The following is a 57,671-nucleotide window of genomic DNA, read 5'->3' as shown; positions in this document are numbered from 1 at the left end:
CAAACGGTACATACGTCTCATCAATAATTAATTAAATGTTTTTACAGATCAGCACTGCCGGAAGCACCCTGGGTCCAAGGCGTCACGGTTGCAGTGGTCTTGATGGTCACAGCATCGCCGGCATTGGCGGGTTCCTGAATGGTAAGCGTGATCTTGTGCGACTCACCTTCTTTACGTTCCAGATCAACAGCAGCGCCTGCCTGTCCGGTGGTGACACGGACATTCTTGAATAACTTCTCGGCGCCATCCACAGCAATCGCTACATCCAGCACAACTTCCGTATAGGGGTTAATCATGAACGGCTCGCCCACTTCGGCAGGCGTTGCAGGAATAGCGGCTTCTGAAATGCCGGGAACTGCAAGAGTTACCGGAGTGGTCCAGGTGACGGCACCCGTAGCCACACTTACAGATTGGGGCACGGAAGCCTGCTGCACGGCAATGCTCTTCAAAGCGATCCTTTTACCCTGCCACTCGCCACCACCGTTTACGCGGTTCAGGCCGATGCTGAAGTTAAGCTGGGTGGTTTTGTGAACAAACGCCAGGTTGTGTCTTGCGCTTCCGTCAGCATTGGCTTCATCATCGCCTTTACCTACAGCTATGGTTGGAGCCCACATCACATCCTGCGTACCATCCCTCTGGCTGAATTCTACAACAGCGGCGTCATTCGGCACTCTACCTGCCGGAGATACGGCGGCGATGAAAGAATAGACACTCGTGTTTAATGAATAATAAAGCAGCTGGTTCAATGAAATCTCACTGGCCGGAGTGGTGGTCACCATAAACGAGGCGGCAGAAATGTTGGCACGGCTCGTCAACTGATTGCTGAGATCAATAACATTCTTCTCTACTTTAGAGAATGTGCTCCAATCGGCAGTTTCTACACCTGAGCTATTGCCGTCGCACATCAGCAACGTAGCACTTACATTGACGCCTTCCGCAGCCACTGCCCGCGTCACAGCGTTCACTTGCTGTCCCAGATTAATAGCTACTGCATTTACCGGAGCATCCGGTAGATTGACCTGATCACTTTCACTGCATCCCGCCGCTATCAGCAGGCTCAGTAACGCTACGTTCATTTTTGTTTTCATATTCACATTTTAATTAAATGATTAATAATTATTTTAAGTTCTTGAGTTCTTAAGTTCTTGAGTTCCGGCAATACGATTTTCACCTCTCCCAGCCGGGGATGTTCCCGCTACCTGAGTCTCCGACATGCCAAGGAACAACGCTGGCAATCACCCGGACAGGCAAAGGATCGGGAAAAGTGGGCACAGGCGATTTCACATGCACGGTATAGGCCGTTCCGCCCTCACCCGTTCCGCCCTCAAAAATGATGGGAAGGGCTTCGTAAACAAGGTCGTGCGAACGGTCATTGTCTATAGACAGCACCATGTCCAAAGTGAAATCGGCACGGGGCTGCACCAGCACGTAACCGGGGAATTGCAGCATATCATCTACGAACGGGAGTCCTTCGGAACCGTCGGGAGCCGAATAGATCACAACCGAAGTGGTGGATGAACCATAGCTCAAAGCACCGGTGCTCAGCGCAAGTGTGACCCGGCTGGCAAGCCCGTTGAGCGTCAAGGCGCGGACACGCAAGGAAGAGGTGTTGCCATCTTCCATCTGAATCATAAAATTCAATTTCACCAGCAGATGACTGTACATCAACCGTCCGGCACCTCCATCGGTAAAGGGCGAGGAAAGGGAAGCGCTTTGCTCGTCACTGAGCAACAGGTCTTCATCACCCGTCAAAGTATAGGTCAGCGTACCATCCGCAGCAAAGGGGGCGGGAGGATAGTAACCGCGCAGATAGAGCCGGGAACCATCGTCGGGATAGTAACGTTCCGGTACGAGACGGATTTCACCGGCAGTGGCCACGCCATCCCACCTCTCGGCATAGCCTCCGGAAGAGAGGCCGCAAGCGATATTGACAGGGGTAGCCTCGAAAGCATCGACCAACGCACGGGTACGGATACCTGCATACAGACGTATAGGTACGGGATCGGGACGGACTTCGAGGGTACGTTCGGTACAGGAAGCCGCCGGCAGGAGCAGGAACAAGCCTATGCCATATATGATATGTCGCATTTTTCTGTTCATCATCTTCTTGTTTTGTTCCACCATCGGTATGTCACACTAAAATCCAATCCCGTGACGCCCCAACGCCCGGAAGAGAGATCATGGTGATAATAAGCATGGGGCGGCTCGTTGTCGTAGGCTTTGCCGGAAGCATTGCGATAACCGCCGCGAAGCCCCGCCTCCAAGCCCCAATGACGGGAAAGGCGAAGGTGCAGCCCCAGGGAAAGCCCCGCACTCCAACAGGTGCCGGTGGCACTGGCCCCCATACGCCCGGCATCGCCGTCCGGATGCGGCTGATAGTCGAAATCGCCCAACCGGCCGTATGCGCCCACATAGAGGAAGCGATAGGTTCCATCTCCCAGAAGCCACAGACGGGGTTCGAGGCTATAGCCGGAGATGCCCCAGAACTTACGGTCTGTCCCACCCCGCCAACAAGCATATTCGCCGGAAGCGGAAAGAGACCAACGACGGGCAAAGAACAGTTCCAGGGCAATGTTAGGACGGAAAGAGGTGACTTTTCCATCCGAAGCAAGGCCTGCCCAGGAGAGCAGATTCGTCTTCAGGGAAACCAAAGGACGCACACGGCGGAAAGCACCGGGAACAAACGGAGACGCCAACGAAGACGCCGACGGACTGTGTACGCGGGCGAAAGACTCTTCGCCACCACAGCCCGCAAGCTGCGAACTTTCATCCACCCGCAGGAGCGAATCACGACTCGCCCACATACGCTGCGCAGCCCTGTCTTTCATTTTCATCATGCACACTGCCGCATTGCGCAGCTTCGGCAACAAATTCTTATTAATATATGTATAAGCATACCCGCAGTTTAACCGGCGCAACAGTATCTTGCAACGCTCGGTATCGGGAATCTCTTCAAGTATTTGCAGCACATCCTCACGGTCGGGAACGGAAGTATCAGCCTCTACCAGTTGCCGGAGTCCCGTCCAGTCTTCTCCCTGCGGACGGACAACGATACGGTATTGGTCCAGATGCGGATATTTCCAAAGAAGATAGCCTTTCACGGCAACGGCACGGCGATGGGCCAGCCGGGAATTGTAACGGGCGGCACCTTCGGGCGACGCATAGGATGTAATGGTGATCGTGTCAATACAGGAAGCGGAAAGACTATCGGAGAACAAGGCGTGGAATTCATGCAATGTGCGCGGGTTGTCCATATAGTCATATTCTACCAAGGAACGGTCGAAACGGAAATATAACAGCAAGGGGTGCAGGCAAATGCTGTCCGCGGCATGCGATACAGCTTCTCCGCCCCACACACCGATAGAGTGAATGAGCGGCAGCATATAGCACAGGCTACTGAATAATACGAGCAAGCGCCTTTTCATTATAAGTCGATCAATTTGATTTCGGACAAGTAGAGACGCGTCATCTGGTTAACGATTCCCAAACGCTGAGCGGCGGCACAGTATTGTTCGTACATCTCTTCTTTGGTAGGGGAATTGCAATTCAGATGTTCGCCAAGGGCTTCCAGTATATCGAGCAGGGAGATATCCATATAGGAACGGGTTAACTCATAAGAAGAGAGGACGCCGGAAACAGGAACCTCTTTACGGCGGATCAAGCCGCCCGATTCTAACTTGGTTAGAATACCTATTAATTCCTGAGGCGCAATAGACAGTTGCGCTGTACGGTAAAGATTGCCATCGGTATGAATATCGTATAGTACGGCAATAGCTGTTTGTGTCAATGGTGTAAGCATAATTGTTTGTTTGGCCGTTACTTCGTAAGTAACGGAAGCGCGCAAATACGAAAAATATAAAGCGTTATAGGCATACGACGGACACTTGAATTGTAAATTACGCAAAAAAATAACGTAAGATATCACAAGTCCATGTTAAAGGTAAAACGTGGAGAGGAGAATTTATGCGTATTCTCATAGCCGGAGAGGCAGTAATATGTCGGTTTGTTGTTTGTCTTGGTTACTTAAGCCGTGTTTTTCGTTAAACAATAGTCAAATTTATTTTTTATAATTTGTTTTTATCATTTTTTTTATATCTTTGCGGCATGATTACATTTCCGTTACTTACGAAGTAACAGACTTCTCAAGCCCTGTTCCAGATATTTTTCTTTCCGGTAGCTATGTAATCAATGATTATCCGATTTGCTTTTTCAAGTTCGTCTCCTCCAAAGCTTTTCAGGTATGTGCGTGTAACTTCCATCGAGGAATGTCCCAATCCTTCGGAAATGACTTCTTCCGGTACCTGACAGTACTTGGCAAGCGTGGCCCATGTATGGCGCGCAGTATATGAACTAACCTTTACCCCTTCTACCCCACACAACGCGGGAAGTTTAGATAATTGCAAGTTCAGATTGCGCAGGCTGCCCTGATATTCCTCAAAAGCCTCTTTCGCAGAGCAAGCGCCGCTCAAGATATCCAGAAGATAAGGTGAAGTTGATTTACGGTTGCGGTAGCGTTCAATCAGTTCCATCGCTTCAGGAACTACTTTCACACAAAGTTCCGTACCCGTCTTCCGGCGATGACAGGTCAGCAGAGTGCCATTCAAATCGCACTTATGCAGGTGCGCCAGATCAATGTAAGGCATTCCTTGCAGAAGCACCATCAACGAGAGAAAATCTTGTGCACGGCACACTTTAGCAGAAAGCGGCGGTTCATCGGAAGTATGTACCAGCTTCTGCATTTGTGAAGCCGTGACAGCCAGTTTCTTCTCCGAAACAACGCCCGTTTTCAGGTTTGCGAACAGGCGGAAACGGCCTTCTACCAATCCAAGGTCTACGGCCCGATTATACACCGCACGCAAGGCACGGATATAAGTGGAAATAGTGTTATAACTCTTTTGCTGATCTTCCATATAAGTCTGGAAATGCCGCAAAGAATGTCTGTTAACTCCTCCCCAGAAGATCTCACCACCTCCTGCGGATTGCGTGAATGCACGTAAGGCATACTTATAGATTTTGGCAGTAGCAAAACGCCCCTCTTGCTCCAAGCATACAATGACTTCGTTCATGAAGCCGGTCAAACTGTTTGGTTTCATAATTAATTAATGGTTTTAGTAACGCTTTAAAAATAAGTTGGCACAAAAATGATAGTTTAGCGGATTATTATTAAAACGCAGATTAACGCAAATTTTCGCAGATTAAATATTCAAGTTTCGGAAGTATTGCGAAATGCCGGGGCAACCTTAGGCTGAAAGCCTTTTATCTTGCAGCTTGGGTAACCTTAGGCTGAAAGCCTACTTCCGAAACTTAAGTCAAATATAAGGCTGCACTGTGCGATTACAATATTCTTTGCGAAAATTTGCGTTAATCCGCGTTTCGATAAATTATCATTTAACGATGCATTTTCCAGATAAACCTGAATTTTCTATTTGGATAGTGTGACAAAATGAAAAACCTTGCGACAGATAGAGCAAATATCAATTCAATTATTTATCTTTGTTAGCTTTTATAAGTTAGCATACAAAAAACAATAACTACAATGAAAGATTTTTTTAAATTTACGCTAGCCACCATCACAGGTATTATCGTGTCAAGCGTCGTATTGTTTTTCGTCAGCATCCTGATACTGTTTAGCATGCTGTCCTCGTCAGAGTCTGAAACGCAGGTGCGCAAAAACTCTGTGATGATGCTCGACATGAGAGGTATGCTCTCAGAACGGAGCCAGGACAACCCTTTCGACATCTTCCTGAGCGAAGATGAAACTACGTACGGACTGGATGACATTCTTTCGTCTATACAGAAAGCCAAGGAAAATGAAAACATTAAGGGGATTTACCTGCAAGCCGGTTCAATGGGCATAGGATTTGCCTCTTTGGAAGAAATACGCAAAGCGCTGGCTGACTTCAAAACCAGCGGTAAATTCGTGGTAGCTTACGGTGACCAATACTCACAACGTCTGTATTATCTGGCAAGTGTAGCGGATAAAGTGTTGCTGAATCCGCAAGGCGCAATCGGCTGGTACGGTTTGGCTTCTACCCCGACCTTCTACAAAGATTTATTGTCAAAGATTGGCGTTGAAATGCAGGTATTCAAAGTAGGTACTTACAAATCGGCTGTCGAACCATTCATTTCTACAGAAATGAGTCCGGCCAATCGTGAACAAGTAACCGTATTCCTGGATGGTATCTGGGGACAAATGCTGAGTGATATTTCAGAATCAAGAGGCGTAAGCAAAGAAAAACTGAACGAGGCTGCCGACAAAATGCTGATGTTCTATCCCGCCAATGACTGCGTGGAATATGGTCTGGCAGATACTCTGGTATACAAAAATGACGTACGTAACTACCTGAAAACAATGATGGGAATAGACAAGGATGACAGTATGCCAATATTAAGCTTAAAAGACATGGTGAACGTGAAGAAGAACGTTCCGAAAGATAAGAGCGGAAATATTGTCGCTGTGTACTACGCATATGGAGCCATTGACAGCGGAAGTTCGTATGCAGGTAGTGAAGATGGAATTAATTCTGATAAGGTAATCCGCGACTTGCGCAAACTGAAAGATGATAAGGACGTGAAAGCTGTAGTGCTGCGTGTGAACTCTCCGGGCGGTAGCGCTTTCGGTTCGGAACAAATATGGTATGCTGTCACCGAACTGAAAAAAGAAAAACCGGTGATTGTTTCCATGGGTGACTATGCAGCATCAGGCGGTTACTATATCTCTTGTAACGCGGACAGTATTGTAGCTGATCCGACTACACTGACAGGATCTATCGGTATCTTCGGAATGTTCCCCAATGTGAAAGGATTGACGGATAAGATCGGTCTGTCATTCGATGTAGTAAAGACCAACACATACGCTGACTTCGGAGCAATGGGACGTCCGCTGAATGACGGCGAGAAGGCATTGATGCAGAATATGGTAAATGAGGGCTATGAACTGTTCGTGAAACGTTGTGCAGAAGGCCGGGGCATGACCACGGATGAAATCAAGAAGATTGCCGAAGGGCGTGTATGGACAGGCACCAAAGCCAAAGAACTGGGCTTGGTAGACGAACTGGGTGGACTGGACAAGGCTTTGGAAATAGCTATCGGAAAGGCCGGACTGGATGCCTACACAGTAATGTCTTATCCGGGCAAGAAAAGTTTCTTCGATATGCTGACGGATACGAAACCCGGTGGATATATCCAATCTCGGATACTGAAAGGCAAAGTCGGTGAACTTTACAACCAATTCGACTGGCTGAATAATTTTGAGAACTGCGATAAAATTCAGGCACGCGTTCCGTTCGAGTTGAACATCAATTAAAGAAAGGAGTGGATGGAAGAGCCGCTGGTTAAGATACACTATTGGCTATACCCCATCTCGTGGATTTACGGGATGGGGGTACGCCTAAGAAATAAACTCTTTGATTGGGGATATTACCGGTCAAAGAGTTTTGACGTACCTGTGGTATGCGTCGGCAACCTCGCTGTAGGTGGGACAGGCAAAACACCACACACGGAGTATCTTATCAAGCTGTTACAACAAACGGGAACAAACGTTGCCATGCTGAGCCGCGGATATAAACGAAAAAGCAAGGGGTATGTACTTGCTACGGAAGAAACGGATGTAAAGCGCATTGGTGACGAACCCTATCAGATAAAAAACAAATTCCCGGCTATCCGGGTAGCTGTAGATGAGAACCGCTGTCACGGCATTGAACAACTGATGAAATTGGACCACCCCAAAGTAGATGTAGTGTTACTGGATGACGCTTATCAACACCGGTACGTGAAAGCCGGGCTGAACATTCTACTGACAGATTTCCACAGGCTTTTTTCAGACGATACCCTGCTTCCGGCAGGACGATTACGCGAACCGGAAAGTGGCAAAAACAGGGCACACATCGTGATCGTGACAAAATGCCCGGAAGATATCAAACCTATAGATTTCAATATCATCACGAAAAGACTAAAGCTGTATCCGTATCAACAACTTTATTTTTCCTCGTTCCGATATGGGGCATTAACACCGCTCTTCGGAGAAAAACGTCGGACTCTCGCATCACTGGAAAAAGACGAACAAGTGTTACTGGTAACAGGAATCGCTTCGCCTGCACCGCTGGTGGAAAAGCTAAAAGTACACACACCGCACGTAAACTTATGCCAGTTTGACGACCATCATGATTTCAGCAGCAAGGATTTGCAAGCTATAAAAGAACGCTTCGAACGTCTGGAAGGAAAGAGGAAGCTGATTATCACCACGGAAAAGGATGCGACAAGGTTGCAACACCATCCGGCACTCGCCGAAACGTTAAAGCCGTATTTGTACATTTTACCGATTGAGATAGAATTTTTACAAAATCAACAACATATATTTAACCAAAATATTATTGGCTATGTTAGAGCTCATTCAAGAAACAGCAGCTTACCTGAAAGGTAGGATGCACACACAACCTGAGACAGCAATTATCCTCGGAACCGGTTTAGGCAGTCTTGCCACCGAAATCACCGAGAAGTACGAAATAAAATATGAGGAAATTCCGAACTTTCCCGTATCGACGGTAGAAGGACATAGCGGAAAACTGATATTCGGAAAATTGGGAAACAAGGATATCATGGCAATGCAGGGACGTTTCCATTATTATGAAGGTTACTCAATGAAGGAGGTAACGTTTCCGGTACGTGTAATGCGCGAACTGGGTATCAAAACCCTATTTGTTTCGAATGCCAGCGGTGGTACAAATCCAGATTTTAAAATCGGCGACCTGATGATTATCACAGATCACATCAATTACTTCCCGGAGCACCCGTTGCGTGGCAAGAATATTCCATATGGCCCGCGTTTCCCGGATATGAGTGAAGCGTATGATAAAGAGTTAATTCGTAAGGCTAATGCAATTGCAGCGGAAAGGGGTATCAAAGTACAGCATGGTGTATATATCGGTACACAAGGTCCGACATTTGAGACACCGTCCGAATATAAATTATTCCATATCCTCGGTGCCGATGCAGTGGGTATGTCTACAGTGCCGGAAGTGATTGTTGCCAATCATTGCGGTATCAAGGTATTCGGTATTTCGGTAATTACCGACCTTGGTGTGGAAGGTAAGATCGTAGAGGTGACACACGAAGAAGTGCAGAAAGCTGCCGATGCCGCCCAGCCGAAGATGACAGAAATTATGAGAGAATTGATAAACAGAGCATAATCATGAGAACAGAAATATCAAGCCTCGGTGAGTTCGGCCTCATCCGCCGCCTTACCGACGGTATTGAACTGAAGAATGAATCCAGCCGGTACGGTGTAGGCGATGACGCTGCCGTACTCTCCTATCCTACCGAAAAACAAGTATTGATTACCACTGACTTGCTAATGGAAGGTGTGCATTTCGATTTAATTTATGTCCCGCTGAAGCACTTAGGCTATAAAGCGGCTGTCGTGAACTTCTCCGATATCTACGCCATGAATGGTACACCCAAACAGATCACCGTTTCTCTGGCTCTCTCCAAGCGCTTCTCCGTGGAAGATATGGAAGAGTTGTATGCGGGTATCCGTCTGGCGTGCGAGGAATATGATGTGGATATCATAGGAGGCGACACCTCTTCTTCTCTTACGGGACTGGCAATCAGTATCACTTGTATAGGTGAGGCAGACAAAGATAAGGTTGTCTACCGAAATGGTGCGAAAGAAACAGATTTGATTTGCGTAACCGGTGATCTGGGTGCCGCATATATGGGCTTACAATTATTGGAACGCGAAAAAGTGGCTTTGAAAGGTAAGGCTGATATGCAACCTGATTTCTCCGGAAAGGAATATCTGCTGGAACGCCAATTAAAACCGGAAGCTCGCCGCGACATCATCGAGAAACTGGCGGAAGAAGGTATCCAACCCACTTCTATGATGGATATTTCAGATGGTCTATCTTCTGAATTGTTGCATATCTGCACGCAAAGTAAAGTAGGCTGCCGCATTTATGAGGAACATATCCCCATTGACTATCAGACTGCCGTCATGGCTGAAGAGTTCAATATGAACCTGACAACATGCGCTCTTAATGGTGGCGAAGACTACGAACTGCTTTTCACCGTTCCCATTGCCGATCACGAGAAGATTTCTGAAATGGAGGGAGTGAAGTTAATAGGACACATCACTAAACCGGAATTAGGTTGTGCACTGATCACCCGCGATGGTCAAGAGTTTGAACTGAAAGCCCAAGGATGGAATCCACTGAAAGAGGAAACTACCGAAAGTGAAGGCGAAAAAGCCGGCGAATAAAGATTTGTAAGAGCAGATAAAGATTTGTGAGGACAAATCAACAGCTGAATTCATTTTTTTCTTAAAATATAAGCGCTGATACTTAGCCACATAGGCAATTATCAGCGTTTTTTATCTCCAAAGCGCTTGCATAGTCCAAAAGTTTCACTACCTTTGCAACCGCAAAAGAGAAACAATGGTGCCATAGCTCAGTTGGTAGAGCAAAGGACTGAAAATCCTTGTGTCCCCGGTTCGATTCCTGGTGGCACCACCAAAGAAAGTACATAAATGCTTTTCACACATGAAAACCCTTGAATTAGAGATAGTTCAAGGGTTCTTTTTTTACTCTCACTACGCATTCCGCTACATATTTGTGAAGTTGGATTTCGCCAATTCAGTGGCTTTTTTTTAAGGCTTTTGAAAAAGCCATAAATATGTACCATACTTCATTGTTTTTCAATTGTTTGACAATTCCAATCTCCGGTGTGAAAAAGTAATTTTGCACACATGACCGGATGAAGTCGAAAAAGTGAAAGAAATTTAAAAATTCGGTATTTCCCATCGGGATAAAAAAAAGGAATCGAACCCGGGATACAAAAGGCAATTCGAACCTGAGAAAAATGGGATTTTTATGGCTTTTCCACAAGTCCCTCAAAAAAGCCACCGAATTTAACATTTCGCTCCATATCCTCATGCCATCCGGTTTTGACGAAACAATTGAATGTAACACCTCAAAAAACAAAAGTGATGAAACAAGGAACAATGAACATTCTGTTTTTCGTGCTTAAAACGAAATTGTTGAAAAACGGTGAGGCACCGGTATTGATGCGGATAACCATCAATGGAGACTATGACGATGTACGTATCCAAAGAAGCGTACCCCTGAACTTATGGAACGCCGCCAAAGGATGCAGTAAAGGCAGGGACAGGGTATCAGTGGCACTGAACGCCTATATTGCCGAACTGCACGCACGCGCTTTGGAAAAACACAAGGAACTGGTATTGGAACAGGCCCTGATTACCCCAAAACTGATTCTTAAACGTGTTTTCGGGAAAGACACCGAAATGCGTACACTGCTCGGCACCATGAGGGAAGGCATCAAGGAAATGGAAACACTGGTGGGTATAGACTACTCTCCCGTCACAATCAACCGGTATAAGAACGTGGTGAAGAAATTACAGCTGCTCATCCCCTCTTATTACGGAAAGGAGGATGTCACTTTCCATGAGCTGACACCGGAGTTCATCCGTGCGTTTGACATCTACCTGAAAACGGAGGCGGGGCTGTGCCGGAACACGATAGTCCGTTATATGAAATGCTTCAAGAAATTTACCAATATGGCATTGGCAAAGGAATGGATGCGCAAGAATCCCTTTTACGGTTACAAGATGGAGCAGGACGAGACCGATCCGGTATTCCTGACCTACGACGAGTTGCAGACCATAATGAAAAAGAAATTCACCATTCCACGGCTTGAACTGGTCAGGGATGTCTTTGTCTTCGCGTGCTTCACCGGTCTGGCATTCTCCGATGTTGCCAGTCTGAACAAAGAGAATCTGGTACAGGACAATCTCGGAGACTGGTGGATAAGAAAAGGAAGGGTCAAATTGGAACACCGTAGGAAGGCCTCTTCCATCAGCAATATTCCATTGCTGCCCGTACCCCTGGCCATATTGGAGAAATACAAGGAACATCCGACCTGCATTAAGAAAGGATGCTGTTTGCCCGTCATGTGCAACCAGAAGATGAACAGCTACCTCAAGGAAATAGCCGATTTCTGCGGCATTAAGAAGAATCTGACCACGCACGTTGCCCGTCACACTTTCGGGACTACGGTCACGCTTGCCAACAATGTGCCTCTTCAAGATGTTTCCGTCATGCTCGGCCATGCCTCCACACGTATGACACAGCATTATGCACGGGTCATGAACAGCAGCCTGAAAGAAGCAATGAACAACGTGAAGGAGCGTCTTGCACAATAAGTATACAAATTCAGTCATTAAGCCGTCCCCCTAGGGATGGCTTTTTTTGTAATCTATAATTCACAATATCCTGCCGTCCTTTCAATTTCTTACCTGCAAATATAGCCATTTGTCGGGTTGATTGCGCAAGGCGGCCCCTTTCAGGGGCTGGTTGGCTAAAAGAAAATCATCCTCGCTTCGCTGCGGTATTTTCTTTTGCCAAGCCTTGCTCAATCCCCGACAAAGGACAGCCCGGCAAGTAAGAAAACGAAAATCCGGCTCCATGGAGCCGATCATGTCAAACTTAAAAAAATAAAGGTATGAACAGAAAGACGACAAGCAAAGGACAGCAGGAAGCCAATCCGGAAATGACGATGTTGGTTTATCGGGAAATGAGCTATCCTGCACGGGAAGTGCAAGGCAAAGATGGGAACTATCTGGTTTCCGTAGAAAGACTAGAACAGGAACTGCTGGATGGCATCAGAAGCCTTGATCCGGCAGCATTCGATTTGGACGAAGAAATCGCTTACTATTGTTCGGACGAAGAGATCCGCCTGTTGACGGACGATGAACTGGAAGAAATGATTTACGGCTGACATTTAAAAAAGTAATGATTATGAATGAAACAACAGCAAAGGTCTGCGAAGAGCAAGTAGCAGACCTTACCATAGAGAATGCACACAGGGTCACGATGATCCGAAAAAAAGGTACGGACTATCCCCCCGTACCGTTCCATTTCAGAAAGGAGCATCATGGAACGGGCAACTATGTACACCTGTACAGAAATCCGGAAGATCACAATGAATTGCATTCCAAGGACTTCAAAGACTGGGAAGCCGTAGCATTCAAACATCCTGCCTATTTGGATGATATGTGGAAACAGGCTTGCGACGCATACGCCTGGAGTTCCTTCAATCCGGAGATTCGCGGCGAGACGGACATCATGATTTACGGAGAGGAGCTGCACAACGACCTGCAACTCATGCCGGAAGAGGAACGGGATACATACATCGCCGCCTACCGGCAGAAGTTGTCCGCCCAGCTCTCGGTCCTCTCCCGCTGTGCCAACCCGATGGTGACGGGACGGAGCGGATTTGATTACTACAGGCAGGAAAAAACGAACAGAAGCTATCAGAACCGTTACGAAGAATTCCGCAATTGGCGGAAAAAAGTTCTTGAAACCGTCAGACGGAAAAAGGAAGCCGCACGACCGGAGGAAGAGAAACAGGAAAAGGCATGGCAGACGCTCAAACGCGACATCAAGAGCAGTGCCGATACCATCCACGGGATTGATACCGGACAATGCCGGGGCTATAGCCGTGCCCTGTTTGTCAGCAGCATCCTGAACAAGGTATCCACCCTGGCCAATCACGGGGAAGTGGAAATCGTCCGTAGGGCCGTGGACTTCATTTCCGAATATAACGCAAGGGTGAAGAAACCCGTCATCACACCGAGAAACAAATTCTTTCAATTGCCGGAACTGGCGGAACGGATGCGCGAAAAGCTGAAAGCGATGCAAAGCCGGGAAAACAAGGAAGTGCCGTTCGAGGGCGGGACACTTGTATGGAACTATGGGGAAGACCGCCTTCAGATCCTGTTTGACAGGATTCCCGAAGACAACAGACGCAAGGAACTGAAATCCTCCGGATTCCGCTGGTCACCCAGAAACAAGGCATGGCAACGGCAGCTCACCTCCAATGCCCTCAGTGCCGCCAAAAGAGTGTTGAACCTTCAAAACATCTGAACCATGAATAACGACAAACTGAAATTCGTAGTCGATTCACGCAGTTTTGACGGCAGCTGCGTGACCACCATGTCTGACGGAATACACGGCGACTACCACCATGAGACACTGGAGGAACTGAGAGACAGGGAAAAGAACCCGTGTCTCACAGCCGTGTCCGGAAATACCGTCCGCAAGATGATACGCATCCACCTGCAATCCCTCTGCGCCCCGTTCAGTGAGATTACGGAAGAAAGATATTTCGACTACATGGATGTCTTGCCCCCCATCCGCCATACCCGGAATTTCTTTTTCCTGGGAGAGCCTTATCATGCGGACATCTACCGGTTCTGCTTCCGGGCGGGCGGACGCTACTTCACGGGACTCCGCTCCGTTACCACGCCAAGGAAGGAGCTGGAACGGCAGATGGACAACCATTACCGGAACATTACCTTCAAAGGAGACATCCAGAAAGAAAAGCCGATGGTCATCTCCAACCACGCACGGCATGCCTCTATAATTATAGTTCCTTATCTGTTTCTTGACATAAATGGCGAGAAAAAGTTCATCTGCAACCTGATGAGAGGAACGGACGAATCGTCAGGCAGGGATGTGAGGCTGGAAACCGCCAAAATCCTGCGAAGCCTGCGCCGTCATCATTTCCTCTACTTCTCCGGCTATGAGGGAAACGACGATATGGACAGGTTCCTAGGCGAAGTGATGAAGAAAAAGCACACCCTGCTGGCAAACGGCAACTTCTTCCAATATCCCGTGAACCGGGAGTCCGTGTCGTTTACCGGAACGGTCAGGGAAACAGGCGAGCCGTTCTTCTTCCGGATTTACGACAGGGAGCTGTTCCTACACCTGTTGTACGTCCTGAGAGGCATCAAAAGGGAAAAAGCTAAAATATAACGTGACACATAACGACGGTATGGTGACTATCTTTCCGATCCGTCACCATACTAAAAAAACAATGAGATCATGAGAACTGTGACCGAAGAATCGTTGCGACGCAGGCTGGCCCGTCTGGAGTCGGCCTTGGAAAGCGAAAAGGCACGCCTGAGAAAAGTATGCGGCGGCATCCCCTGGGGAGCCGGGATGAGGCGTACCAAATGTACCCCCTCATTCCGAAGGGAGGACGAACTGATCGGGAAAATCAAGGCGGTGAGACAGCAACTCTCCCAAATGTCCGCAGGCGGTGACAATCACACGTTTAAAGAAACAGGCAGGTGAATTCCGGCCAATTAACTTGCAAGTCAATAATTTTAAAACCAGTTACGAATATGAACACCCGATTGGCTATAATCCGTTCAGAGGGAAAAGAACATCTCTGTTACCGGGAAGAGGAATGTTTTGTCGATGTATCCTATCCGATGGTGACATTTACCAAAGGGGAGGATGATTTTGAAATTGTCAAATGCGACCATCCGTCCATGGAAGAAACTTTCCTATATCAGGAAAGCCGTCTCTCAATCGTGATTGAAATGTACCATAACGGCTGGCCGGCATTGTCTCTGAAAGATCCCGTGACCCATGAGATATACACGGTCCTGACGGTTAACCTGGAAGATAAGGCGGCATTCTCACTGCCTGACAGGGCATTCGTGGACATCAACAACAATCCTGATGCCATGGAGTTCCTTCTGTCCAACAAATTGGCTGAGGATACAGGCTATAAACGTCAGAGCGGCTGGGTAAGCTACCCGATGGTCACACTTAACCTTCCGACGTTTTACAGGCTTGACCCACATGCCTTTAGCGCAATATTGAATATCCGGTAATCCTTCCGGGCAATGAATCTGGTATCAACAATCAAATGGAAAGAATCATGAAAAGATATGACATAAGAGTAAGGTATTCCTTCGAGGGCACTTACACGGTAGCGGCAGAAGACCGCGATGAAGCAAAAAGAATGGTAAATGACGATTGCGGTCTTGTTTTGGGCGGCGATATCCACACGACACGCGATGACGATGAAGTGTTGGAGTGGGATTTCTGTATCCATCCCGACACGCGGATTCTCTCCTTGCAGGAAAGAGGCGGAAAAGGAAGTTTACCGTCAGAAGCCGTTGATTTCAGCGGCAGGATCAAGGAACTGCGGGGGGACATCATCGACGCGATACGGCAGTTGCTCCATGCTCACTGCATGAAAGAAATTCGTCTTCCGGAAGAGGATTATGATCCGGTCTGGGTGATATGGTTTGGCAAGAACGGAGAACCATATGAATGCAGGGTGACAGGACTCCGGGTAACGGCGGACAGCCTGACCGTCCTTGCCGAAGAGAAAGAAAGCGGTGACGAGGTGCAGTGTCACAGCCCGTTTGAACTCGGCGCAAAGAACATAGACTGGCTTCATGAGATGTATGAGGCTGTGTGGCATCAACTGAGAGAAACAAACAATGTAGAATCACAAATAGAAGAACCATGAAATATCAAGCGGAAAATACCGTTTCCAGTTTCTTCTACTACATGTGGAACGCCTGGAGCGAGGAGGAATGCAAAGCCGTGTATGGCGGCATGTACCCGCATTTCTGGAAAAAATGGTGCGTGGCGACAGACAAGGGCACATTCGGCGCGGCGGAACGGTTCTACCTGGAACTCTCGGAAGACAACCGCAGGATTCTGGTGGAACGGGCCGTCTCGATATATGACGGACGAGGCCTCAGAAACAGGAACAGAAACATAAAAAATCAAACAGCATGCAGGGAAACATTATCAGTCTGATCTGCAACTCATGCGGTTGCGGTCAAACGGAAGCACAGGAATACCTGGACTCCGAAATACGGTACCTGCGCGAATTGCAGGAGGCGGACGACCTGAGAGAAGATGACATGGAAACGGCCTGTCTCAACCTCGGTCTTGACCTTGACTACCGGGAATATTTTATCAACCGCCTCGCAGGGGCATAAAAAACTTATGGCTATGACTTATTTTCAGAACATACACTCTCTGGCGGACTTGAAGAAAGAATACCGCCGGCTGGCATTGGAGCACCACCCGGACAAGGGTGGTGACACCGCAATCATGCAACAGGTGACCACCGAGTTTGGAAGGCTTTTTGAGGCTTGGAAAGAAAAACCGGATATTCCCTCGACCTCAACCGGATATGAATATGACTATCCGGGAGCCACGGCAAAGGAATACACCGGGTATATGTATAACGAATACCGCTGGAAAGGCCGCAATTACAAGGGGCAGCACGCTCCGGAAATCGTGGGACTGGTACGGGCATGGCTCAAGGAGACCTATCCGGGATACAAGTTCTCTGCCAGACGGGAGAATTACCACTCCATCCATATCCGGTTGATGAAAACGGATTTCGAGGCGTTCACCAAAGAGTCCGGAAAAGTTCAAGGCGATGTCAACCACCATCATATCGCTTCAGACAAATCATTGACGGACAGGGCAAAGGATGTAATGATGAATATCTGCGATTTCATCATGTCGTACAATTTCGATGACAGCGCCCCCATGACGGACTATTTTCATACCAACTTTTACCTGACGCTCGGAATCGGAAGTTACAAACAGCCGTACAAGGTGGAACCGCCCAAACTCGGCAGCAAAGACAAGCCGGAGGTATTCAAGCATCCGGAAGGTCCGGCACACAAGGCAATGCGCCGGGCATTGGGCAAAGTGCGTTTCGGCATCATCGAAAGCCGGAAGTATGCCGGGGAAATAATTCTGGGGGAAGACTGTTTCGGCTCACGGGGCGAAGTCTATTTTTGGCCGAAGGAATATTCAAGCGCAAAAATGGCCCAAAAACGCATCGACAAACTGGAGGAAGCCGGAATAAAGTGCGAACCCACCGGCTATAACGGAGGATACATCCGCCTGCTCGGGTACACCCCTGAAATGAGAAATTCCCTGGAACGGGAACGTCAGGAGTATGCCGCCGCGTATCAGGCATGGTACTCAAAACAGAATTTGAAAACAATCTGATTCAGAAATTATGGATACAAACAATTTGGACAAGTGGTGGTACGGACTTCCGGGAAACACCAGACAGGCTATAGGAAACGATGGAATATGGGAAAAACTGGATATGCCGTCCCGTTCGGCGCTACACCGATATTCCCGGCTTAGAATTTACGGAACGGCAAAGGACAGGGATGAGGAACGCACGCTGCTCAATGAAATCGCGTGCGGACTGGGCGACCTTGCCCTTGTCCGTAAAAACGGCATCGCGTTGGAGGAAATGTGCAACGGGAACGGGGAATTTTACGATGAATACCAGGAACAGTTCAACATATTATATGACAATTACGGACACACAATAGAAAATATAAGCTGGCCGGACTGGATCGGACATACAATTCCGACAAACAGGGAACTGGGCCGATTATTGGAACATCACGGTTACAAGCGTATGGAAATCGATACCGACAGAAGAACCCCGAAAACTTTCTATGTTTTCCGTCGTGGGTTGCACATCAACGCAAGCGAGGACTTGTCTTACCACATCGTACCGCAACAGGACAGTTTCGGACTGGGGCGTTTTGCGGTATGTGCTACCAAAGACGGTGAAAGCTTCCAGCTGGGAACTGACTGTGCCCGGCTCTTTTTGAGGCGCTTCCTTGCCTTCCTGAAGGGTGAAAGAAGCGGGAAAGAGATTATAGATGAAATATGCAACAACCGACAAACTGAACGATAGTATGAAAGCAAAAGTATTCAAGTACAAGTCTGATGGGAATACCGTCGTGGCTCCTTATATGGAACTGGAGCCGTACGCGGAGAATGTATATCTCTCCCTGTCGAGAAAGAACGAATACGGGAATGAAGACGATGACTGTTTCCATGTGGTCTGCCGGATTGAAAACGTTTATTTCTCCAGCGGGCAGTATTCACGCCGGTTCCTCAAGGGAGAAGGTTGCAGAGAGGAAGCCGCCACCTATTGCAGAAACTGGATTGCGGATACGCTTCAAAGTGCGGAAAGAGGAGCCTTCGTCAATTTGATCTCCGTCCGCGTGTTCGAAGCTCTCGGACTTGACACCACCCCCCTGGTGCAAGCCCGTGAGGAATATAAAAGAATACAGGAGCAGAAACGCAGGGAGCAGAAGGAGAAAGAGGCGGAAGAGCGCAGAGTGCAGGAAGAGCAACATCAGCGGCTGCTCAATGAACAGAAACAGAAATTCCTGGACGGGGAACGGATCACGGGAGAAATGTTCCTTGAAATCACCGGAAGGGACGGTTTTGACATCCATATCAGAACCAAAGGGACATTCAACAGGCATGTGAGGGGCATTGACAGGAACGGAACCGTCAGTTTCCGGAAAATCAAGGGCTGCCGGACTCCGGACTTTACCGGATGCCATAAGGCCGTGTCCGTCTATCTGGCATTCATAACAGAAAAAGAGGGCAAATAATTAAATCCGGGGCGGTAACGGTCTGCTCCATGCAGCTGTTACCGCTACCGGCTTCCAGCCTCACAATTCACGGTTCAGCGCCATTGCCAGCGGAAACATCAACCGGTTATAGGCTTTAAGCTTTTGCAAATTCAGTACATATCCGGCATAGGGATTGGTCAGATCGGTATAGAAGAATACATCGGTAAATCCCGCGTGTTCCTCCACGACTTCACCCTCCAACGGAATCTCCTCCACATTGAACCGCTCCAGAGGCAGTTCTTCCAGACGGGTCTGTTCCGCATTTCCCAACACATTGAGGTTACGGTTAAACAGCACGAATCCTTTCTTCCTGTAATCCACACGCATACCGTACGGACGCTCCACAAGGAAAGCATCCGCCGCTTTCTTTACATAGTTTTCCATAATCCTGAAATTAGAAATTGCAAAAATACAGCATTTGTCCGGCAATGGCGAACAAATCAGGAAGATTATCTAAGGAATCCACACAAAATCCCACAACAGAAAACAACCGTATATTTTATTTCCCACCCTGCAAAGGTAGTCCCGTGTCCTGTGTACCCGTACAAGGTCAGGCCCCTGCGGGGTTGGCTGAAAGAAAATCATCCTCGCTTCGCTGCGGTATTTTCTTTCGCCAAACCTTGCGGGTACGGCCACGGGACTGTCAGGCAGGCGAGAAATAAAAATACCGGCTCCCGGAGCCCGACGTGTTTAACTGATAAAAATACAAAAGTTATGAAAATCCTGAATGAAGAACATTTCGAGAACGTAAAGCGCTATGCCGAATCCATTGGTGACACCTCACTTCAAAAGTGCTTGGAACGGTTGAAGAGTTGGGAAGGGAATCCTGATTATCCCTGCGAAATCTCACTCTACTATGACCATGCCCCGTACTCGTTCGGCTTCACACAGCACTATCCCGACGGAAGGACAGGTATCGTGGGAGGTCTGCTCTATCATGGAATACCTGACAGGTCGTTTGCCGTAACATTGCAGCCGTTCCACGGATGGCAGATACATACCTGAAAAACATGAGACTCGACAATGGACGAAAAGCAGACTTCAGAACAGAGAATCCGAGGTCTGCTTTTTCATTTCTTGCTGTAAAGATAGCCGTTTTCCGGGCTGATTGTGCAAGGCGGCCCCTTTCAGGGGCTGGGTTGGCTGAAAGAAAATCATCCTCGCTTCGCTGCGGTATTTTCTTTCGCCAAGCCTTGCCGCAATCCCCGGAAAACAGACTGGAAAGACATCAAGAAATAAAAATGCCTACCCATGTAGGCCGATGTTTTACTTAAAAAAGAACAGATATGGAAACACTGGATTATAACCAGCTGCTGCTTGTCTCCCTGTGGCAATACAACCACCACGGGGATGAAGGGCTGACTCCTGCACTTTTCGAGGAAACGTTCGGAAAGGTCTATGGAAGTCACTATTACGAAAAATGGACCGGCTACTTCAATCGGAATCTCTGGGACATGATTGCCTATTTCAGAAGCGAGAAGGAGAACGGACAGAAGTTCTGCGACATGGTTACCCGTCAGGTCAAATTGTATCAACAAAAACGATCTCAATATGAAGTACGGTAATTTTTATGACCTGGAAAGTCTGACTCTGCTCAACAGGCATGAAGGGTGTGCCTGCTCCATAAAGGAATGTGATGTGGAGAAGGTGAACCGGCTGATTTCAAGGATGCGGGAGGACAGGGAAAGAGTCGGTTTACCGACTGCAGGAGACGTTGTCACTTATATCACCCGTGGCGGTGACTATTATCCGCAGGCACACATTGAAAGGGGCGATGACCGGGAAGTTCATATCTGCCTTCTCCCACAGACACCTTTTTGCCATGAAAATGAAAAGTGTACCGGTTACAATACCGAAGGAGGCCCTTGGGTTACAACCGGTCCGGAATTGCTGATTCCCGATGGCATACGCAGCAAACAGTTCCGGATGTGGGGGCATACCGGAAGGCACAGGAACGGTGCCGTCCTCTTCCACACATTCGTCAGGGCATGGAAATACACGGAACCCGATCCTCTGTACGAAAAGTACACCACAAAAGAATGGACGAGATACCTCATCGAGTGTCAGCCGGATATTGAACCGGCTGATGCCTTTGTCTATCGGAATGAGGCATTCACCCTTTACTCGCGGGAAGAACTGGAACGGCTGGCCGGGATTCTGCACGGAAAGCTTTTCAACGGATTCCGTCCCGGTCTGTTCATACTCTGGGCATACCGTATGGAATGGAAGGAACTTCCTGCATGGGAATGGAACATGCTGAAAGCGGACACCCATCTCTCTTTCCTTGGCATTTCTCCCGTCAGGATACAGACTGACCATAAAAGACATATAGTAACAATCTATAAAAAATCAGAGTAATATGGTACCATACAACACACCGCAGACGATACGTCCGCTTGAGAAAATGGTCTGTGATTTCGCCTATTCGAACGGCTACGATCCGATATCCGTTTTCAACGATTTCCTGCGTTATGTCATTCACGGGTTCTCTCCCGGCGCACCGCCCCTTATGGACTGGAAATACAAACGGCAGCAGAACAGGCATTTTATGGAAATGCTTACCGGATGGATACGGCTCATGCAGCGGGAATTGCAATCCGGCGGATGGTTTGATGCGTTCGGTGACCTCTTCATGGCAATATCCTCCAAAAGCGGTCGGCAGGTGAACGGACAGTTCTTCACTCCGCCGGATATCTGCGACCTGATGGTCTTATGTACCGATTCGGGGGAGACAGCGACAGGGAAACGTATCTGTGACCCGACATGCGGAAGCGGAAGGCTGCTGCTGGCATATCATGTACGCCACCTGGGTAATTATCTGGTTGCAGAGGATGTCAGCCGTACCTGTTGCCTGATGACCGTTTGCAACATGCTCGTACATGGCTGCATAGGTGAGGTCATCCACCATGACAGCCTCTGCCCCGAAAACTTCATGGACGGCTGGATGGTAAACCATACACTGACCCGGACGGGCATTCCCTCCATTCGCCGGATGAGTGAGGAGGAATATCGGACAAGCAGGAACATGTCCGTTGACCTGCTCAGAAAGCGGAAAGAGAAATTGCGCCAAATGCAGCCTGGCAAGAAACAATTGCCATATAAACAACAGAATTTATAAACAATAAACCGAATGATTATGAAACTGAATGTTAGCAACGAATTGAAATCCCGCCTGACCCATGCGGCGGAAAACGGAAGTGTGATAGCCAAAGATATCCTTTCGGAAGTAAAAAAGAACGTACCGGTGGAAGAAGTCATACGGGGGTCCTACAATTTTTTCTCCACCAAACGCAAACGGACGGAAGCCGGCACGTTCAAGAAAATCCGGATCGTGTTCACGGCATGCAACAAAGACTTGGGCCATCCCAATTTCCCGGACCGGAACAATCCGCAGGCGCCCTGGTTTCCGGAGAACCGGACAGATCTGGAACCGTCCACGTTTATCGAGCTGTTCAAAAATCTAGGACCGTACCAGCCCGATGAAATCAACTATTTCTGCAGCGCCATCTCACTGGACAGCAAGGTCACAATCAGACTGCATGACAGTATGAACGATTTTATGGAGGCTTATCTGGAAAGCAACTATAGTCCCATATCTGACGGTAGCGAATCCAGCCTGCACAACTCCTGTATGAGATATGAAGACAAGGCCCGTAATGCAGCGGATTTCTATGCCAATTTCGCAGGAGCCAAAATACTCGTGGCAAGGGATGACAGCAGCAATGTGGTCGGACGGGCCATTGTATGGAACGAGATAACATTGTGGAAATCAATAAACACACCGATTGCCGCCTCCCTGCTGGATCGTATCTATTCCTCACACGCATTCGTCATCGAACTGATCCGCAAGCAGGCGCAGGAGGCAGGTATCCTGTTGCGACGCAGATACAACGATTATACACATACAACGGATTTCACCGTACTGAATCCCATTGAGGGGCAGGAATGGGCGGCCGGAGATAATATACAGGTTTCTTTGACGGTGAAAGTGCCCGCCTGCAGGTGGCACAAGAAAGGGGTGCCTTACCTCGACACGTTCTACAGCCTCCATCTGACGGACGGTAACCTGGAACTGAGAAATACGGAGGGCGACACGAGCATAGCCACCTGCCGGAGCACGGAAGGGTGTGCAAACAGGAAAAAATATGTATGTCCCAAATGCGGGAAGATACATATCTTCCCGGATGCGGCATTCTGCAAGAACTGTCAGGATATGTACTATGTATCTACCGTATTTGGGAAAGTCCTGAAAGGATTATCAGTGGAATATAAAGGAAAGAAATATCCGTCTTTTCTCTTTCGTAAAGGGCGTCCCGTACCGGAATTCAGACGATACCTGCAAATCGAAAAATTGTTCATTTCCTAAAATATCATTATCATGGAAAAACTAATGGCTCTTTACGGCATTTCTTCCCCCTCTGGCAGAGAGGGGAAGATGGCTAAATTCATCATAGAGGAACTCAAAAAGATGGAGATTCCTTTCCGGCAAGACAGGTACGGAAACATCTATGCGGTCAAAGGCAACCGGGAAAGCTACCCCTGTGTCGTGGCGCACATGGATGAGGTACACTGGCGCAAGACAGGCTCTTATGCAGCCCATCTTGTGGCGGACTCGATGATTGTCGGCTATGATCACAAGCGTAAACGGATGACCGGAATCGGTGCGGATGACAAGAACGGCATCTGGATCTGCCTGAAATGCCTGGAGGATTGCAAGACGGTGAAATGTGCCTTCTTCGTACAGGAGGAGGTGGGATGCATAGGCAGCAGCCATGCCGATATGTCCTTCTTTTCCGATTGCCGTTTCGTGATTCAGTGTGACCGGAAAGGGAACGGGGATATGGTAACACAAATCAATGGGATGAAGCTCTGCTCCAACGAGTTCATTTCAGCTATAGATGTCCGGAAGTACGGCTACAAGCCGGCACAGGGACTGAATACAGATGTGGCGGCTTTGAAAAGAAACGGTCTGGAAGTATCCTGTATCAATCTTTCCTGTGGATATTACGAACCTCATACGGACAACGAATATACCGTCGTGGCTGATCTTTGCAAGTGTTACCGCTTTGTCCGGCATATCATCTGCTGCCACAAGGGAACCAGCATGCATATACCGGAAGCGGGAAAAAAAACTTTCCCCGGATATTATGAACTGTTCGGGCTGACCGGATATAGCGAAGAGGATTATATCCGTTTGTCAGAAGAAAAATACATGGGACATACTAAAACAACCAAGACAAGCTCTAAGAATAAATTCTGATTCATCAACATTAAAAACATAGTATTATGGAAACAACAGTAATGCCGGCAGCTGTATCGGTACAGAAACAGCAGGGCCTCAACCAGGTAGTCATTAACAAGGTACAGCGGATGATAGAAGGCAGGCAAGGTGGTGTCATGGACACCATCAACCGTCTGCTCAGTGAGGGACGGATCGCGCAGGATTTCATCGCTCCCATCGGGGTAAGCCAACGTAGCAAGGAACGCCCCGTTATCTCTTTCAAAGCGGAAGGAAGGGTACAGATGGCAATGCCCGAAGGGAACTTCAACCTGCACGGCAACGCCATAAGCCAGATTTCGGAGAAGATGGGCATTCCCGCCAAATACCTGCGCGAGCTTTCTGCCGGGGATGTTTGGCAGAAACAGTTGTGCGCCACCATCCTGAACGAGCATTCGGGATGGACCGAGCGTACACGGGTACTGATACGGGCGGTAGGAATGGAAGTCCGGGGCGTATTGTCGGACTCCTACCGTCGGCTGAACTCGGTGGATATCCTGACCGCTTTCATCCGTGAGGCGGGAGGACAGGGAGCGGTCGTGTCCGATGCCTATATGAACGACACGAAAGTATGGTGTGAGACAATCCTGCCCACTCCGATAGAGATACCCACCCGTAAGAACGGAACGGTCATCATCTTCGCAGGAGCACGCTTCTCCACATCCGACTATGGCAACGGATCGGTCGATATGCGGTCGTTCCTGCTCAACGGGGCGTGCCTGAACGGGATGGTCAGGGAGTCCGTCATGCGGCAGATACACCTTGGAGGCCGACTGCCGGAATCCCTGTCCCTCTCCCAAAAGACCTACGAACTGGACACGCAGACCACCGTATCGGCTGTTTCCGACCTGACCAAAGGACTGTACAGCAAAGACACCATCATGCAGAAGGCCATCGAAATTCAAGGAGCATCGGAGATAGACGTGGATTTCGACAAGGAACTGAAGAATCTGGTGCAGAAAGGAGCCTTGTTGAAAAACGAGGGACGTGAGGTCGAGAAACTGCTGATGAACAACAATCCTGACGACGGAGTTACAGGCGGGGCCACGCTATGGAAACTGACACAGGGAATCACCGCCTTTGCAAGGGAACAGCAGCCGGAACGCTGCCGGGAACTGCATGAAATTTCGGGACAGCTGATGAACCGGGTAAAGATAAATTGAGAGAATAACAACCGAATTGTATGACAAGGGCGGCCGTGAGTCGCCCGTAAAGCAGAAGAACAATGGGAAATAATATAGTGTGCAGCAGATGCGGATCGGCCAATGTCAGGTGTGAGGCAATGGTAAACCCCAACACAAAAGGGTTCGACCACTTCACGGACGAAGCTTTTTATTACGGGTGGTGCGAAAACTGCGGATTGGGAGTTGCCCTGACCGACAAGGAGGAAATCCGGAACGAAATTTTGGAGAAATACCACAGGTTCAAGAAAGAGAATGCTTGTGAGCCACATTACGCGAATTGCCGGATTGTCCAAAGGGACAGCGGTCAGGTCAAGGATGTAAGAATTATGCTTTCACCGGACACCGGTATGGCCGATGACGGTATTTTCTTTTACTGCCACACATTGGAAAGGCTTATTGGGCTGTCCGTTCCCGGCAGGGAAAGTTTCACCCTTACGGAATGTTTCGGTTTTGCCTTGCTGACAGACAGGGAAAAGATGGAACGGCAGGTATTTAAACATGAAGCGGACGGAAAGCCCGTTATCGTAACAGGCCGGGAAGTGCTGCTTTTCTATGGGGAGCACTATGGTATAAGACCGGAAGAATTGAAGCAATACGCAACGGAGTATTGCTGCCATATCAAACATTACAGGGAATATGGATATCCGTTGCTGGACAGGTCCCTCGTGAAAAAAATGCTGGAGGAAGAGGAACGGATTACAAAAGGGGAAACACGGTCATTCACTCTGCGGATACACTTTCCTTGGCATGTGAAAATCACAAAAGAGGATAATCCTGAATATGCCCCATACAGATATGCCTTGAATGCCTATTGCCTGGACAATCCGCAATGTTTTAACCGCAGATACACCACTTTGGAGAAAGCCTTGCTCCATTGTCTGAATGGATTCAATGAAAATGCCACAATCAAAGACCGGTATCATTCAATAGGGGAATACTTGCTTCAAAAGTAAGAACAGCAGACAACTACATCTTAAAAAACAGAAACGTCACAAGGGGATGTATATCACATCATACCTGTGGCGTTTCTGTTTTAGCCACTTCCCGATTCTTGATTCTGCCCGCTTTGGAAATCTGCATCTAATATGGCAATTGGGGTCATTTCCTTATTTAATTGAAAAATAGGCAATTGCTATGCCCAATATAATGGCACATACAATACTTCCCAGTACTATAAAGAGATAGTTGGGATAATGAAACTCAAGGTCCATATAAGGTATATGTTTTCGTTTTACATATTTACTCCATAGCCAAATAATATATTTGCCTATACTTTCCAGTCCTACAATATCAATCATTATTATTGTCTTTTGAATATTCATTCCATATACTGACTCCATAACCCATATCGTTCCAAAATTTTTTACTTTCGACATGCATTATGTAATGTTCTCTTGCCTGCTTGAATTTTTTGCTTGCTTCTTTTTGCCAACCTTTGCCTGAAGGTTTATACATCTTATATTGTTTCGTTTTTAAAAACGGATTATATCCATTTATCAACCCTTTTCCTACTTTGCCACAAAAGCCAATGGCTTTAACCCCTCCAAAAAGAGGAAGCGATATTATATCCAAAAAAGCCCCAAACCGTTCTTCCGATAATTGACTTGCTCCTGCTAAAGTACGCCCCGTAAAAAAAACTAATGGTGAGTTTATTTTACTATAAGCTGTATTGACAAGAATTTTACCTATGCCTTCAAGAAAAGTGTCGGATGGTGAATCCAACCAAAATTCAAGAGAAGTCAAGGCTCCAGCTTTTTTAATTTCTCCATTATCTATTGTGTGTGGTATATCTATAATCCTTCTTTCCGTTATGTCAATTATTAATAATCTTTGTCCTGCGGATATAGAATACTCACTTGACAGATCATTCCATCTTTTTAATTCTTCAACGGTAACATCAAACATTTCTGCAATATATGCTAAGGTATCTCCTTCACACACTACATATCTTGCGCATCCATTTTTGCTAAATAGCCCTCTGAGGCTTTTTTTTATCATTTCCTTTGAGGTATCAATGCATTGGATTTGAACAATGTTAGGTATGCATATTTGGTATGGCAATATATTGTCATTCATATCTATGACTGTTCCATCTGTATCCTCGTAATAATCCTGATATTGCACAAAAGCATACCCTTCTCCTATTACAAATCCAGTATACGGAATTCCTTTTGTTTTATAATCCAGAAAATCTTCTCTGCTTATAAAAATATTATTGTATTGGCTCATACTATTTATTGTTATCAACTAAATGCAAGCTAAAACATTCCCCCCAATTCATATATGATACTTCTAAACACTTTCCCTTTGTATTGCAAAACTTATATAGAAAATTGTTATGATTTCTTTCAAATTTATCCAACTCTATTTTATTTAGAGAGCATCTTAACACATTAACACTTAATTCTTCAAAAGTACCACGATAAATAGCACAACTGTCTGTATAAAATTTCATCTGCAAATCAAAGTTATTTCTTTCTAACAAAAACAAACTGACAAATAAGAATTTATCTGTTTTATCATGGTGCTTTTTAAAATACAATAAATCACTTGTCCCATCAGTATAAACTAATCCATCTGAATAACTTGCAGATTCTTCGTTCGTTATAAAAGAATTGACAGGATATTTACTATTATTCAATTCTTCTAATATCGAATGCAAGAGCTTTTCATTATCAACAAAATTATTTATCAAGTAGGTGCAGCAACTATCTACACCTACATTATATATCTTAATATTATTGGTCATTTGGATATTTTTTTCAATAACAATAAATCCAATAAGAATGATTGCAATTATAAAAAATATTTTTTTTCGCATTTTACTTTATTTCAATAATATCATTTGACACAAAAACCACTTCTGTCTCAAAAGGATGATAATTATAATGATGTTGTAGCCAAAAAAAACATTGTAAAAACAAAGGCTTTATTGCTATACCATTTATATCTTCCCAATCAGAGCCATACCAATCCTTTATATGCATTTTTGTTTTTAAAAGGAACTTATGCTGGGAAAACTGAATTACCTCTATATCTACTACAATCTTTTGGGTTCCCCCAAATATACCATAGTAATCATAAGAATAGATTTCACTTTTAACTGAGAAGTTAGGTGTTCCTGTTTGATTACCTCTAATAATAAATTCTTTTTTTATTTGTTCACCATTAACAACTTCAAGTTTATTTTTTACTATTAATCCTTTTATTACATTTAAATACATTTGAAAATATGGTTGAAAACTTGGAACAGAATGAAGCTTTTTTGAAAGAATAGAATGTTCATCAAAGCTCAAAGTAGTTTGTTTTCCTGTTATAAAATTATTTGTAACGACTTGTTCTATATTATCGTTATCAGAAAGAACTAAATTATTTATACATTTATAATGGTCTAAAACAGCTTTTTCTGTTAGTTTATCCAAATCCCTCATTCTACTTTTAGCCCAAAAATCAGCATTCTTATTTTTTAATAAATCTTGAAGAGATAATTTATGACCATGTGCAGAAAATTGTGAATTTTCATCTTTTCTTTCCGATTGTAATTTTCCCCACTCTTTTCTTCCTTTGTAGTAATACAAAGGATTTACATACACACTACATTTTCCTCCCATATTTTTGTCTGCTATATAGGCATAGAACGTAATTATAGTACCTATTAAATCTTCGTTGGATACTTTAAAGTCAATAAGTTCACCTCTATTGTGTTCTTTTTCAAATGTGCCAATAACGACATCTCCATTATTGGAAATATAACTATACTCCCATTTTATTTCATGCTTTGATTCAGGAACTCCATTTGTATAACTTTTAACTCTCAGTTTATAGGATTGACTATATTCCAATCCTTTTTTGTTTGTGTATTTATTAATTAATAATGGGGTTACAATTTCTATTTCTGCAACTTCTGTTTTAAGTGTTATTGCGCTTTGAGCTGGGGAATATATTATATTTTCCTCCTTATATTCCTCCCACCAGAATCCGTCTGTAGTATTTATCCGCCTATCTAGCCGAATAGTTCTGTTAATATCCAACCGTGTAGGAGATATGAGGAAACGAGTAATCATAGGAGCTTTTCCCTCCGCACTCATACTCTCCTCATGATAATAAAGATACGCTTCATCAAAAGCAAGTTCACGAAACATCATATCGTCTATGCTATGCAGTATCTTCCCCCAAACCGGAAAAGGTTCTGCATGAGAAAAGAAAGCGGAACGCTGCCGGTCCGTATCAACAAGCATCATATCCAAAATACAATTGCTGCCATTAGATTCCATTTCTATATATATGTTTCCTCCTAACACTCCTGTTACAGGTCTTCCTTCACGGTCTATATTACGGGAAAAACAGTATTTATACTTTAGTAGATTGCATTTGTAGCCATTTATTTCCAATATTATTTCTGAATTCATGACGACTTGTTTTATGCATTTGATATTACATCTCAAACTTAGCAAAAAATCAAGAAAGACAATGTTCAAGGAGCATTTTTTATGCACCATATGCTCAATAACACATTTTATGTCTTTCGGTTACATTAAAATACAACACCTGTTCAGGATGTAACATGCCGGACAAATAAAAAAGGTTCGGTCGTCTCGTAACAACCAAACCTTTATCAGCAAGCAATCTACGGAATATAGAACAGTTCAAACTCCTCTTTTCTTCTTCTCTCTATGCTTGGAATGACTTTCCCCCGATAACAGCGGAACGATACATATTCCCTGTAAATATCCCGGTTGCCGCTGTCCAGTTTCTGAATCAGTTTGCTTTTAGGTATCTTGCCGTTGCCGATCAGACGGTAACAGCCTACATTAAAGCCTAACAGACTTAAAAGAAGCGAGTCTTTCCCATATTTTCGGAATACCTTCAAACACCGTTCAAGGTCGCATCTCAAAAGTGAGTCTGCCTGTGCCTCACTCAGGTTCTCGGTCAGCGTCTCGTGGGGAAGCAGGCGGTGTCCGTAACCGATGTAAGGCATTTTCCCCCGGTGCCAGCCTTCCCACCGCTTGATGCAGGCTACCGCCTTATCTTTGTCAGACGGGGGATTTTCCGCCTTGCCGTACAAGACAAGTAACAGAAAGATCATAACAGCCGGTATTCTTTTCATGCAGCCTCCTTGTTATTTTCTTCATCCGTATCCTTTCCATTAAAATCATATGTCAATTGTTGCAGATTCCCCCAATTATCTTCAAGATAGAGGTCTATGGTCTGGGATTCCTTGCCGCTTTGCGAAGTATAGTAAAGACGGAATTTCCATTCGTTCAGCAGATAACGGTCATTGGGCTTCAGTACCGTTCCGTCCTCCATCTTCAGACTGCCCTTGCCGTCCGGCTGGAAATACCTTAGCGTATAGACGGTTCCGGCAAAGTTCCCTTCCGGCTTGATTTCCAGCCGGATTTCCACAGTCTCCCCATCGGTAATCTCATCCGCTACCGGCATGGTTTCTACCGTAAACGGGTATTCCTGTCTGATATCCAGCTCATTGTCACAAGCAACAAGACCAAGAAAGGAGAATGCCATACAGCAGGCTGTCAGCATAAAATCAAGGATTTTTCTTTTCATGGGTATGTATTCTTTTAAGGTTAGAAAATGTATTTTACTCCGATTCCATACTGGAAGTGGCAGATCCCCGAGGCACTGCCCCACACGAAACGCTCACGCAGACGCACCAGCAGGACAACCCTGTCGGACAGGTAGCCTTCCGCTTCCAGCGTTACCGCGCCGCCATAGATGAAAGATTCGCATTGCTGCAAAACGGCTCCGTCATCCAGCAGCCGGTCTCCTTCGTTCACGGTCTCATAGCCCAACAGGGCGGAAGCGCCGAGGTTCAGGAAGAAGGACTTGCCGGGGGTGGAAAAGAACGTATGGTAGTAACCGCCTTCCCCCGTATATTGCGACAAGGGTATATGCGTACTCCGGTAAGGGATGTTACGTTTCAGCATCTCACCGCCAAACATCCACTGGTTTCCGCTCCCGGTACAGGTGGATACAGCCAGCGAGAAGGCATAGCCTGCATCGTGACGGTTTGCCCGGCTGTAAAATCCGTCGGCCATTTCAGTGGTGAAGCGGACGGCTTTCATTCCCGGCAGACGGCGTTGGGCTTCTGCCTGCCCCGTAAAGAGGGCAAGCAGGAGGATAATAAAGAGGGAGTTTCTTTTCATGGCGTTCATCTGACTTTCAGTTCATTGACGGTTTCTGCGCGTACCAGGTCCTCATTCTCCACATCAAAGGACTGATGCCGGCCGCCTTGCTTCTCATACATTTCCACTATCAGCTTCTTGTCGTCAGGAATGGTGAACTTGGGCAGGGCAAACACCGTCCGCTCGTTCTTCTTTCCGTCCACACGGGTCACATAGTTGAAGGCACGAAGCGGATAGATGACCTGTTCCTGCATGGCGGTACGTTTCATGATTTTCTTGTCCACGATCTTGAAGGTCACGAAGTCCACATCGAAAGGCACGTTCGTGGCGTTCTTCACTTCGGTATGGAAATAGATCAGTTCGCCGTGCGCATAAAGTCCTTTAAGCAGATATTGCACTCCGAACCGTTTGCAGCCGATGTGCTTGACCTTGCGTTTGTTCTGTTCATACACGGATTTCATGATCAGCCGTACCAGACGGGGAGACTCCCCGGCGAGTTCCTGCAAGTAGATTTCCATTGCATTGTTCGGACGGTTCACGGCCTCTCCGTCATGGATGAAGTCGCACATTTCCACATTCAGCAGCAAAGGCTCGTCGGCATACTTGACGTTGAATGTATAGAAGTTGCCGTCTTCGGTAATTACGCTCATGTTTGTCTCGCTCCGGAAATGTTTCCGGGTTGCCTTCACACGGATCACATTTTCCGCACCGTCCGCCTTGCCCGCTATCAGATTGGGCGAACCCAGGTCCACATATCTCACGGGAGAGGGAAAAATAATATGTACGGTCTTGTCATATGTGATTTCCAGACCGTGCGGGGGAATCATCCGGCTGAATCCGATCTTGCGGCTCAGTCCTTCATAATAATCCCCGCTGCTCTGCTGCGCGTATGCAGCCACTGTGCCCGCAATCAGGGCAAGCATCATCAGAATCTTCTTCATGTGTGTTTCTTGGTTGATTGGTGAATAAATGGTTGATTTCCTTTCCTCCTTCATTTTTCAGGAGAATGCAGCAACAGCCGGTGCCCGGCCTTCAGGGTAATTTTCACCGTGCGCATCTTCTTGCCCACATATTGTGACACACCCCGTATCACCCCCTTGCCCACATCCGAGGCAATCTGCGCTCCGGCATCCGTTGAGATATTGATGCTGCTTCCTATAGAGGTGCCCATGCCGGCGGCAATCTCACGTGCGGCATCATACTCCATCGAGTTCGGTACAAGGATTCCCTGCTGCCCGTCAGCGTCATACACTTCGAGTTCCACCGGGAACAGCGTGCCCCTGTACTCCACTGTCTCGATCAGGATTCCCATCCGTTCCCCCTCGACACGTGTGCCGCCGACCAGTACCGTACCTTTTGGGATAAGGAGATCGTCCACTGCCATCGGCTCAAGCAGGCGGATACGCAGTGCCTGTCCGTCAGATACGGTCTGCGTGCCATGCACACAGGCGGCGATGGTATTCCTGCCGGAAGATGGCATTTTGCCTACCGGGGTGTGGAAGCCGGTATTTCTCTCGCCTGCATATCCGGAAGCAATGTCTTCATTGCCTGCAGGCTGGGCCAGTGATGACACCATCCGGTTCTGTACCCGTTTTACAGGCCGGACAGCCGTCCGTTCTTTCCGGCTGTTTGGGGCATTTGTTGTAGAGGAAGCATCCGGCTCTTTCCCATTGTAGCGGGCAGCCAGCTCGTAGGACTTTTCCAGCAGAGCCATCTTTTCTTCCAGGGTCTGGCCTTCCGCCTGTTCTTCCGCCGGCTTCCTTTCTTTTTCCAGATCCTCAATACGTCGGAGCAGATCGGCGTTTGGCTGATTTTCATTCCGGGTATATACAGTGCCCAGCGAACGGTTCATATTCCGGTAGGCTTCTGCAGAGGAACGGATGGAGCCGGGGGCTTTCCCCTTTTCCGGTTCCGGCGGAAGTTCCATGTTTGCTTTTCCTGCGGTAAGACCGGCAGTATCCTGACCGTCCTTGTTGAGCAGTTCGGACATTTCCTGGAAGGTTCCCCTGCGCCATTTTTCCTTTTTTGCCAGTGCTTCCTGCTCATAGGCGCTTACCTTGTTGCCCTCCATTTCCGAATCTTCCGGTGAAGGCATCTCCACGTTGAAACCCTTGCCTTTTTCCATTTCCGCCTTCTCCTTTTCCGACGGGCTGAATACCAGCAGGAGGAACCCCATGCACAGCAGGCAGAAAAACGGATAGACAATATACTTTGCGCGCCGGCGCTTCTCTTCGGGAGTCAGCGGCTTGTCATTTGACACTCCGAGCCGTTCCCTGATTTTCTGAAAGTCCATTTTCATGTTTATGGATGTTTGAATGAATGTTTCTTGTTCTTTCCGGCCGGAACACGACGGAACGGATATGTCCCATTGCCGGTCTTTGGCCCGGCTCCCCGAAACGGGATACACAGGAGAGAATCGAGTACAGGCAGGAGGCAGCAAGCAGGAACGAGGCCGTGCCTGCCAGAAGGATGCGCTGCTTTCCTGTCAGCCGCCGGCAGAACAGCCGTACCCGGCTGTCCGCATGGCCGAAGAATCCGCGTTTTCCCCTCATCGTTCCGCACTTCTTATGTCCTTATTCTCCAGCACGGTAAACTGCTCGATAATGAATCCGTTGGGATTGTCATCCGAACGTCCTGTGTTTTGAAGCGAGCAGGAAGTTACGAGGCTGCGCTCGGTCACGTTGCTTTCACGGATAATCAGCTGCCGGGCGTATGTCCGCACCTTGTAAGGGTAGGCGGCAAAGTCGCACACCACGCTGTCCACATGCACCACCTGGTTGATGTTGCCTGAAATCAAGCGGTTGTAATACCCTCTTTCGGCAAAATCCACATAGTAGTGATAGGCACTCTTGTCTGCCAGTTGCAGGGCACGGTTGATATTGTGCTCGATGGCATCCTTCTGGGGTGAGAGCGAGAAAAACAGTTCGTGAAAGCGCCTTACATGTTCCCGCGCCTCGGCAGGCCTGTTCTGTGAGAGGTCCTGCGAAAGGGCCATCATCAGCGATTTGCCCCCGTCAAGCACATAGATTTTCTCGCGTTGCTTCTCGGCAAAGCGGTATGAGCTCCACAGCGCATATCCGGTAACGAGCGCACAGCAGCAGGCAAAGACCGCCAGCATCAGGCGGATGCGCTTGAAGCTGCTCTCAATGTTTGTCAATGACTTGAATTCCATTTTTTTTGATGTCTGGTTTGAATGAATAAATATTTCCGGTATGACGGAACATCCCGTTCCGACAAGTCACCGGACCCGTCATCTTGGGTTGCCCGACTCATGGGAAGGAGGCTCCGCAGGGTTTATTTGCCCCTCAGCCTGCCTCCGATATTCCCCAATACGGCACCGCCTGCTCCGGCTGCAAGACCGCCTGTCTTGGTGGCCGTACGGTTCAGGTTACGGCTGAAGTTTCCGGCACCGCCTGCCTGCACTATCCAGCCTGCTACCGTAGGCACGGTGAAGTATCCGATAATCCCGATCAGCATAAAGATGATGTAGACACTGTTCGAGTTGTCTATCGAGTAGTCCGGATTGTTCTGCAGTTCCTGAATGTCATTCTGAAGCATCAGTACCTGAAGCTTGGCAAGCAGGGTGCTGAACAGGTCGCTGACCGGAAGCCACAGGTAAACGGAAATATATCTCGTGAACCACTGTCCGAGCGTGGACTGGAATCCGTCCCATACACTGAAGGCGAACGCTACCGGTCCCAGTATCGAGAGTACGACCAGGAAAAAAGTCCTCACGGTGTCTATCAGCAGCGATGCCGCTGCGAATATCAGCTCCAGCAGGCTGCGGAATGCGTCCCGGATTTTCTTTTCCAGATTATACATCCCGACTTCCACATACATGCCCAGCCGGGAGGCGGTATCTATGGTTGACCAGCCCAGTTCATCCAGCTGACGGTCAAACTCCTCGTCACTTACCAGATATGCTGTTTCGGGATTGCGGAGCATGGCCTCCTTTTCCAGTTCCTCCTTTTGGATCCGGTACTGTTCCATATCCATCGTCTGTCCTTCGAGCATCTTGTGTGTGCCCTGCACGATGGGACTGAGAATATTGTTCAGCGTGCCGAGCACCAGCGTGGGAAAGAGCAGGATGCAGATGCCTATGGCAAAGGGACGCAGCAGGGGATAGACATCTATCGGTTCGGCACGTGCCATCGACTGCCATACACGGACGGCAACGTAGAACAACGCACCCAGTCCGGCAAGTCCCTTGCCCACGTCCATCATGTCCTCGCAAAGGGGAAGCATCTCGTCATACAGGGTTGCCAGTATGGTGTGCAGGTTGGCAAAATCTATCGACAACGGCATCATGGCTACCAGTATTTGGAGGTTTCATTCCCGTAGAGCCGCATCACACGTTCCAGGTCGTTCTTCTTTCTGGCCCTGAGGTAGCTTACGGCTATGTTCTTGTTCGTATAATAGCTCACAAGGTTGCGGTAACGGCGCATCTCGTAATAGCAGTTGTCCACCACGTCCATACGGTCCTTGTCGGTCATGGACAGGGTACTGACATTGATAACCTGTTTCAGGTCCTGCAACACGCCGTTGCTCTCTTCCAGCAGGCGGGTGTAACCGAAGGCGATGGCGTCCAGTTCGCGCGGTGAGAAGTTTTCATCGTTCATCATCTTGCCGAAGTTGGTTACATAGATGTCGGACACGTCGCCCACCATCAGGATGATGTCACGCACCTTGCGGGCATCCTGTATCAGGTTGTTGACCGATTTCAGCTGGTCGTAATATTTCTTGGCCTGCTCATAGATCTTTACTGTCTCGGCAAAGCTTTCTGCCGTATTGACTGCCGTCTTTGAGGTATGGGCGATATTGTCCGACATGTTTATGATGCTTTGGGCCAGATTGCCGGGATCTGTCACCACCCATTGGGCGCGTGCTCCGGTAACGCCCAGTACAAATGCCGTTCCGATCAGAAGCGTTCTTGCCTTCATGCCCGTTCCTCCTTCCTTACATAGTCTCCGCCCGGTGAGAATGTCAGCACGTCGGCTGCCTCATTGTAGGACACATCGACACGGTAGCCCGTATTGACAAACAGGTTTCCGTTTTCTTCCACCAGCAGGTAAGTCTGCGGCTTCAGCCTTCGGGTTCTCCCGCTACGGGAAAACACCGTCACCTTATAGCATTCTCCTTCCTTGTATACCAGCACGTCAGGTCTGCCTTCCACGCTGGTCCACGTTCCGCAGATCTTGTCGCGGTCGATACCGCTTTCCGAACAGCTCTGCAATATCATGGCGGCCATGCTTATCAGACATACCGCCAGCCTCATAAGGGGTCTGTTTCTCATAATCGTTTTCATTTCGGGTTTGATACCTGTTTCTGTTCCTCTCGCTTTTTCTCCGCCAGACGGCGGATGGCTCCTTCCAGACTGCCCTCCGGCCCTCCGGCAATCCGTTGTACTTCCAGTTTCTCCGACTCCTCGGTCGTGAACGTGAAGTATTCTTCCTCGCTCACTTCCGTGGCATATACTGCCGAGCAGGTTCCTCCAAGCCCTATCCATACTTCCCGGTAGAAGCGCCCGGGATGGTTCGCCTGGTTGATGGAAAGAATCTGCCCTTTCTCTTTCTCGGTCAGACCGAGCAGCCGCTGGATGTGCTCGAACTTGTTTATGTATTTCCGCTGGTCAAGCAGTATCTTGCAGTCAGAGTTGTTGATGATGGCCTCTTTCACAATCGGGGAGCTGATGATGTCGTCCACCTCCTGTGTCACCACCACAGCCTCGCCGAAATATTTTCTGACGGTCTTAAAAAGGTACTTGATGTATTCACTCATATTGGCGGACATCAGGGCTTTCCAGCATTCCTCTATCAATATCATCTTACGGATACCTTTGAGCCTGCGCATCTTGGCGATGAAAGTTTCCATAATGATCAGTGTCACCACCGGAAGAAGCACTTTGTTGCTGCTGATATTGTCCAGTTCGAATACGATGAACCGTTTGCCTGTCAGGTCCAGTTCCTTGTCGGAGTTCAGCAGGAAGTCATAGTCTCCGCCCCGGTAGAACGGTTCCAGAACGTTCAAAAAACCGTCAATGTCAAAATCCTTCTCACGCACCTTTTTCTCTTCAATCATTCTTCTGTAGTCATCGGCGACAAACTCATAGAAACCGTTGAAGTCCGGTCTGATGTTCCGGTTCTCCGAAATCTTTCGGATATAGGCGTTCACTGCTCCGGAAAGAGCGACCTCCTCCGAACGTTTCGGCGACTCGTCCTCCCGTTTCCACAAGGTCAGTATCAGTGTATTGATACTGTCACGCTTCTCCACATCGAATTTTCCGGATTCGGTGTAGAACGGGTTGAAGGATATCGGATTGTCCTCTTCATACGTGATGTAAATCCCGTCCTTCCCGTTGGTACGGTCATGGATCATCCTGCACAACCCCTGGTAACTGTTTCCAGTGTCCACCAGCAGGATATGCGCTCCCTGTTCGTAGTATTGGCGGACAAGGTGGTTGGTGAAAAAGGATTTTCCGCTGCCCGAAGGCCCGAGGATGAACTTATTTCTGTTGGTAATGATGCCTTTTTTCATGGGCAGGTCGGAAATATCCACATGCACCGGTATCCCGTTCTGGCGGTCTGCCAGCCGGATGCCGAACGGACTGGGCGAGCTCCTGTAATTGGTCTCTCCGGCAAAGAGGCATACGGCCTGTTCCAGAAAGGTATAAAAGGATTCTTCGGATGGAAAGTCGCCTGCATTTCCGGGGATTCCCGCCCAATAGATGACCGGTGTGTCAATGGTGTTATACCTTGGCGTGCATTCCATCATGGCCAGCTGGCTGCCCGTGTCGTTCCTGATGCGGCGGAACTCTTCCGCATCCTCCGCCCAGGCGATGACGTTGCAGTGGCATCTGACGGGAAGCACTCCTTTGGTATGTGCCTCATCAAGATACATCTCCGTCCACTCCTGGTTAACGGCATTGCTCCGGCTGTATTTTGACAACGAGAGCATATTGCGCGAGTTTTTCTCCATCATCTGCAGGATTTCCTGTGCGTCGTCGATGAACACGTATTGCGAATAGATGTGGTTGCATGACAGCAGCAGTCCTACGGGTGCGGCAAAGGAGAGGCGGCAGTCGCTGCGGTCCGTGGACATCCTCTCGTAGCGCATGTCCGTGGAAAGTCTGCCGGGCAGGTCTTCCGTATCGGAAAGGGTATGCAGGCAGAGGCGTTTGTCACCGATGCGCATCCTGCCGGGCTTGAGGCAGATGTCCTGCAATACGGCGGTCTCATCCTCCAGCGAGAGGGAAAAGTATTTTTCCACCAGTCCGGGACGTTCCTTCGTACCAGTGATTTCGTCTGTTTCCAGACGGCGAAGCCTTATATGTCCGGAATCATTCATAATACGCTCGAACTGTTCCACCGCCTCAAGAAAGCGGGCGGCAGCATCCTTGTCGGTTATCTCTTTGGGCAACAGGAATCCCCGGCAAAGGGTATTGAAGTCACTCTTCCGGCGGCTGCGTTCGCGGGTTGTCTTCGTCAGGAACAGGTAGCATTTGTGATTCAGGTAAGGTCTTTCATTGAAATGCAGCTCATAGCTGCGTGTCAGGAAGCTCTGTTCTCCGTCATCGGTCTTCGGACGGTAGGTTTCCTTGACAAACCAGTCCTGTTTGCAGACGACACTATGTTCCGGCAATACCTTCACGGCTTTGATCCAGGAGGAGTGCATTGCCTCATACTCGTCCGCCGTTACCGTGTACAGTTCGGGCAGTTCCACTTCGAAAGCCACGGTCAGGTCGGCATCCTTGCTCACGATACAGCCGTTTTCTACCGACAACAGGGGGAATCTGCGTTCCAGCGTTTCCGCCTTTAATACATTTCTCATGATTGTTGTTTTTTTCTTCTTCTTGTGAATAATCTGAAAACTCTCTTGCGGTGAATCAGATAGCGTGGATGCCGTTTTTCAGCCAGCAGCTTCATCAGCCCGTGTTCACCGTAACGGGCATTCAAACGGAATATCACCCACACCAACAGGCTGCCGGACAGGATTCCGAAGGATAAGCATATCCATTGGTCCACCCCCGTCAGGTAAAGAAAGACTACCATAAGGAGCACCATCGCAAGCCCTCCGGCAAAGACGAACAGGTATTGCGACTTGAGTCCTTTGAACTCGACGGGGTTGCCGGCACCTTTGTTTACCGGATATTCCATAGGCTTTAGAGGAAGAAGGAACGTAAGATGGTGGCGGCTACGATCAGAAAGATACAGGCAAAGAACCAGCTGGCGGCGGTTTTCGAAGTGTCGGGATCTCCGCTGGAAAATTTGCCATAGGTCTTGATACCGCCTACCAGACCAAGCACCGCACCGATGGCATAGCATAGTTTGGTGGCGGGATCGAAATACGAGGTCATGAGGCTGGTTGCCTCGTTGATACCCGCAAGGCCCTGGCCCTGCGCAAAGGTGTTTGCGGCGATGACCGCACACATCACAGAAAAAAGGATTCTTCTTTTCATTGTCGAATCGTTTGGGTAAGACATAAATTTGAATTCGACAACAAAGATAAATGAGGATAATGCGCTATGATTCAGAGGTGTCATCAGATGTCATCAAATGTCATCAGATGTCCTCTTTAAGCATAATATTTAAACGATAATTTTGGTACAAATATGGATTGTTTAAACTATTACATAGTTTTCTGTACTTCTGTACCATTATATAATTACCATTACAAAAGCCGGCAAATTCCATAAAGTTGATTTCTTGTCAAATACGACTATTATTGATATTGAATTAAAATCATTATATTTGCATATCAAACGCAGTTTTATGGCCAATGCAAACAGGTTAAAACAGTGCATCATGTAATGTAAAGAGCACGCCTTGAATAAAGTATTTTTAAGTAATATATCTGTTTATATTCAAGAACAATCAGACAGAGAACAATCACCTTCATACTTAGTAAGTATGAACAATGAAATTATGGTGCTTAAACAAAGCGAACAAAATATAAGGTCGTAAAATAAAGCATAATGTAACAAGTGCTTACAGGCAAAATATTTAATCAGTTAGTGTATGAAGAAAAACCTTAAAGATTTATATTGCCAACGCCCTCATGTCGTAATAGTTGGAGCAGGTGCTTCAAGAGCGGTCATGGGAAAATCTTGCCCAACGATGAATGAAGCCATTGAACAGGTCGGGTTAGATGGAATCCTTAAAGGATTTATGCTAGAAACGAAAAGCAGGAATCTTGAAGATATATATAGTGAGCTGTTTAGGCGTGGTGATGAGTGTAAAAATGCACGGATAGCAATGGAAAAAAAACTTTATGAATATTTTTCAAATGTGCAGCTTCCATCCTTCTTAACCATCTACGACCTTTTAATTCTTTCGCTCACAGAAAAAGACTGCATTGTATCCTTCAACTGGGATAGTCTTCTTATCCAAGCATATAACAGAGTGGCAAAGATTACCCGGAATAGACCGGAAATTCTGTTCTTGCATGGAAATGTGGGAGCTGGTGTGTGTAAAGATTGCATGACCTTTGGTCTTATACAAAACTATTGCAGAAAGTGTGGCAAACCGTATAACGTTGTTCCTTTGCTGTATCCTGTAGAACAAAAGGATTACAACAGCGACATCTTTATCCGTGACCAATGGAACGTTGCAAAGTACTATATATCGAAAGCAGGTAAGGTAACAATCTTTGGGTATAGCGCACCTTCTTCTGATAAGGAGGCAAGTGAAATACTTAAAGCTGCGTTCTCTAAACATGATGGTGTTCACAGATTGGATGCAGTGGAGATAATAGAACGTCCCGGATTCAGCGCAAATGAAATATCAGAAACTTGGCAGTATTTCTTTTCATTGACCAATTACCATTCTGATATTGTGGATTCCTTTTATAATAGCAGTTTGGCGCAGGCACCTCGCCGTACCTTGCAATACCAATACCAGCAATATATTAAAGGATGGTGGGGACAACCAAAGATACACTTCTCAAAACAAAATACTTTTGAGTCGGTGGAAACGCTTTTAAAACCACTTCTTGTAAATGAAGAACAAGGAGATTATTCTATAATTTAAGTCAATAACACTAACATTATCATTACAACCGGATGAATAGACTTGTTATCATAGGAAACGGATTTGACATGGCACATGGCTTTAAAACAAGTTATGTGGATTTCATCAACTGGTATTGGGACCAACGAGTATATGCTTTTGCCGGTAATACTACAAATGTATCAGAAGATTGCCTTTGTCGTTTGGTTATCAAAGATAATGTAAATATTAATTGCTGGAATGTTTTTGTCTTCACCCACTCATGTTTTTTTAAAGACATCTATCGTAAAGAAAGATACTCAGGTAGTGAAGTTATTCAGTATATCAAGGATCAGCCGGATGTTTTCTCTATTGAATGTTGCCCATTTTTCAAAACTATTCTGCAATCAATAGAGGTCAAAGGATGGGTGGATATTGAAAACGACTATTATCAACTGTTGAAAGCGGGAATGGATAACCCGGATTGTGATTATACGATCGGTGAGTTAAATGAGCAATTAGTATTTCTTCAAGAAAAATTAATTGAATACCTCCATACAATACAAACAGGCAATGTAAGGGATGACCTTCATAATGCAATAATTGACTTCTTTGACCCTGCTGATTTCTCAACAGAAGGAAAAAAGAAAGCTTTGGATAACATTGGATTTGACACATCTAGCTTTGCAGAAGTTAAATACAATAATGGAGAACGCAAAAAACTTCTCCCTAAACGTATCATGTTGTTGAGTTTCAACTATACAAAAACAGCTAAGATGTACAATAATTTCAATATTACCCACAATTATATTCATGGTGAGTTAGAAAAGCCTGAAAATATAATTTTTGGCTATGGGGATGAACTTGACAAAAGCTATCAGTCTATTCTTGATATGAATGACAATGAGTTACTTAGAAATGTCAAATCCGTTAAATATTTAGAAACAAGACATTACCATGATTTGCTGGAGTTTCTTTTAGCTGCACCTTTTCAAGTTTTGATAATGGGGCATTCTTGCGGAAACTCAGACCGAACATTACTAAATACCGTCTTTGAACATGAAAACTGTGTTTCTATAAAGCCGTTTTATCATAAATGGGAAGATGGCAGCGATAATTATTTGGAACTGGTTCAAAATATTTCCAGAAACTTTACTAATATGAAGTTGTTTAGAGATAGAGTTGTGAACAAGGAACAATGCAAAATCATGTAATAGAGCTCTAAATTTAAATGTGATTTCTATGATATCTGTTATGCACATAAAGTGCGACAAAATATTGTATAAAAGGAAGTAGGAAAAACGGATTTTCATCCATTGGAAAAAGTAAGGAGCTGACTTGGTAAACAGCTCCTTATTTTTTATAATTTATAGGCTTGCAGAGAAATTTTACTTAATAAATTAAGCTATAGTTTTTCCTGTTAGCCAATTAGGATAATTTTATTCTTTTACTTTTGATTCGTAAGCAACTGTGAGGAAGTATCCAATTTTCTGAGTTGTCCCCGTGATTTCTATGTTTTAAGTTTGTTTCTTCCTATTACTCTTACCAAAAGACAAACTTCAACCTTTTTCATGGATTATAAAAAAGACAAAGTCGGGGCACATAATAAAGATTCTACATATAATATTTAACGCATATGGAATTTTTGTAGCATAATAGCATTTACTTTCAGACCAGATTCCTCCAGTCAGTAACATGTTTGCTTTCTTTCCTCTCTCTTTTCAAAGGCAACGCATTCCCCTCCTTATCCACATACTTCCCCATCAGTTCCTCAATCAGCTTCTTGTTCTCCACCTGGGAGGAGAACAGTTCAAACATGTCCGTTTCCCGGATGGAATGCAGTGTCATGGCCGCCCTGTATGATTTGTTCTCGTCCGAGCCGGCACCATTCAGGTTAAGCAGCACGTCGCCTACATTGAGCAGGTCAGCAGGAGTAACCATCGGAGCAATGGCTTCCGTTTCGGGAGAGCGGCTGTCCAGTTCCTCCTGTTCTTCTTTCAGCATTCTCATCTCCTCCAAAGGCAGTTTGCATTCCACTTCATCTTCCGGAATATCCTTATCCGCTCCGATAAAATCACTTCCGGTTTCCAGTTGCTGGCTCATGTAAGGAGCGACGGTCTTCCCGGCATTCTCGTCCAGATAGACAAATCGGGTAGCTCCCATCACATCCTGTGCATTTCCCGGTTCACCGTTGTCTTTTTCTGCTTGTGGCCGATTGCGGGGAGTATAAAGCAGATCACAGATTTTACCTATTCTCTCTTTTTGTTTCCATACCTTATATAACAGATAAGCGGTACAGCCGAACCGTATTGATAAATAAACTATTTCTTCCATTCTATTGGCTTTTGAGTTGCTTCTTGATTATATATTTCATTGATGATATGCTGATACCTTTCCAGATGGTCTGACAGTACACTCCCTAAAAACATGGGGACAGACATTTCCGGTGCAATGACCGGCAATACTTTGGCAACAGTCCTGTACAATGTATCGTTAATATAGGTCTGCCTTCTTGCTCCCGATAGTTTCACTTTCAGAAACCGGCTCCGGTATTCATCTGAATCAGCCGCTCCATCCGGTGTTTTTTTTATTTGCTGTCTGGAAGAACCGCTTTTCTTCTCCTGTTTCTCCGGACAAGGTCCAGCCTGACTTTTTGTTTCCGGCTCCTCTTCCGGAGGAACCGTTCTTTCCAAAGCGGTCACATCTCCTGCCATCATGCGTTTCAATGCCTCCTCGTCCACTTGGTAATCCGTTCTTCTTTTAGTGGTCATAATTGTTTTTATTGAAGTTTCAGTATGGTTTCTATTTCCGCTGCCAGCAGGTCCAGACTGCTTCCTTTCATTGCGGAGGAAGATGGAGGGAACAAAGTGCTGCGGAACAGAGGCCCTTTCATTCCGGAGTCTTTTTTGTAACGTTCTGCACTGGGAATGACGGTTTCCAGTACCGGCAATTTCAGCGAACGGAAAATTTCAGTATAGCCGTTATACAGGTCTTTGGAAACACGTTTGTCCATCCGGTTCCAGAACATATGGATACCACGCAAGGGTACATCCTTATGCCGGTGCATGTATTCCCGGATGGCAAGGACAAAAGACATACTGCTCCGCATTGCCATTCTTTCCTGCGTGATGGGGGTGAATACATAATCCATATTGATTACGGACTGGAATACACCTGGCACATTTACGGTGCCCGGAAGGTCAAAAAGGACAAGGTCATAATCTAGCTCCGACTTTTCAAGAAAGCGTCCGGCCGTTTCCCGGGCTTCTTCCGGAGTGGAGTTCAGGATGCTGTAGGCTTTCCTGCCGCTTGCTCCGAACTGTTCCACCAGCTGGTTTTGCAGATGCACGTTCTTTTCAATGTTTCCCACTTCCCAGTTCCGCATGGTACTGATGCTGTGCTGTGGATAATCACAATCCACCACCAGTACGTTATACCCCTTCAGGTAATGGAAGTAACTGGCGAGCAATACCGTGAACGTGGATTTTCCCACACCGCCTTTTTGGTTGCTCAAAGCGACAAATAAAGGTTCTTTCTTCATAGGCTTGAATTTAGAGTGTATAATTTGTTTAATATCTGTCCGGATTTTTTCGTTTCATCACACGGCAATGCATCCGTTGGTATATGGCAATGACGCATTGTTTGCCGGTTTGCATGAATACATTGCATACCATATTGCACCAGTGTAATACCGGTTGCCGATGGGCATTGCCATATAAGGTGCATTGCATTCATGCAATATGGGGTTCAATGTATCCCATACTGCATTGCACGGATGCAATGTATTCCGTCATGCAGAATTGTCGTGCAGCATATATGGCATTGCACATATAGGGATGATGCCGCATTCACATCATGCACCACCTGTGGCAGGCAAGCAATACCCCTTACAGAACAATGTTTCAATGTATGCCCTCATGCACTGTGCCAAAAGTAGCGGCTATTTTTGAAACTTCCACCAACATTTCCCCTACCTGACATCAGATGTCATCAGATGTCATCAAATGTCATATCAAACGCTGTTTACCAATCGGTTATCACTGTCTAATTTTGCAAAATCGGAATCAGACGATGGAAAAGAACTGACTTCGTCGGACCACAGCGTTCCGTGAACGTCGCGCTGCAATCCGACGAAGGAGGATTCTCTGTTCAAGCGAACAGAGCAAGTTGTGTCCTTGTCCGACAAAAAGTCTTTTGTCCGACAAGAACCAACTTGCCCGCCCCTTCCCGGGGCGGGGGAATCCGCTCCAAAGTCGCGGATTCCGGAAGAGAAAAAAGTACAAACCAAAAATCTCATGTGCATGGAGAGAACAACAGGGACAAGGACGGGCAGAAAGCCCAAGAGTGATCCGGCGGACCGCAAGTACAGCTTCCGCCTGAACGCCGAGGAGAACACAAGATTTGAAAAGTTGCTGGCGGATTCGGGAGCCGGGGACCGCACGCTGTTCATCAAGAAATCCATCTTTTCGGGACAGATTAAAGTCGTGAGAATCGACAAGGCTACAATGGACTATTACATCAAACTGACCGAGTTTCACAAACAGTTTCAGGCTGTCGGAAACAACTACAACCAGGTCGTCCGCGCCTTGAAGAACAATTTCGGGGAGAAACGGGCGATGGCATTGCTCTACAGGCTGGAGAAACTGAGCATCGAACTGATGCTTGTCTGTAAAAAAGTCATGGCGCTAACCCAGGAATACGAGCGGAAATGGTTGCAAAAATAAGTCATGGCATGAACCTTTACGGGGCACTCGCCTACAACCACGACAAGGTGGCGGCGGGTACCGCCGAGATTCTTTCGGGCAACCGTATGATTTCCGACAGACTTGGATTACCAAGCGAGGACATACGCCTGGCGTTACTCTCTTTCGAGAACTACCTGCTGGCAAACCGCAACACGGAGAAGCCCGTCCTGCATATCTCCCTTTCCCCCGCACCGGAAGACCGTCTGAGCCACACACAGCTGGAAGAACTGGCGGCAAGGTATATGGAAAAGATGGGGTATGGCAACCAGCCATACATTGTCTACAAACATGCCGATACCCACAATGCCCACATCCATATCGTCAGTGTCTGTGTGGACGGACAGGGGAAAAAGATCAGCGATGCCTACGAGCACCGCCGTTCCATGACCGCCTGCCGGGAACTGGAAACGGATTTCGGCCTGCGCAACGGAGCGGACACGGAAAGGCGGAATCCGAAAGCGGAGCTGAGGAAGGTGGACGCTTCCTTGGGGGATGTCCGCCATCAGGTAGGCAATACCCTTAAAGCCGTATTGGAAAGCTACCGTGTCCAAACCTTCGGGGAATACAATGCGCTGCTTTCCACGCTCAACATCGAGGCGAAACAGGTCAGGGGAGAATACAACGGTACACCATATACCGGTATTGTCTATTCGGCCACGGATGATACCGGCAAGGTGGTCAGCCCGCCGTTCAAGAGCTCCCGATTTGGGAAACGCTTCGGAAATGAACAGTTGGAAAAGCGGATGCTGATGAACCTGAAAGACCTCAAGGACGGGAAATGGGCACCCTCCATACAGGCGGACATCGTTCGTGCCTTGCGGCAGGCGGATTCACGGAAACGGTTTGTGGAACTGCTCGGGCAAAGGCGTATTGATGTGGTTTTCCGCGAGAATGAGCGGGGACGTATCTATGGTGTCACCTTTATTGACCACAACCGTCGGGAGGTGTTCAACGGCTCACGCATGGGCAAGGAGTTTTCCGCCAATGTGTTCAACGACTATTTCAAATGGCTGGAAAACATACCCGAAAAGGAACGGGGTGGACATTCCGCTACAGAGCTTTGGCAGCATCACCGTCACGAATCCTCTAGCACGCTCGAACTGGCGGCAGGCATTCTTTCTATGGAAACCAATCCGCGGGATTACGAGGAGGAAGCCTTTGCACGCCGCATGAAGAAAAAGAAGAAGGCCGGACGCAAGCGTGGCATTTAGACAAAACAAGTATCAACCCATTTATATACAATCCTTATGCAACAGGAAGACGATTTGAGGGCCCTCGCTAAGATAATGGAATTCGGCAGGGCTGTGAGTATTTTTCTTTTGGTGGTGCACGTCTATGTGTACTGCTATCCGAGCATGACCGCATGGCATCTGAATCTTGCGGTCATAGACAAGATTCTGGTAAACTTCAACAATACGACGGGTATTTTCAACTGTATTCTCTGGACCAAGCTGTTGGCAGTGACTTTACTGGCAATATCCTGCCTAGGAACACATGGAGTTAAAGGTGAAAAAATCACCTGCCCCAAAATCTACGCGGCACTGGTAGCCGGATGCGTGCTGTTTTTTCTGAACTGGTGGCTGCTTGACCTGTCCCTGCCGCACATGATAAGCACCATACTGTACGTTGTAACACTTACCGCAGGTTACCTCGGTCTACTGATGGCGGGATTGTGGATGAGCCGGCTTTACAGGCATAATCTGATGGGTGATGTGTTCAATATCGAAAATGAATCCTTCCAGCAGGAAACCCGGTTGTTGGAGAACGAGTATTCCGTCAACCTGCCCACCAGCTTCCGCTTTCAGGGAAAACAGCATGACGGATGGATCAACGTGGTAAATCCCTTTCGTGCCACCATCGTGCTTGGCACGCCCGGATCGGGCAAGTCGTATGCCGTGGTAAACAATTACATACGCCAGATGATTTCCAAAGGATACAGTTGTTATATCTACGATTACAAGTTCGACGACCTCTCCACCATCGCTTACAATACGTTGTTGAACAACATGGACAAGTACAAGGTCAAGCCCCGGTTCTATGTCATCAATTTCGACGATCCGCGCAGGTCACACCGCTGCAATCCCATCAATCCGAAATTCATGACGGATATCTCCGATGCGTATGAGGCGAGTTATACGATAATGCTCAACCTCAATCGCACCTGGATTGAAAAGCAGGGGGATTTCTTTGTGGAGTCACCCATCATTCTGCTTGCCGCAATCATCTGGTACCTAAAAATTTACAAAAACGGTATTTATTGTTCCTTTCCGCATGCGGTGGAACTGCTTAACAAGCCTTATTCAGATTTGTTTACCATCCTGACCTCGTATCCGGAGCTGGAAAACTACCTTTCCCCCTTCATGGATGCCTGGAAAGGGGGCGCCCAGGACCAGCTCCAGGGCCAGATCGCTTCGGCAAAAATTCCCCTTACGCGCATGATTTCCCCACAGTTGTATTGGGTGATGACAGGTAATGATTTTTCGTTGGATATAAACAACCCGAAAGAGCCCAAGCTGCTTTGCGTGGGTAACAATCCGGACAGGCAGAACATCTACTCGGCGGCACTTGGACTATACAATTCCCGCATCGTCAAACTCATTAACAAGAAAGGACAGCTTAAGAGCACTGTCATCATTGACGAGCTGCCGACCATCTATTTCCGTGGATTGGACAACCTCATCGCTACCGCCCGAAGCAACAAGGTAGCGGTCTGTCTCGGCTTTCAGGATTTTAGCCAGTTGAACCGCGATTACGGTGAAAAAGAGTCGAAGGTCATCCAAAACACGGTAGGCAATATTTTCAGCGGTCAGGTGGTTGGAGAAACCGCGAAGACGCTTTCCGAACGTTTCGGCAAAGTACTCCAGCAGCGGCAGTCTGTCTCCATCAACCGTCAGGATGTATCCACCTCCATTAGCACACAACTTGACTCGCTCATCCCGGCTTCCAAGATTGCCAACCTGTCCCAGGGTACATTTGTCGGAGCCGTTTCCGACAATTTTGGCGAAAAGATAGACCAGAAAATATTCCATGCTGAAATCATTGTGGACCATGCCAAAGTCGGCGCGGAGGAAAAGGCTTACCGGAAAATCCCTGTCATCAATGAATTTAAGGACAAGGATGAAAACGATATCATGATGCAGCAGATACAGCGCAACTACGACCAGATTAAATTGGATGCTCAGGCAATCATCAATGAGGAAATGAACCGAATCAAAAATGATCCGGAGTTATGTGAACGGTTGGGGTTAAAAGATGATACCTCACACAAGTAAAATCTGTCTAATTCAAAATAAACATAACATCTGAAAAGATTATTCTCCTTTAAGTACTGTTGTTCTTCTTTTCAGATGTTAGTATACCTTCCTTTATGACAATGATATTAGGATATTTCTAAGGTTTATTAATATTCCTGATGCGATTTTCTCGATCAATCAATTTATTAATATCAATATCTTGAATATTAATTATGGTTATAAGTCCAAACATAGAAATACTTTCGTTACGTACAAACTCATTCAATTTCTTAGCCTCTTGATAAACTTTATCTATCCAATGATACGACGCTATTGTCTCATAATATTTACTCCCCAATAAGCCGTTCTCTCTGAATTTAACATTGGCTTCAAGAGTATAACGAACCCCCACGGATATATCATCCAACTTTTCATCAAGGATAAAATTGGCAATATCTTGAAAATTCGCCGTGTCAACTTTTGACAAGAGATTGCTTAAATTGTGAGTCCGAATAATTTTATACGTTGATTTTTCATCAGAGTCACTTCTCAAAAAAATCAAAGATTTCAAACTGCACTCAAAAGAAAATAATAAATCCACCAATATTTTACTACGTGTACTTATATTTGTAAACACATTTATTAAAGCCCTATATCGTGCTAAATAGCCAGAACTATCTGTCAAGAAAAAATCTGATATTTCTTTTCTTAAATCATCGTCCATAATCAAAATATTAAATCAGTTAATCCGTATTAATAAATTGCACTTTATTCCTTTTTCGATTTTAACTTTCACGTTGTTCTATAAACACATATTTGCTCAATTTAAGAATTAAGCAGAACAAGACAACAACTTTGTCTAACGAATAATCTTCGATTTGAAGTAAAGAATGTGCTACCTCATTTCTCAAATTCCAGCCTATTTTCTCTGACATTACATATTTGAGCATGGTAAGATGATCTTTGACAAAACTAGAAGGTCTCTCTGGAGTTCCCTTAAGATCTGCAATAATATCATCAAAAAGTTTTTCCATTATGACATCTCCATCTTTTGAACGTCTCTTAGCAAAAGTGGGTATTTTAAGTTTCTCAATAAAAAATCTCAAAAGACCTTCAATCTTAAGTGTTAAGCTATCTATAATAGTGACATAATCAGGGATATAACTTCCTTCAGCTTGTTTAAGTTCATCAAAGATTCTCTTTAATCCAGGTTTAACAGTATCTAAAGGAACAACACAAACCTTTTTACCATTATAGTTTCTCTCAATAGGTTCATTTAACCATGTTTTTTCCAAATAGTTTAAAACTGAATCGTATGATAACTTTTGAGAGTCAATGGCTGCCATAAATAATTTAAGCATTTTTAATGTACCAATTTTGAAAAAGAAACTATATGTAGACCAAAATTTCCCTTCTGCCGGTGTATATGTTTTAACGGTGTTGCCATATCTGTCTATACTTGACAAAGGAAGGATATCTATAAGTCCATTATCCGTTGCATCAGATAAAGTTTGGATAGAATCGTCTGTTTCATACCAAGGAGTCTCTGCAAATTGATCTAACAATTCATCTACAGAACAAGTTTCTATAGTCTGTTTTACAGCTTTGTCAATTGCCTTTATATAATCATCTGGAATTGGAATGGAAGTTTCTGTCAATTGGAAAGTATTTCTCTTTTCAGAGTATAACTCTTCCATCTCTTTTATTTTTCCATTGTCCTTTATTTTAAGATAAATATCCAAAGCTAATTTTATAAAATGCATTGAAGCTATATCTTCCTGCCTGCTTTTGGCAATCTGTTCATAGACCTCAGCTCTCTGTTTTAAAGAATCTTCTATTGAAAGATTTATTTTTTGTTTTAACTTATCCGTAAATTCAATAGCATCTGCGGCCATATAAAGATTATCTTTTTCTATCAAGCTGATAGCATATTTATTACGCTCTATAACTTTTTCAAAGTCTATGTATTTTTTACAAATGCTATAATGCTCTAACATGAACCTTGAATAATTTAAAGGAACATGTTTTGTGTTATCATTTACACTCCAATGTTGCTGTATATCAAAAACTTGTTCAATGATTGCCTTTTGACAATCTTCAAACTTACTATTTATTGCAATTTGTAAAGCCAATTCCAAACGATTAAGAACATATCCCAATTTGAAATATTCTCCTTTTTGAGCTTCACCATAATATTCTTGAGCTAAGGAGATTAATTCGTTGCATAACTGAAGCTTGAAACTGTTATTTTTCGACCAGTCTGTTTTTTGTCCGAAATATACCATCAAACCATATTCGGTTTTTGCATAGAGATTATTCGTTTTTTTATAACGCTGCTCAAAAAACTCGAAATTTTCTTTAGTAAGATTTCTAACATCAGGCCAATAAAAAGGTATTTTGTTTCCATTTGCCATATCTTGTGTTCCTGCCATTTGCCACGATAATCCTTTAATTGTCCCCTTTGTTTCATCATCTTGAAACTCAAAAGACTTTCTTATTAAAAAAACTTGTCGATCTAATTCTGCTTGCAAAGCAACATTAATCATATCTTTTTCACAAAGTTCACTTATTACTTTTTGAAATTCATTATTAATTATAGATGAGTCCTTATTCTTATAATTTACAGAATCAAAATTCTTTAAGAACTCTTCATATATACCATATTCACTCTTATTTTCCATCTTTCCAGTATTTAATTGTTTTTTTTGAGAATACTTCCGTGGAGAACGCATAAATCGCTTTCCTTTCTTTGTTCTACTGTCACCTTTTCCCATATTAACATTTACAATGTTATCATCCAAATTTCACAACAACCTCCACAACCTCTCCATGAACCCTCCGCACATTCAACACCCATGCCGGAATCCCATGGTTGAAACAGCATTGGATAAACTCCATTCCGATGAACACTCCTGTATTGTACTCCTCTGCACCGTCCTTCGTGTCTTTGCGGAAAGTTACGGTCCCTTTCATCTCCTCATTCCTTCTTTTGCGATATTGTACCTCCTTTTCAAACATCATAAAGACTTCTCCTCTGACAATCTGCACCTGTTGGCCTCCGGTCTGCAGGAATTGCAGGTAGCTCTCCTGCAGGTCTTCCGGGCATCCGCTATGGGACAGCATGTTTCTTATCCCATGTATCTGAATCGAATTTTCCATATTTTTTATTTGGCTATAATTATCTTTTTATTCTTGATGACAAGCGTATCTTTCCCGCCATGATTCATCAGGTTTACATCTTTCAAGTCAATACGGCTGTTGGAGATGGAAAACTCCTGATGAATCGTATCATTCCGCAGGAAGTGGATGTCCTGCTTGTACAGGTTCGGAATGGAAAAGAACAGGGTGATTATCCCGATGAAACACAGCACCATCAATACCGCAAAGGTCACAAACCAGCGTTGGTATTTATGGTCTTTCACAACCTTCACTTCAATAGGCAAAGGAGATTCCTGGAAACTCACCCGTTTCTGCTTCCATGTTACCCGGCAACGCAGGTTCGGGAACTCATGCAAACTGAACAGTTCCGGCAGTTCCTGTAAGAAATGCAGGTATTGTTTGGTTTCCATCAGCACTTCCAGCTCCACCGTTACACGGATGACACTGCGTTTCATTATCTTGGGTTTCCCCGATGCGCCTGTGGGTTTGGCGACATTGACGGGACGGATGTCCGATGCCCCGTTATCCATGCTCATGGCAAGCTCCACGCCGGTGCTTCCTAAAGAGGGGGCTTCTGTAGGATGGGGTTCATAAGGGGACGAATTTTCCATCCCCTCATATTCCGCTATCAGGTCTGCTATTTCGCGTACCTCGTTTACTGTCACGTTCTTTGCCTCTGCATTGGCAAAGGTTTCCACTTTGGCCTTGACCATATCGGCCAGAAAGGCTTTTATCTTGTCTTCGCTTTTTTTATGGATGAGGTAGCTGGGATACTTCTTCGTGAAGTTCCGGGCTATGTTTTCCATATAATCTCTCGTATAATTATAATCACTTTCAATACGTAGAAAAAAAACGACAGATAAATTAAACTGATTTAATAATATTCTTCGATCCATAACTATATTTTATTTCTGTTCAATAGGTAAAATGAAATGATTGCCATTATCTTTACTCCAAGGAGTATAAATCCAAAATTGAACACTATCATCTTGAAGTAATAAATTAATAATTTCAGGATATTTTTTCTTAAATTCTTGAATAGTACCGATATGCAAAGTATCTTTTCCCGTGTTTTTAATTTGAGAAATAAATGGACGAAAAACAGATTGTAATATGCTATCTTCATAGCGTATGGAATGTCCTGTATGAAATACAAAAATTTCATTTGACAAACTATCAATTACTATTCGTCCTCTCCTATATGGAGTTAAAAGTTCTCCGTTCTTCTCCTTGTTAACAAGTAGATTATAATTCCATCCTTGCTCATATGAAAGTGCATATTTTATATCTTTATAATAATAAGAAATATGCCCCATTTGTTTATTACTATTTGAGATATTACACACTTTAAACATTAAAGGAAATTGAATCCTAAATATATAATCTTTTATACTATCATATCGAATTACAATAGGAAAATTCGATTCTATTTGTTCTACTAAAACTAAATTCGTCTTATGTTGAAATGAAGACAATATAATACCACTAAAAACAAAAAATACCACTAACCATTTCATGACTTAATCTGTTAAATAAAAAAAAGTTTCAATAATTGCTTCGGGAGCATAAGATTTGGGGGTATCTACTATTCTAACTAAAATATATACCCAATTTATAGCATCAGCCTCATTATATTCTCGTAATTCCACTTCGTGTAAAGTTTTGAATTTGCCATGTAATATATCCGACGCTGTTTTAGTAGATATTTTCAATAATTTAAATTCAATACCACTATTTGGCTTCCAACTATTTACAAACCTTCTTACAGCATCAATACCTTCTGTTTTTGCTACTTGCAAACGGTTTTCAATAGCAACACTTATGCCTTCTTCAATATCTTGAACCACACACTCAATTGCCATCCCTACGATAGCATCAGGAACAAAAGGTATTGATAATGAAGACTTCGGATCTTTAGCCCAATCAAAAAAACTAAAAACGTCCAATATCATACTTGTGTGTTTTAACAAACGAAAAATTGAAACTCTCATTCCATTATTTGCAAAAAAATGATATTGATTAATACCTTTAGTTGTTACAATCTTACCATCAACTTGAAATCCAAAATTTTTGCCTTGCTTTACCGTAACTTTGCTTCCATCAATAGTATAATATGTCGCTTCATATATTTTCCTATTACCTGTATAAACTTTCCCCGTATTGGTAACCATTTTCCCTTTTTCCAATTTTAACAAGGCAATATTCTTTATCTGTTGTTTTGCTCCTTCTTCTATTGAATCAACTATTTTATCTGATACATAATCTAAAAACAATTCAGATATTACTATTTCACACCCATCTGTAGTGTATAACTCGGGAAACCTATAAGAACCTTCTTTAGGACGAATATATAATAATGGATCTCCATAATAAATATCATTTTTTTTTGTAGAAGAAAGTAACGAAGCCTTTAATGTCATTTTCATAGCATTGTATTATTTTGTTTGTACTTTTTTAAATCAAAATGAATCATCTTAGCTACACCTTGGGCATCTACAATACAATCATCAACTTTAATTAATGTTTTCCCATCTTCCAATATTATCGTAAAAGATAGTTTATCCCCAGGTTGTGTATTTATTGTTTTTGCATATAAAGTTACAATTCCATCTTTGGGTAATTCTTCAATTATATTAGTTCCTCCTGCATCCTTCCAATACACCTCCACAATTTCAGGCTGTTTTTCCTCCTTCGATTCAGACGCAATCGAAACAATCGGCTGTTGCGAAATATCCGACACCTTCCACACCTTTTCCCTCACCTCCAGATTATTCCTCTTGATAATCCCCGGTGACAAATACAGCACCATCATCATCGGAGAGTTTCCTACACTCATATACTCCTCTATTTTCACACAGAAGCAGTCCCAGAACCGGAAAATGTCCGCAATCTCCACTTCGTTGTAGATGAAATGGATTTCCCCGTTGTGCATGGCTCCTTCGTTCAGCCAGTCATAGAAGAACTGTTCTTCACCCTTGCACTCAAACGCAAGCGTAATCAGGTCTCCCTCGACCGGCAGACACTCCCGATTGCCGATTTCCTCGCATACTTGGATGTGGAGTTGTATGATTTTTCTCAGATTCGGGTCATCATAGTGCCGGATGTGGCACCGATAGTTATAATAGAGTATCGGCACCTCCATTCCTCTTATTTTCAGAATAGTTTCATAAATCATGATAATACAGTTTCAGGTGAATGACTATGGTAATAGGTCACGGCTGATCCAATAGTATGTCTGCCCGTTGGACTGAAACGGCTTGCCGGCGGCTTCGTCCAGCAGTTTTTTCTTTTCCTTGAAATATTCAATCAGCATGTCCAGCTCCGCATCCGTAATCATTTTCTTTTTCCGCAAGTCCTTGACACGGTAAACTTCAAAGAAAGGATAGTCGGTCGGGCAGGAGGTAAACCTTTGCAAGACCTCTGATAGGGGCATTCTCAGGAAAGTCTTTCTCCCTACCTTGCAATATCTGTCCCTGTTGCGCTCTGAAAGGAAATGTCTGACCAGTTTTCTCCTTGCACGGCGGGTTGAGGCATATTCCGGTGCGTTCAGGCTGTCCGTCTTTACACGTACGGTAGATTCTTCGGCATCTGCCTGTAGGTAGTCGTCCGGACAGTCGCAGATATCCACCTTCGCTTGCTTTTTCTTTTTGACCGCTTCGTATTTATAGTCAACAATCAGCTTGGAGGGTGCTTCCACATACTTTCTCAACCGTTTGAACTCCTCTTCGTTGACAAGCAAATAATAGTCCAGTGTGGAGGACAGCGAGTCCGGCAGTACGATTGGCTGTGCAGGCAGGCTCCAGGCAGGTTCGGTATCCGGAAGTACGGATAGCATGGGGTGTACCCCCGACTGGCGGATATGGTAATAAGCTGTCATTGTCGAATCTGTCCTATATCGGTGTGTACCCACTTCGTCGAATGCCCTTGCCAGGCTGTTGCTCAGCAGGGTATTGTCAAACTTCACTTGTATCAGCATGGAATCCACGGCGGTGGTCAGTCCTTCCAGTTCCAGCGATTCGTTCTTTTGCGGAAACACCAGCCATCCCTGTGTCATGCTCCGGTTTGGAAAGTCCAGACAATAGGTGTTATGGTTCACCTCCGCATATTCGTTTTCATTTCTGATTTGTTCGGGATATACAATCAGTTCCCGTTTTTTCCGGCTGATGCGTGGTGCCGAGCAATCTATCATGTTCCCGATTTGCAGCACGAAGTTGTTGAAGTTATCCGGTTCTCCTCCGTAGAGCTGGAAGCCGATCATGCGGCAGTTGTTTTTTACCAGCTTGTTCACCAAGGTGGAGTCTGCCCACTCGCTGTTGAACCCTTTATCGCCGATGACAACCAGGATATTGGTTTCATCCGGACATTTGTTGAATTGCTCCACTCCGATCCGAAGGCCGGACCAGCTGCCGAATCGTCCGTATGTAGGTTTCAGTTGCTCGGCATTACGTGCTTTGGCGGAAAGGAAATCAAGCAGCTCCATGTAGTCGGGAGTCAGTTTGCAGATGGGGTCTTTCCGGCTGTCCGGTTCGTTGAAGGTAAGCACGGCACCGAACCTGAAAGAAAAGCTGTCGTCATTCACCAGTTGCGATTGCAGTCCCTGGATGGCATTCACCACGGCTGGAAACCGTTGGATGGTGTTCTCT

The 57,671-nt window shown here is 45.7% G+C and carries 62 protein-coding genes and 1 tRNA gene (2 of these 63 cut by a window edge); 30 read left to right on the top strand and 33 right to left on the bottom strand.

Going from position 1 to position 57,671, the window contains the following annotated elements:
• The 6 genes from BN161_RS18655 to BN161_RS18630 all read right to left on the bottom strand — a co-directional run.
• Positions 1–21, bottom strand: the start of a protein-coding gene (locus tag BN161_RS18655; RefSeq protein ID WP_044269181.1) for a fimbrillin family protein. 981 nt of this gene lie to the left of the window's left edge; only the first 21 of its 1,002 coding nucleotides appear in the window; the start codon lies at positions 19–21; the stop codon falls past the left edge of the window.
• Positions 22–41: 20 nt separating this feature from the next.
• Positions 42–1,088, bottom strand: a complete 1,047-nt coding sequence (locus tag BN161_RS18650; RefSeq protein WP_044269180.1) for a hypothetical protein — start codon at positions 1,086–1,088, stop codon at positions 42–44.
• Between the two features lie 79 nt (positions 1,089–1,167).
• Positions 1,168–2,103: a fimbrillin family protein gene (locus tag BN161_RS18645; RefSeq protein WP_244436547.1), complete on the bottom strand. Its 936-nt coding sequence runs from the start codon at positions 2,101–2,103 to the stop codon at positions 1,168–1,170.
• Positions 2,100–3,425 (bottom strand): DUF3575 domain-containing protein, encoded by a 1,326-nt coding sequence (locus BN161_RS18640; protein ID WP_044269178.1) that lies wholly within the window; start codon positions 3,423–3,425, stop codon positions 2,100–2,102. The genes BN161_RS18645 and BN161_RS18640 overlap by 4 nt, the downstream gene beginning before the upstream one ends.
• Positions 3,425–3,799, bottom strand: coding sequence for a helix-turn-helix domain-containing protein (locus BN161_RS18635; RefSeq protein WP_044269176.1), 375 nt, complete (start codon positions 3,797–3,799; stop codon positions 3,425–3,427). The genes BN161_RS18640 and BN161_RS18635 overlap by 1 nt, the downstream gene beginning before the upstream one ends.
• Positions 3,800–4,142: 343 nt before the next feature.
• Positions 4,143–5,093, bottom strand: coding sequence for a tyrosine-type recombinase/integrase (locus tag BN161_RS18630; protein ID WP_044269173.1), 951 nt, complete (start codon positions 5,091–5,093; stop codon positions 4,143–4,145).
• A gap of 443 nt (positions 5,094–5,536) precedes the next feature.
• Between BN161_RS18630 and sppA the strand changes: the two genes are divergently transcribed.
• From sppA to BN161_RS18540, 17 genes are all read left to right on the top strand, one after another.
• Positions 5,537–7,306 (top strand): signal peptide peptidase SppA, encoded by a 1,770-nt coding sequence (sppA, locus tag BN161_RS18625; protein WP_044269172.1) that lies wholly within the window; start codon positions 5,537–5,539, stop codon positions 7,304–7,306.
• 12 nt (positions 7,307–7,318) lie between these two features.
• Positions 7,319–8,422: a tetraacyldisaccharide 4'-kinase gene (gene lpxK, locus BN161_RS18620; RefSeq protein ID WP_044269169.1), complete on the top strand. Its 1,104-nt coding sequence runs from the start codon at positions 7,319–7,321 to the stop codon at positions 8,420–8,422.
• Positions 8,379–9,188 carry a purine-nucleoside phosphorylase gene (locus BN161_RS18615; RefSeq protein WP_044269166.1) on the top strand — a complete coding sequence of 270 codons (810 nt, stop codon included), beginning with the start codon at positions 8,379–8,381 and terminating at the stop codon, positions 9,186–9,188. Before lpxK ends, BN161_RS18615 begins: the two co-directional genes overlap by 44 nt.
• Before the next feature lie 2 nt (positions 9,189–9,190).
• On the top strand, positions 9,191–10,255 hold the full coding sequence (thiL, locus tag BN161_RS18610; RefSeq protein ID WP_007210455.1) for a thiamine-phosphate kinase: 1,065 nt from the start codon (positions 9,191–9,193) through the stop codon (positions 10,253–10,255).
• Positions 10,256–10,432: 177 nt separating this feature from the next.
• Positions 10,433–10,508: transfer RNA gene (locus BN161_RS18605), tRNA-Phe, on the top strand.
• Positions 10,509–10,981: 473 nt separating this feature from the next.
• Positions 10,982–12,217 (top strand): site-specific integrase, encoded by a 1,236-nt coding sequence (locus BN161_RS18595; protein ID WP_044269163.1) that lies wholly within the window; start codon positions 10,982–10,984, stop codon positions 12,215–12,217.
• A gap of 299 nt (positions 12,218–12,516) precedes the next feature.
• Positions 12,517–12,792, top strand: a complete 276-nt coding sequence (locus tag BN161_RS18590) for a hypothetical protein (protein ID WP_007838828.1) — start codon at positions 12,517–12,519, stop codon at positions 12,790–12,792.
• Between the two features lie 20 nt (positions 12,793–12,812).
• A complete protein-coding gene (locus BN161_RS18585) occupies positions 12,813–13,940 on the top strand; it encodes a hypothetical protein (RefSeq protein ID WP_074435165.1) in 1,128 nt (375 codons plus the stop codon).
• 3 nt (positions 13,941–13,943) lie between these two features.
• Positions 13,944–14,831, top strand: a complete 888-nt coding sequence (locus BN161_RS18580; RefSeq protein WP_044269158.1) for a hypothetical protein — start codon at positions 13,944–13,946, stop codon at positions 14,829–14,831.
• Positions 14,832–14,900: 69 nt separating this feature from the next.
• A complete protein-coding gene (locus BN161_RS18575) occupies positions 14,901–15,152 on the top strand; it encodes a hypothetical protein (protein ID WP_005634966.1) in 252 nt (83 codons plus the stop codon).
• Between the two features lie 50 nt (positions 15,153–15,202).
• Complete coding sequence (locus tag BN161_RS18570; protein ID WP_044269152.1) at positions 15,203–15,700, top strand: DUF4313 domain-containing protein; 498 nt, start codon at positions 15,203–15,205, stop codon at positions 15,698–15,700.
• 47 nt (positions 15,701–15,747) lie between these two features.
• Positions 15,748–16,347 carry a hypothetical protein gene (locus BN161_RS18565; RefSeq protein ID WP_005858692.1) on the top strand — a complete coding sequence of 200 codons (600 nt, stop codon included), beginning with the start codon at positions 15,748–15,750 and terminating at the stop codon, positions 16,345–16,347.
• Positions 16,344–16,643 carry a hypothetical protein gene (locus BN161_RS18560; RefSeq protein WP_033572540.1) on the top strand — a complete coding sequence of 100 codons (300 nt, stop codon included), beginning with the start codon at positions 16,344–16,346 and terminating at the stop codon, positions 16,641–16,643. Before BN161_RS18565 ends, BN161_RS18560 begins: the two co-directional genes overlap by 4 nt.
• Positions 16,619–16,828 carry a hypothetical protein gene (locus tag BN161_RS18555; RefSeq protein ID WP_005802673.1) on the top strand — a complete coding sequence of 70 codons (210 nt, stop codon included), beginning with the start codon at positions 16,619–16,621 and terminating at the stop codon, positions 16,826–16,828. Before BN161_RS18560 ends, BN161_RS18555 begins: the two co-directional genes overlap by 25 nt.
• A gap of 13 nt (positions 16,829–16,841) precedes the next feature.
• Positions 16,842–17,861, top strand: coding sequence for an LPD29 domain-containing protein (locus tag BN161_RS18550; protein ID WP_044269213.1), 1,020 nt, complete (start codon positions 16,842–16,844; stop codon positions 17,859–17,861).
• Positions 17,862–17,871: 10 nt separating this feature from the next.
• Positions 17,872–18,573: a hypothetical protein gene (locus BN161_RS18545; protein WP_044269148.1), complete on the top strand. Its 702-nt coding sequence runs from the start codon at positions 17,872–17,874 to the stop codon at positions 18,571–18,573.
• A 1-nt stretch (position 18,574) separates the two neighbouring features.
• Positions 18,575–19,285 carry a hypothetical protein gene (locus BN161_RS18540; RefSeq protein WP_005802670.1) on the top strand — a complete coding sequence of 237 codons (711 nt, stop codon included), beginning with the start codon at positions 18,575–18,577 and terminating at the stop codon, positions 19,283–19,285.
• 60 nt (positions 19,286–19,345) lie between these two features.
• Here BN161_RS18540 and BN161_RS18535 read toward each other — a convergent pair whose 3' ends face one another.
• Complete coding sequence (locus tag BN161_RS18535; protein ID WP_005802669.1) at positions 19,346–19,690, bottom strand: hypothetical protein; 345 nt, start codon at positions 19,688–19,690, stop codon at positions 19,346–19,348.
• 330 nt (positions 19,691–20,020) lie between these two features.
• On the opposite strand from BN161_RS18535, the gene BN161_RS18530 reads away from it, so the two are divergent.
• From BN161_RS18530 to BN161_RS18495, 8 genes are all read left to right on the top strand, one after another.
• Positions 20,021–20,311: a DUF4120 family protein gene (locus BN161_RS18530; RefSeq protein ID WP_005858685.1), complete on the top strand. Its 291-nt coding sequence runs from the start codon at positions 20,021–20,023 to the stop codon at positions 20,309–20,311.
• A gap of 281 nt (positions 20,312–20,592) precedes the next feature.
• Positions 20,593–20,871, top strand: a complete 279-nt coding sequence (locus tag BN161_RS18525; protein WP_032936852.1) for a hypothetical protein — start codon at positions 20,593–20,595, stop codon at positions 20,869–20,871.
• Entirely contained in the window at positions 20,858–21,664 is an 807-nt protein-coding gene (locus BN161_RS18520; RefSeq protein WP_044269140.1) for a DUF4121 family protein, read from the top strand. Before BN161_RS18525 ends, BN161_RS18520 begins: the two co-directional genes overlap by 14 nt.
• A 1-nt stretch (position 21,665) precedes the next feature.
• A complete protein-coding gene (locus tag BN161_RS18515) occupies positions 21,666–22,424 on the top strand; it encodes an N-6 DNA methylase (RefSeq protein ID WP_007838813.1) in 759 nt (252 codons plus the stop codon).
• Between the two features lie 12 nt (positions 22,425–22,436).
• Positions 22,437–23,672 carry a hypothetical protein gene (locus BN161_RS18510; RefSeq protein WP_036630502.1) on the top strand — a complete coding sequence of 412 codons (1,236 nt, stop codon included), beginning with the start codon at positions 22,437–22,439 and terminating at the stop codon, positions 23,670–23,672.
• A gap of 12 nt (positions 23,673–23,684) precedes the next feature.
• Positions 23,685–24,566, top strand: a complete 882-nt coding sequence (locus tag BN161_RS18505; RefSeq protein WP_007838810.1) for a hypothetical protein — start codon at positions 23,685–23,687, stop codon at positions 24,564–24,566.
• A gap of 26 nt (positions 24,567–24,592) precedes the next feature.
• Positions 24,593–25,747, top strand: a complete 1,155-nt coding sequence (locus BN161_RS18500) for a hypothetical protein (RefSeq protein WP_044269136.1) — start codon at positions 24,593–24,595, stop codon at positions 25,745–25,747.
• A 119-nt stretch (positions 25,748–25,866) separates the two neighbouring features.
• Complete coding sequence (locus tag BN161_RS18495; protein WP_052356326.1) at positions 25,867–26,721, top strand: hypothetical protein; 855 nt, start codon at positions 25,867–25,869, stop codon at positions 26,719–26,721.
• Positions 26,722–27,058: 337 nt separating this feature from the next.
• On the opposite strand, the gene BN161_RS18485 is transcribed toward BN161_RS18495, so the two are convergent.
• The 15 genes from BN161_RS18485 to BN161_RS18410 form a co-directional block, all read right to left on the bottom strand.
• Positions 27,059–27,997: a LysM peptidoglycan-binding domain-containing protein gene (locus BN161_RS18485; RefSeq protein WP_008777979.1), complete on the bottom strand. Its 939-nt coding sequence runs from the start codon at positions 27,995–27,997 to the stop codon at positions 27,059–27,061.
• A gap of 1 nt (position 27,998) precedes the next feature.
• Positions 27,999–28,589 (bottom strand): hypothetical protein, encoded by a 591-nt coding sequence (locus tag BN161_RS18480; RefSeq protein ID WP_008777980.1) that lies wholly within the window; start codon positions 28,587–28,589, stop codon positions 27,999–28,001.
• Between the two features lies 1 nt (position 28,590).
• Positions 28,591–30,177: a type VI secretion system tube protein TssD gene (gene tssD / locus BN161_RS30650; protein WP_008777981.1), complete on the bottom strand. Its 1,587-nt coding sequence runs from the start codon at positions 30,175–30,177 to the stop codon at positions 28,591–28,593.
• A 218-nt stretch (positions 30,178–30,395) separates the two neighbouring features.
• Complete coding sequence (locus tag BN161_RS18470) at positions 30,396–30,875, bottom strand: glycoside hydrolase family protein (RefSeq protein ID WP_007838806.1); 480 nt, start codon at positions 30,873–30,875, stop codon at positions 30,396–30,398.
• Positions 30,872–31,330 (bottom strand): DUF3872 domain-containing protein, encoded by a 459-nt coding sequence (locus BN161_RS18465; protein ID WP_004288765.1) that lies wholly within the window; start codon positions 31,328–31,330, stop codon positions 30,872–30,874. Before BN161_RS18465 ends, BN161_RS18470 begins: the two co-directional genes overlap by 4 nt.
• 20 nt (positions 31,331–31,350) lie before the next feature.
• Positions 31,351–31,938 (bottom strand): conjugal transfer protein TraO, encoded by a 588-nt coding sequence (locus BN161_RS18460; RefSeq protein WP_044269129.1) that lies wholly within the window; start codon positions 31,936–31,938, stop codon positions 31,351–31,353.
• A complete protein-coding gene (gene traN, locus BN161_RS18455; RefSeq protein ID WP_008777983.1) occupies positions 31,935–32,849 on the bottom strand; it encodes a conjugative transposon protein TraN in 915 nt (304 codons plus the stop codon). Before traN ends, BN161_RS18460 begins: the two co-directional genes overlap by 4 nt.
• A gap of 50 nt (positions 32,850–32,899) precedes the next feature.
• Positions 32,900–34,207, bottom strand: coding sequence for a conjugative transposon protein TraM (gene traM, locus BN161_RS18450; protein WP_044269125.1), 1,308 nt, complete (start codon positions 34,205–34,207; stop codon positions 32,900–32,902).
• 249 nt (positions 34,208–34,456) lie between these two features.
• The gene (traK, locus tag BN161_RS18440; RefSeq protein ID WP_004288760.1) at positions 34,457–35,080 is read right to left on the bottom strand and encodes a conjugative transposon protein TraK; all 624 of its coding nucleotides are present in this window, start codon (positions 35,078–35,080) and stop codon (positions 34,457–34,459) included.
• 122 nt (positions 35,081–35,202) lie between these two features.
• Positions 35,203–36,216 carry a conjugative transposon protein TraJ gene (gene traJ / locus BN161_RS18435; protein ID WP_005802642.1) on the bottom strand — a complete coding sequence of 338 codons (1,014 nt, stop codon included), beginning with the start codon at positions 36,214–36,216 and terminating at the stop codon, positions 35,203–35,205.
• 2 nt (positions 36,217–36,218) lie between these two features.
• Positions 36,219–36,848 carry a DUF4141 domain-containing protein gene (locus tag BN161_RS18430; protein ID WP_004288758.1) on the bottom strand — a complete coding sequence of 210 codons (630 nt, stop codon included), beginning with the start codon at positions 36,846–36,848 and terminating at the stop codon, positions 36,219–36,221.
• Complete coding sequence (locus BN161_RS18425) at positions 36,845–37,201, bottom strand: DUF3876 domain-containing protein (protein ID WP_032936879.1); 357 nt, start codon at positions 37,199–37,201, stop codon at positions 36,845–36,847. Before BN161_RS18425 ends, BN161_RS18430 begins: the two co-directional genes overlap by 4 nt.
• An 8-nt stretch (positions 37,202–37,209) precedes the next feature.
• Complete coding sequence (locus BN161_RS18420) at positions 37,210–39,735, bottom strand: TraG family conjugative transposon ATPase (RefSeq protein WP_044269122.1); 2,526 nt, start codon at positions 39,733–39,735, stop codon at positions 37,210–37,212.
• Complete coding sequence (locus BN161_RS18415) at positions 39,732–40,061, bottom strand: DUF4133 domain-containing protein (RefSeq protein ID WP_004288754.1); 330 nt, start codon at positions 40,059–40,061, stop codon at positions 39,732–39,734. The genes BN161_RS18420 and BN161_RS18415 overlap by 4 nt, the downstream gene beginning before the upstream one ends.
• 5 nt (positions 40,062–40,066) lie before the next feature.
• Complete coding sequence (locus BN161_RS18410) at positions 40,067–40,447, bottom strand: DUF4134 domain-containing protein (RefSeq protein ID WP_182015855.1); 381 nt, start codon at positions 40,445–40,447, stop codon at positions 40,067–40,069.
• Positions 40,448–40,922: 475 nt separating this feature from the next.
• Here BN161_RS18410 and BN161_RS18405 point away from each other — a divergent pair, with 475 nt between their 5' ends.
• Both BN161_RS18405 and BN161_RS18400 read left to right on the top strand, forming a co-directional pair.
• Positions 40,923–41,933, top strand: coding sequence for a hypothetical protein (locus BN161_RS18405; RefSeq protein ID WP_036632171.1), 1,011 nt, complete (start codon positions 40,923–40,925; stop codon positions 41,931–41,933).
• 32 nt (positions 41,934–41,965) lie between these two features.
• A complete protein-coding gene (locus BN161_RS18400) occupies positions 41,966–43,105 on the top strand; it encodes an AbiH family protein (RefSeq protein WP_036632174.1) in 1,140 nt (379 codons plus the stop codon).
• 454 nt (positions 43,106–43,559) lie between these two features.
• Here BN161_RS18400 and BN161_RS18395 read toward each other — a convergent pair whose 3' ends face one another.
• From BN161_RS18395 to BN161_RS18385, 3 genes are read right to left on the bottom strand one after another with little or no spacing between them, the layout of a single operon-like run.
• Positions 43,560–44,225: a DUF4122 domain-containing protein gene (locus BN161_RS18395; protein ID WP_005802631.1), complete on the bottom strand. Its 666-nt coding sequence runs from the start codon at positions 44,223–44,225 to the stop codon at positions 43,560–43,562.
• A complete protein-coding gene (locus BN161_RS18390; protein ID WP_004288745.1) occupies positions 44,213–44,662 on the bottom strand; it encodes a DUF3408 domain-containing protein in 450 nt (149 codons plus the stop codon). Before BN161_RS18390 ends, BN161_RS18395 begins: the two co-directional genes overlap by 13 nt.
• An 8-nt stretch (positions 44,663–44,670) precedes the next feature.
• A complete protein-coding gene (locus BN161_RS18385; RefSeq protein ID WP_005802628.1) occupies positions 44,671–45,465 on the bottom strand; it encodes a ParA family protein in 795 nt (264 codons plus the stop codon).
• A gap of 727 nt (positions 45,466–46,192) precedes the next feature.
• Here BN161_RS18385 and mobA point away from each other — a divergent pair.
• The 3 genes from mobA to mobC are packed head-to-tail and all read left to right on the top strand — an operon-like array spanning position 46,193 to position 49,908.
• The gene (gene mobA, locus BN161_RS18375) at positions 46,193–46,615 is read left to right on the top strand and encodes a conjugal transfer protein MobA (protein WP_044269208.1); all 423 of its coding nucleotides are present in this window, start codon (positions 46,193–46,195) and stop codon (positions 46,613–46,615) included.
• Positions 46,600–47,847 carry a conjugal transfer protein MobB gene (mobB, locus tag BN161_RS18370; RefSeq protein ID WP_044269110.1) on the top strand — a complete coding sequence of 416 codons (1,248 nt, stop codon included), beginning with the start codon at positions 46,600–46,602 and terminating at the stop codon, positions 47,845–47,847. Before mobA ends, mobB begins: the two co-directional genes overlap by 16 nt.
• Positions 47,848–47,883: 36 nt before the next feature.
• Positions 47,884–49,908, top strand: coding sequence for a conjugal transfer protein MobC (gene mobC, locus BN161_RS18365; RefSeq protein ID WP_044269108.1), 2,025 nt, complete (start codon positions 47,884–47,886; stop codon positions 49,906–49,908).
• A gap of 118 nt (positions 49,909–50,026) precedes the next feature.
• Here the strand turns inward: mobC and BN161_RS18360 are convergent, their stop codons facing one another.
• The 8 genes from BN161_RS18360 to tssR form a co-directional block, all read right to left on the bottom strand.
• Positions 50,027–50,593: a hypothetical protein gene (locus BN161_RS18360; protein ID WP_005942818.1), complete on the bottom strand. Its 567-nt coding sequence runs from the start codon at positions 50,591–50,593 to the stop codon at positions 50,027–50,029.
• 61 nt (positions 50,594–50,654) lie between these two features.
• Entirely contained in the window at positions 50,655–52,643 is a 1,989-nt protein-coding gene (locus BN161_RS18355) for a DUF4209 domain-containing protein (RefSeq protein ID WP_044269207.1), read from the bottom strand.
• A 19-nt stretch (positions 52,644–52,662) separates the two neighbouring features.
• Entirely contained in the window at positions 52,663–53,028 is a 366-nt protein-coding gene (locus tag BN161_RS18350) for a hypothetical protein (RefSeq protein ID WP_044269106.1), read from the bottom strand.
• Between the two features lie 5 nt (positions 53,029–53,033).
• Positions 53,034–53,924: a hypothetical protein gene (locus tag BN161_RS18345; protein ID WP_044269103.1), complete on the bottom strand. Its 891-nt coding sequence runs from the start codon at positions 53,922–53,924 to the stop codon at positions 53,034–53,036.
• A 9-nt stretch (positions 53,925–53,933) separates the two neighbouring features.
• A complete protein-coding gene (locus BN161_RS18340) occupies positions 53,934–54,545 on the bottom strand; it encodes a hypothetical protein (RefSeq protein ID WP_044269100.1) in 612 nt (203 codons plus the stop codon).
• Between the two features lie 3 nt (positions 54,546–54,548).
• Complete coding sequence (locus tag BN161_RS18335) at positions 54,549–55,454, bottom strand: hypothetical protein (protein ID WP_044269097.1); 906 nt, start codon at positions 55,452–55,454, stop codon at positions 54,549–54,551.
• Positions 55,451–56,203, bottom strand: a complete 753-nt coding sequence (gene tssD / locus BN161_RS18330) for a type VI secretion system tube protein TssD (RefSeq protein ID WP_044269093.1) — start codon at positions 56,201–56,203, stop codon at positions 55,451–55,453. The genes BN161_RS18335 and tssD (BN161_RS18330) overlap by 4 nt, the downstream gene beginning before the upstream one ends.
• Before the next feature lie 24 nt (positions 56,204–56,227).
• Positions 56,228–57,671, bottom strand: partial view of a type VI secretion system protein TssR domain-containing protein gene (tssR, locus tag BN161_RS18325; protein ID WP_044269091.1) — the 3' portion only. It continues 1,049 nt past the right edge of the window; 1,444 of the gene's 2,493 nt are visible here — the last part of the coding sequence; the start codon falls outside the window, past its right edge — the gene reads right to left on this strand; its stop codon occupies positions 56,228–56,230.

Source organism: Bacteroides timonensis (assembly GCF_000513195.1).
GTDB classification, from domain to species: Bacteria; Bacteroidota; Bacteroidia; order Bacteroidales; family Bacteroidaceae; genus Bacteroides; species Bacteroides timonensis.
Note: the sequence above shows the minus strand (reverse complement) of the source record. Positions and strands in the feature narration are given on the sequence as shown.

Excerpts from the sequence above, each read along its gene's own strand:
- BN161_RS18560 (WP_033572540.1), top strand. The coding sequence starts at position 16,344 with ATGAAATATCAAGCGGAAAATACCGTTTCCAGTTTCTTCTACTACATG.
- BN161_RS18520 (WP_044269140.1), top strand. The coding sequence starts at position 20,858 with ATGAAGTACGGTAATTTTTATGACCTGGAAAGTCTGACTCTGCTCAAC.
- BN161_RS18405 (WP_036632171.1), top strand. The coding sequence starts at position 40,923 with ATGAAGAAAAACCTTAAAGATTTATATTGCCAACGCCCTCATGTCGTA.
- traJ (WP_005802642.1), bottom strand. The coding sequence starts at position 36,216 with ATGATGCCGTTGTCGATAGATTTTGCCAACCTGCACACCATACTGGCA.
- BN161_RS18470 (WP_007838806.1), bottom strand. The coding sequence starts at position 30,875 with ATGAAAAGAATACCGGCTGTTATGATCTTTCTGTTACTTGTCTTGTAC.
- sppA (WP_044269172.1), top strand. The coding sequence starts at position 5,537 with ATGAAAGATTTTTTTAAATTTACGCTAGCCACCATCACAGGTATTATC.
- BN161_RS18345 (WP_044269103.1), bottom strand. The coding sequence starts at position 53,924 with ATGGATCGAAGAATATTATTAAATCAGTTTAATTTATCTGTCGTTTTT.
- BN161_RS18460 (WP_044269129.1), bottom strand. The coding sequence starts at position 31,938 with ATGAACGCCATGAAAAGAAACTCCCTCTTTATTATCCTCCTGCTTGCC.
- BN161_RS18530 (WP_005858685.1), top strand. The coding sequence starts at position 20,021 with ATGAAAATCCTGAATGAAGAACATTTCGAGAACGTAAAGCGCTATGCC.
- BN161_RS18645 (WP_244436547.1), bottom strand. The coding sequence starts at position 2,103 with ATGATGAACAGAAAAATGCGACATATCATATATGGCATAGGCTTGTTC.
- BN161_RS18395 (WP_005802631.1), bottom strand. The coding sequence starts at position 44,225 with ATGGAAGAAATAGTTTATTTATCAATACGGTTCGGCTGTACCGCTTAT.
- BN161_RS18595 (WP_044269163.1), top strand. The coding sequence starts at position 10,982 with ATGAAACAAGGAACAATGAACATTCTGTTTTTCGTGCTTAAAACGAAA.
- BN161_RS18550 (WP_044269213.1), top strand. The coding sequence starts at position 16,842 with ATGACTTATTTTCAGAACATACACTCTCTGGCGGACTTGAAGAAAGAA.
- BN161_RS18565 (WP_005858692.1), top strand. The coding sequence starts at position 15,748 with ATGAAAAGATATGACATAAGAGTAAGGTATTCCTTCGAGGGCACTTAC.
- BN161_RS18500 (WP_044269136.1), top strand. The coding sequence starts at position 24,593 with ATGGAAACAACAGTAATGCCGGCAGCTGTATCGGTACAGAAACAGCAG.
- BN161_RS18495 (WP_052356326.1), top strand. The coding sequence starts at position 25,867 with ATGGTAAACCCCAACACAAAAGGGTTCGACCACTTCACGGACGAAGCT.
- traN (WP_008777983.1), bottom strand. The coding sequence starts at position 32,849 with ATGAAGAAGATTCTGATGATGCTTGCCCTGATTGCGGGCACAGTGGCT.
- BN161_RS18510 (WP_036630502.1), top strand. The coding sequence starts at position 22,437 with ATGATTATGAAACTGAATGTTAGCAACGAATTGAAATCCCGCCTGACC.
- BN161_RS18650 (WP_044269180.1), bottom strand. The coding sequence starts at position 1,088 with ATGAAAACAAAAATGAACGTAGCGTTACTGAGCCTGCTGATAGCGGCG.
- BN161_RS18525 (WP_032936852.1), top strand. The coding sequence starts at position 20,593 with ATGGAAACACTGGATTATAACCAGCTGCTGCTTGTCTCCCTGTGGCAA.
- BN161_RS18415 (WP_004288754.1), bottom strand. The coding sequence starts at position 40,061 with ATGGAATATCCGGTAAACAAAGGTGCCGGCAACCCCGTCGAGTTCAAA.
- BN161_RS18425 (WP_032936879.1), bottom strand. The coding sequence starts at position 37,201 with ATGAGAAACAGACCCCTTATGAGGCTGGCGGTATGTCTGATAAGCATG.
- BN161_RS18360 (WP_005942818.1), bottom strand. The coding sequence starts at position 50,593 with ATGGACGATGATTTAAGAAAAGAAATATCAGATTTTTTCTTGACAGAT.
- traK (WP_004288760.1), bottom strand. The coding sequence starts at position 35,080 with ATGGAATTCAAGTCATTGACAAACATTGAGAGCAGCTTCAAGCGCATC.
- BN161_RS18485 (WP_008777979.1), bottom strand. The coding sequence starts at position 27,997 with ATGAGCCAATACAATAATATTTTTATAAGCAGAGAAGATTTTCTGGAT.
- BN161_RS18545 (WP_044269148.1), top strand. The coding sequence starts at position 17,872 with ATGGATACAAACAATTTGGACAAGTGGTGGTACGGACTTCCGGGAAAC.
- BN161_RS18480 (WP_008777980.1), bottom strand. The coding sequence starts at position 28,589 with ATGCGAAAAAAAATATTTTTTATAATTGCAATCATTCTTATTGGATTT.
- tssD (WP_008777981.1), bottom strand. The coding sequence starts at position 30,177 with ATGAATTCAGAAATAATATTGGAAATAAATGGCTACAAATGCAATCTA.
- BN161_RS18635 (WP_044269176.1), bottom strand. The coding sequence starts at position 3,799 with ATGCTTACACCATTGACACAAACAGCTATTGCCGTACTATACGATATT.
- BN161_RS18465 (WP_004288765.1), bottom strand. The coding sequence starts at position 31,330 with ATGAAAAGAAAAATCCTTGATTTTATGCTGACAGCCTGCTGTATGGCA.
- BN161_RS18640 (WP_044269178.1), bottom strand. The coding sequence starts at position 3,425 with ATGAAAAGGCGCTTGCTCGTATTATTCAGTAGCCTGTGCTATATGCTG.
- BN161_RS18505 (WP_007838810.1), top strand. The coding sequence starts at position 23,685 with ATGGAAAAACTAATGGCTCTTTACGGCATTTCTTCCCCCTCTGGCAGA.
- BN161_RS18590 (WP_007838828.1), top strand. The coding sequence starts at position 12,517 with ATGAACAGAAAGACGACAAGCAAAGGACAGCAGGAAGCCAATCCGGAA.
- BN161_RS18570 (WP_044269152.1), top strand. The coding sequence starts at position 15,203 with ATGAACACCCGATTGGCTATAATCCGTTCAGAGGGAAAAGAACATCTC.
- traM (WP_044269125.1), bottom strand. The coding sequence starts at position 34,207 with ATGAAAATGGACTTTCAGAAAATCAGGGAACGGCTCGGAGTGTCAAAT.
- BN161_RS18340 (WP_044269100.1), bottom strand. The coding sequence starts at position 54,545 with ATGAAATGGTTAGTGGTATTTTTTGTTTTTAGTGGTATTATATTGTCT.
- lpxK (WP_044269169.1), top strand. The coding sequence starts at position 7,319 with ATGGAAGAGCCGCTGGTTAAGATACACTATTGGCTATACCCCATCTCG.
- BN161_RS18420 (WP_044269122.1), bottom strand. The coding sequence starts at position 39,735 with ATGAGAAATGTATTAAAGGCGGAAACGCTGGAACGCAGATTCCCCCTG.
- thiL (WP_007210455.1), top strand. The coding sequence starts at position 9,191 with ATGAGAACAGAAATATCAAGCCTCGGTGAGTTCGGCCTCATCCGCCGC.
- BN161_RS18390 (WP_004288745.1), bottom strand. The coding sequence starts at position 44,662 with ATGACCACTAAAAGAAGAACGGATTACCAAGTGGACGAGGAGGCATTG.
- BN161_RS18430 (WP_004288758.1), bottom strand. The coding sequence starts at position 36,848 with ATGAAGGCAAGAACGCTTCTGATCGGAACGGCATTTGTACTGGGCGTT.
- BN161_RS18335 (WP_044269097.1), bottom strand. The coding sequence starts at position 55,454 with ATGAAAATGACATTAAAGGCTTCGTTACTTTCTTCTACAAAAAAAAAT.
- mobC (WP_044269108.1), top strand. The coding sequence starts at position 47,884 with ATGCAACAGGAAGACGATTTGAGGGCCCTCGCTAAGATAATGGAATTC.
- BN161_RS18555 (WP_005802673.1), top strand. The coding sequence starts at position 16,619 with ATGCAGGGAAACATTATCAGTCTGATCTGCAACTCATGCGGTTGCGGT.
- BN161_RS18615 (WP_044269166.1), top strand. The coding sequence starts at position 8,379 with ATGTTAGAGCTCATTCAAGAAACAGCAGCTTACCTGAAAGGTAGGATG.
- BN161_RS18400 (WP_036632174.1), top strand. The coding sequence starts at position 41,966 with ATGAATAGACTTGTTATCATAGGAAACGGATTTGACATGGCACATGGC.
- BN161_RS18535 (WP_005802669.1), bottom strand. The coding sequence starts at position 19,690 with ATGGAAAACTATGTAAAGAAAGCGGCGGATGCTTTCCTTGTGGAGCGT.
- mobA (WP_044269208.1), top strand. The coding sequence starts at position 46,193 with ATGGAGAGAACAACAGGGACAAGGACGGGCAGAAAGCCCAAGAGTGAT.
- tssD (WP_044269093.1), bottom strand. The coding sequence starts at position 56,203 with ATGATTTATGAAACTATTCTGAAAATAAGAGGAATGGAGGTGCCGATA.
- BN161_RS18630 (WP_044269173.1), bottom strand. The coding sequence starts at position 5,093 with ATGAAACCAAACAGTTTGACCGGCTTCATGAACGAAGTCATTGTATGC.
- BN161_RS18410 (WP_182015855.1), bottom strand. The coding sequence starts at position 40,447 with ATGACACCTCTGAATCATAGCGCATTATCCTCATTTATCTTTGTTGTC.
- BN161_RS18580 (WP_044269158.1), top strand. The coding sequence starts at position 13,944 with ATGAATAACGACAAACTGAAATTCGTAGTCGATTCACGCAGTTTTGAC.
- BN161_RS18585 (WP_074435165.1), top strand. The coding sequence starts at position 12,813 with ATGAATGAAACAACAGCAAAGGTCTGCGAAGAGCAAGTAGCAGACCTT.
- mobB (WP_044269110.1), top strand. The coding sequence starts at position 46,600 with ATGGTTGCAAAAATAAGTCATGGCATGAACCTTTACGGGGCACTCGCC.
- BN161_RS18540 (WP_005802670.1), top strand. The coding sequence starts at position 18,575 with ATGAAAGCAAAAGTATTCAAGTACAAGTCTGATGGGAATACCGTCGTG.
- BN161_RS18355 (WP_044269207.1), bottom strand. The coding sequence starts at position 52,643 with ATGGGAAAAGGTGACAGTAGAACAAAGAAAGGAAAGCGATTTATGCGT.
- BN161_RS18575 (WP_005634966.1), top strand. The coding sequence starts at position 14,901 with ATGAGAACTGTGACCGAAGAATCGTTGCGACGCAGGCTGGCCCGTCTG.
- BN161_RS18350 (WP_044269106.1), bottom strand. The coding sequence starts at position 53,028 with ATGGAAAATTCGATTCAGATACATGGGATAAGAAACATGCTGTCCCAT.
- BN161_RS18515 (WP_007838813.1), top strand. The coding sequence starts at position 21,666 with ATGGTACCATACAACACACCGCAGACGATACGTCCGCTTGAGAAAATG.